This window comes from Alloyangia pacifica (genome assembly GCF_900116195.1).
Lineage (GTDB): Bacteria > Pseudomonadota > Alphaproteobacteria > Rhodobacterales > Rhodobacteraceae > Salipiger > Salipiger pacificus.
The window spans coordinates 166,627-220,989 of record NZ_FOZW01000001.1; the positions used below are offsets into that span (position 1 = coordinate 166,627).

Here is a 54,363-nt window from a genome sequence, read left to right on the forward strand (position 1 = left end):
AGGCCGCCGCAGGCGGACGGGGGCAGCGCCCCCTCCAACGCCGACGAGAGGCGCTGCTGACAATGGAGGTGCCACCAAAAGCAAAACCCGCCGGCGGCAGCGCGGCGGGTTTTCCCTCGGCGGATCCCCGGAGGGGATCCTCGGATGGCGCTTACTTGGTGATCGGACCGATCATCATGACCATCTGGCGGCCTTCCATCTTGGGCATGTTCTCGACCTTGCCCACTTCCTTGACGTCCTCGGAGACGCGCTCGAGCAGCTCGCGGCCGAGGTTCTGGTGTGCCATCTCGCGGCCCCGGAAGCGCAGGGTGATCTTCACCTTGTCGCCGCCTTCGAGGAACTTCAGCACGTTGCGCATCTTGACGTCGTAGTCGTGCGTGTCGGTGCCGGGGCGGAACTTGACTTCCTTGACCTCGATGGTCTTCTGCTTCTTCCGCGCTTCGCTCTCACGCTTCTGCTGTTCGTACTTGAACTTGCCGAAGTCCATGATCTTGCAGACGGGCGGCTTGGCGTTGGGCGAGATCTCGACCAGATCGAGCCCCGCTTCCTCTGCCATCTCCAGCGCGCGCGCAGGCGTCTGAACACCGAGGTTTTCACCTTCGGCGCCGATCAGGCGGATTTCAGGAGCCCGGATGCGATCGTTGACGCGGGGGCCGGTGTCGCGCGTCGGGGGCGCGTTGTGAGGTCTGCGAGCTATGGTTTTCGTCCTTTGTTGCCGTGTCTCGTAGGCGCGCAAAGTAGTGCTGCGGGCGAGGTGTTTCAAGCGACAATTGGCCGAAACCATGGCCCGGCGGGCCTCAACCCGCTCATCCCGCGCGCGTTTGCCCGCCGATGACCCCAGGGCCGGATGATCGTGGCACTCTGGGTGCCTATCTCACACCGACGCGACACTCACGCGAGACTGGAGGGATCCGAGATGAGAAAACCGATTCTGATCGTCGTGGCCATCGTGCTGTTGGGCTTCTTGCTGCTTGGCATGCGCGGGGGCGAGGATGGCGGCATTCCCGTCGGCGAGCCGGAGACCGGCACCGTGGAAGAGAGCATGGACGCCGCCGGCGCAGGGGCCGAGGACGCCGCCGAGAGCGCCGGGGACGCGCTCGAGCAGGCGGCGGACGAGGCCGCCGCGGCGGGCCGAGAGGCCATGGACAGTGCCGGCGAGGCAGCAGGGAATGCCATGGATGCGATTTCCGAGGCAGCCGACAAGGCCGCGGAGACCGTGCAGGGCGCGGCGGACACCGTGTCGGACGCCGCAAAGGAGGTGATGGACGCGGGCAGCGAGGCAGCCTCCGACGCGGGGGATGAACTTCGCGATGCCGCGGATAGCGCCATGGCGTCGGCAGACAGCGCGATGGACAGCGCCCAGAGTTCGACCGGGGCGGCGCTGGAGAACGCCGGCGATACGGCCGCCGACGTGGCGGAGATGTCCGAGGCGCAGCTGCGCGAGCTCTTTACCGTGGACGGCTTCGACTACGACAAGGCAGTGACCTATATCGAACAGTCCGACCTTGGCTTTGCGGCCAAGGAGGCGACGAAATCGGCACTGGCTTCGGTGCGCGACGCGCCCGAACAACTGGCCCCGGTGCTCGAAGAGGCGCGCGAACGGCTCGGCCTCTGAGCATCGCGCGCGCTGAAACGAAAATTCGTGCCCGCGCCGAGATTTTTCGGCGCGGTCTCGATCCGTTCGCGCTAATGTCCCCTACGCGTATCGAGGGAGCCATTTAGGGAGAGCCGGGCCATGGGAAATTTTAGGGCGGAACTGCTGCATCGCCGGGTGCCGATCATTCTGACGTTGGGCGCGCTGTGCTTTGTCGGCTGCGTTCTGTCCGGGTGGTTTTTCGGGCTGGAGCTTCTGGTCCGGGGCAGCGCCGATCGCGCTGCCATGGTCCCGAGCACGGCGATCAGCGTCGCGCTGCTGTTCTCGGGGGCCGCGTTCTATCTGCGGCCGGATCGGATGCGCGGGGCTGTGATCACCTGCGCGGGGCTTGCTGCCGCCGTCGCGCTCACCAACTCCATCGTCATCCCGCTGCACGGCACGGGGCTGGACGTCTTTGTCGAGACCCGTGCCCCGACGGACCGCATGTCGCCGGGCACCATCACCGGGCTGCTGATCGCGGCCTTCGGTCTGGCGAGCCTCTGCAGCGCCCGCCTGCGTGGTTTCGAGGCGCCGATGCTGACGGCCGTGACGGGGCTGACCGGAATTCTGTCGGTCATCGTGGTGCATGATTTCCATCTCGGCGCACCGCTGGCCCTTCCGTTCGTCGAGGCCATGTCGATCTACACGGCGCTGAGCCTGCTGACCTTCTACGTGGTGCTGCTGCTGATCGCGCTGGCTCCGTCGCATGCGCCGCGCGCCTCCATGCTGAGCCTCGGGGATTGAGCCGGGGATCGACCCGGGGCTGAGGATTGCCGCCACAACAAAGCCAAAAGCCCCGGCGGTGCCGGGGCTTTTTCGTTGTCGCATCGCTGCCTGGGGCAGGGCGCTCCTCAGTCGAGGAAGGCCTTCTCCACCACGTAGTGCTTGGGATCCGAGTTGGCGCCCTCTTCGAGCCCGTAGTCCTCGAACATCTGCTTGAGCTCGAGGTTGAAGGCAAGGTTGCCGCAGATCATCGCGCGGTCGGTCTCGGGGTTCAGCGGCGCCACGCCGAGATCGGCAAAGGCCTCGCCCGAGCGCATCAGGTCGGTGATGCGGCCCATCTTCGGGCTCTCTTCGCGGGTGGTCGTCGGGTAGTACTTGATCTTTTTCCAGAACCCCTCGCCGATCAGCTCGTTCAGCAGCTCGTCGGTCTTCAGGCTCTCGATCAGCGCGGCGCCATACTCCAGCTCGCCTGCCTCGCGGCAGGTATGGGTGATGATCACCTCGTCGTAATCCTCGTAGGTCTGCGGCTCGCGCAGCAGCGAGGCGAAGGGCGCGAAGCCGGTGCCGGTGGCGAAGAACCACAGGCGCTTGCCGGGCAGCAGCGCGTCATGCACCAGCGTGCCGACTGGCTTGGGCCGCAGGATCAGCTCGTCGCCGGGCTGGATGTGCTGCAGCTTCGAGGTGAGCGGGCCGTCCTGCACCTTGATCGAGTAGAACTCCAGCTCCTCGTCCCAGGAGGGCGAGGCGATGGAATAGGCGCGCAGCAGCGGCTTCTGCTTGCCGGTCTTGGGGTCCGGATCGCCCATCAGGCCGATCATCACGAACTCGCCCGAACGGAAGCGCAGGCTGGCGGGGCGGGTGACGCGGAAGGAGAACAGCCGGTCGGTCCAGTGCTTCACGTAGGTGATCGTCTGGGCGTCGGGAAGCACCATCTTCTTCGGCGCATCGGCTTTCGCTGCGGTGGCTTCGTTCACGGGTTTCATCTCTGTCATGATGTCTCTCGCCGGCGCGGGGCCGGTCCCTTGGCTATATCTTCGATGCAGGTCAGGGGAAAGGCGTCTTAGCCGCGCACCCGCGACTGGTAGTCGTGCTTCTGCCAGTTGGCGCGGAATTTCCACTCGTCCTCGGGCTGGCGGGCGGCCAGTTCGTCGGAGATCTCGATCTCGTCAAAGCCCGAGCGGCGGGCCATGGCGTATTGGTCCGAGATCACGTGGCCTGCGGCGCGCAGCGTGCCGGTGTAGCCGCGAAGGCGCAACAGGCGTGCGAGGGTGAAACCGCGCCCGTCGGCGAAGCTGGGGAAGGCGATGCGTACGTGCACGGCATTGTGCGGCACTTCCAGCGAGGCCGGGTCGGTGTCGGAGGGCAGGTCCAGCACGGGGGCGTCCTGAGCTTCCCAGGTGTCGGGGCCGAAGCCCTCGTCGGTCACGATGACGGTCATTGGCTCTGTCCTTCTCTCACGGCCTGGCCATTCACGAAATGGATGCCGCATTCAACCTTGTCTTCGCCGCGCCAGCGTCCGGCGCGGGGGTCCTCTCCGGGCGCGACCTTGCTGGTGCAGGGCGCGCAGCCGATCGACGGGTAGCCCTGCGCCACCAGCGGGTGCCGGGGCAGGCGGTTCTCGTCCATGTAGGCGCCGATGTCCTCGGGCGCCCAATGCGCCATCGGGTTCACCTTGATGCGCCCGGTTTCCTCTTCGAGCTCGAAAAACTCGAGGCTTGCCCGGGTCTTCGACTGGTAACGCTTGCGTCCAGTGATCCAGCCGTCGAAGCCCCCAAGGGCCTGCTCCAGCGGGAAGGTCTTGCGCAGCGCGCAGCAAGCGTCCTGATCGGAAAAACGCAGTGCGCCGTAGGGGTCGCGGGACTGCAGCAGCGCCTCGTCGGTGCGGATGATCCGCACGTCCGACAGGCGCAGCCGCTCGGAGACCTCGAGCTGGTACTCGAGCGTCTCGGCGAACAGCAGCCGCGTGTCGATGAAGAGCACCGGAGTCGTCCGGTCCACCACCGCCACGAGGTGCAGCAGCGCCACCGATTCCGCCCCGAAGGACGAGACCATGGCGATGCGCCCCGCCTCGGGATCCCGCAGGGCCCCCTCCAGCACCGCGGTCGCGCCGTGGTGCCGGTAGCGCGCATTGAGCGCGTCGACCCGGGCGCGCAGCTCTGCCAGCTCGTCGGGCAGCAGAGCCTTCGCGCCTGTCTCGGGCGTGTTGGGAGGGAGTTGGAGGGTCATCGCCTCAGGCTGCCTCGGCGTTCTTCTTCTCGGTCTCGTAGAGCGCTTCCTTGAAGGGCGCCATGCCGAGCCGACGATAGGCCTGCAGGAAGGTCTCGTCGGCGCTCTCGCGGTTCGCGACGTAGGCATCGACCAGCCGCTCGATGGCGGGCACGATCTCCTCGTAGGAGAAGCCCGGACCGGTGCGCTCGCCGAGCGCGGCGGTCTCGGTGGCATCGCCGCCGAGGGTGATCTGGTAGGTCTCGACGCCGCCGCGATCCAGCCCGAGGATGCCGATATGGCCCACGTGGTGGTGGCCGCAGGCGTTGATGCAGCCCGAGATCTTGATCTTCAGATCGCCGATCTCATGCTCGGTTTTGAGCTCGTCGAAGCGCGTCGCGATCTGCGTGGCGATCGGGATCGAGCGGGCCGTGGCCAGCGCGCAGTAGTCCATGCCGGGGCAGGCGATAATGTCGGAGATCTTGCCGATGTTGGCGGTGGCAAGCCCGTGCGCCTTCAGGATCTGGTGCAGTTGCGGCAGGTCCGACTTGTGGACGTGCGGCAGGATCACGTTCTGCTCGTGCGAGATGCGCAGCTCGTCATGGCCGAAACGCTCGGCGAGATCGGCCAGCACGCGCATCTGGTCGGCAGAGGCGTCGCCCGGGGTCTGGCCATGTGCCTTCAGCGAGACCTGCACGATGGCATAGCCCGGCGCCTTGTGCTCGGCGAGGTTGGTGTCGGCCCAGGAGCGGAACACCGGATCGGCCTCGTAGCTCGCGGCAAAGTCATCCTCGGGCGCATTGCGGAAGGCGGGCGCGCCGAAGCTCTCCTTGATCTCGGCGAAGAGATCGAGGTCGGCGCCGTTGAAGGCCGCCTTGGTCTCGGCGAAGCGCTCGGTGACGAGGCGCTGGATTTCCTCGATGCCATGCTCATGCACGGTGATCTTGATACGCGCCTTGTACTTGTTGTCGCGGCGGCCGAGCAGGTTCCAGACCGAGACGGTGGCCTCGACGAAGGGCAGCAGGTCTTCCTGCGCCACGAAGTCCGACAGAACCTTGCCGATCATCGGGGTGCGGCCGAGGCCGCCACCGACGAGCACGCGGTAGCCCTGCTTGCCGCCTTGCTCGACGATCTCGATGCCGATGTCATGCGCCTTGATCACCGCACGGTCGTTCGGCGCGCCGGTGACGGCGATCTTGAACTTGCGCGGCAGGAACTGGAACTCGGGGTGGTCGGTCGACCACTGGCGCAGCAGCTCGGCCACCGGACGCGGGTCGGCGATCTCGTCGGCTGCGGCACCGGCGAAATGGTCCGCGGTCACGTTGCGGATGGTGTTGCCCGAGGTCTGGATGGCGTGCAGGTTCACCTCGGCCAGCGCGTCGAGCATGTCCGGCACATCCGAAAGCTTCGGCCAGTTGTACTGGATGTTCTGGCGGGTGGTGAAATGGCCGTAGCCCTTGTCCCACTTCTCGGCCAGCAGCGCGAGCTGGCGCATCTGCGCGCTCGACAGGGTGCCATAGGGGATCGCCACGCGCAGCATGTAGGCGTGCAGCTGCAGGTAGAGCCCGTTCATCAGGCGCAGCGGCTTGAACTCGTCTTCGGTGAGGTTGCCGGCGATGCGGCGCTCGACCTGGGCCCGGAACTGGCGGTTGCGTTCCTGGATGAAGGCGGTGTCGAACTCGGTATAGCGGTACATCTGGGTCTCCTGCGTCTGGCCTGGTCGCTGCGTGGGGAAGGGCGCCGGATCAGGCGTCGGCTTCGGCCTGCTTGCCGTGGAAATAGTTCGAGGGGCCGGTGCGGCGGAAATCCTCGCGGAAGTGGGTCGGCTCGGCGCCCTTGGCACCCAGCTTGACGTCCGCGAGGTAGACACCGACCGTCTCGGCGGGGCGCGCCTGCGCGTCCAGAAGGCGGATCTGCGCGATGGCCTCGTCGGTGATCACCTCGGCCTTGGAGAGATCGCGCACCCAGCTGTCATCGGCTGCGAGATAGATCACGTCGCCTTCGATCAGCGCGTTGGCGGTGACGACCTTGGGCGTGAAGGGCTTCGGCATCGGGATACACTCCGGGAGGGGGTTCGTTGCCGCTCAATATAGAATTTTGTCCCCCCTTGCGGCTAGGGGAGCCGAAATATAAGGACATGCGTTCCGTCCTGTGGTTAAGGATGGTGCAGACGTTCCAATGCAGGCGAAAGGGCGGAACAGCCATGTCTATCGACGAGACCGACCGGAAAATCCTTCTGGAACTGCAGGAGGACGCGGGTCGTTCGCTGGACGAGATCGCTCGTGCCGTCGGGTCGTCCAAGACCCCGGTGTGGAATCGCATCCGCAAGATGCGCGAGGCCGGGATCATCGGTCCGCAGGTGGTGATCCCCGATCCCGAGAAGCTGGGCTTCGAGGCCTGTTTCTTCGTGCTGATCCGCACGTCTGAGCACGAGGCCGGCTGGCAGGCGAAATTCCTCAAAGCCCTGCGCGAGCGGCCCGAGGTGATGGAGGCGCATCGCCTCGCGGGCGAGATCGACTACATCCTCAAGGTGCGGGTGAAGAATGCCCGCGCCTATGACGTCTTCTACCAGGCGCTCATCTCCGAGGTGAAGGTCTACAACGTGACGGCGCTGCTCTCGATGGAAGAGATCAAGAACACCAACGCGCTGCCGCTCTGAGGAGGGACCGATGACCGACACGCCCGAACCGCCGAAGCCGCAGGTCTCGATCACCTATTGCACCGGCTGCAACTGGCTCCTGCGTGCCGGATGGATGGCGCAGGAGCTGCTGCAGACCTTCGGGCAGGACCTTGGCGGGGTGACCTTGGTGCCCGGCTACGGCGGGGTCTACGAGATCTCGGTGGACGGTGTTCTGCTATGGGAGCGCAAGCGCGACGGCGGTTTTCCCGAGCCCAAGGTGATCAAGCAGCGCCTGCGCGACGTCATCGCCCCGGAGCGCGACCTTGGTCATAGCGACCGTCCGACCGGCGCCGCCCCATGAAGTTTTTCCGACAGGCGTGACCTTGCGCCGTGCTGTGCTAGGTTCGCGATCAGAGCCCCGCGCGGGCAGAAAGAGGAGACCCAAGAGATGATCAACAAGAGCGGATCGGCGAACTGGCAGGGCGGGCTGAAGGATGGGACGGGCACCGTCTCGACCGAGTCCGGCGTGCTGGACAAGCAGAACTACGGCTTCAACAAGCGCTTCGGCGACGAGGCGGGCACCAACCCCGAGGAGCTGATCGCCGCGGCCCATGCCAGCTGCTTCTCGATGGCGCTGAGCAATATCCTCGGCGACTATGACCTCAAGGCCGAGGACATCTCCACGGTCGCCACGGTGACGCTGGAGCAGGTCGATGGCGGCTTCGCGGTGACCAAGAGCCACCTCAAGATGACCGCCGTGATCCCCGGCGCCAGCGAGGAGACCTTCCTCGAGGCGGCGAACAAGGCCAAGGCCGGTTGCCCGATCTCCAAGCTGCTCAATGCCGAGATCACCATGGACGCGACCCTGGCCTGAACCGGCGCAGGACTGTCAGCATGTCGAAGGGCGCTTCCGGAAAAGGGGAGCGCCCTTTGCACATGGTCCGCGCACAGGGGCCCTCGCACATGGGGCGGCGCGCGGTGGCAGCGCTGCAAGGCGAGGGGCCAGCCCCTCGCGCTCCCCGGGATATTTGCGACATATGGAAGGAGGGCGGCGTCTGATCTTCCACATGGGCCAAATATCCCCGCCGGAGGCAGGCCGTTGCGCGCGGGCAGCGGCGGCGCGGGATAAGCGAACTGCGCATGAAAAAAGCCGCCCCGAGGGGCGGCTCTTTCGTGTCCGATTGTCGTGTCGGGCTGTACCGGCCTCAGCTGGCGCGGCGCTGCTCGAAGCTGAGGGCAATGAACTCGGGCATGTGATCGCCCATGCCCACCACGGTGTTCTCGCGCTCGCCCTTGCGGCCGCGGCCGCGCGGCTTGTCGGAGTGGCGCGGCGCGCGCTCGGGCTTTTCGGCAACCTCGGGCGCGGGCGCGGCGACGGGCGTTTCGGTGACGACCTCTGCCTTGGGTGCGGCGTCGGCCTTGGGGGTGGCATCGCTGCGCTCGGAGCGGCGCGAGCGCGAGCGGCTGCGCTTGACGGGCTTTTCCTCGTCCTGTTCGATCGGCGAGTCCGAGACCGGGGTGCCGCGGAGCGGCGGGTCGATGCGCGGGATTTCCTTCTGGATCAGCGCCTCGATGGCATCGAAGTTCTTTTCATCCTTCGGCACGACGATGGTGAAGGCCTTGCCCTGGCGCCCGGCGCGGCCGGTGCGGCCGATGCGGTGCACATAGTCTTCGGCGTGGCTGGGCACATCGAAGTTGAACACGTGGCTGACCGAGGGCACGTCGAGGCCGCGCGCGGCCACATCCGAGGCGATCAGCAGGCGGAGCGAGCCGTCGCGGAAGCCGTCGAGCGTCTTCATGCGCTGCGACTGGTCGAGGTCGCCGTGGATCGGCGCGGCGTTGTAGCCGTATTTCTTCAGCGACTTGGCGACGATGTCCACGTCGACCTTGCGGTTGCAGAAGATGATCGCGTTGGTGCAGGCATCGCCTTCCTTGTCGATCAGCGCACGCAGCACGTTGCGCTTCTCGGAGCCTTCGCGGTCCTTGCGCGACGCCTTGTAGAAGACCGCGCCCTGCTCGATGGTCTCGGAGGCGGTGGCCTGGCGCGCGACCTCGATCCGCTCGGGGGCCGAGAGGAAGGTGTTGGTGATGCGCTCGATCTCCGGGGCCATGGTGGCCGAGAAGAACAGTGTCTGACGGGTGAAGGGGGTCAGCGAGAAGATCCGCTCGATGTCAGGGATGAAGCCCATGTCGAGCATGCGGTCGGCCTCGTCGACCACCATGATCTGCACGCCGGTGAGCAGCAGCTTGCCGCGCTCGAAATGGTCCAGCAGGCGGCCCGGGGTGGCGATCAGCACGTCCACGCCCTTGTCGATCAGCTGCTCCTGCTCCTTGAACGAGACGCCGCCGATCAGCAGCGCCTTGGTCAGCTTCAGGTGCTTGGTGTAGACGTCGAAATTCTCGGCGACCTGCGCTGCGAGCTCGCGCGTCGGGCAGAGCACCAGGCTGCGCGGCATCCGTGCCCGGGCGCGGCCACGCGCCAGCAGGGTGATCATCGGCAGCGTGAAGGACGCGGTCTTGCCGGTGCCGGTCTGGGCGATGCCCAGCACGTCGCGGCCCTCGAGCGCGGGGGGGATGGCGCCGGCCTGGATCGGGGTGGGCGTCTCGTAGCCCGCCTCTTCGATGGCTTTCAGCACCTTGGGGTTCAGGTTCAGGTCGGTAAACTTGGTCATGTAGGTCCGATGCAATGCGGACTCTGAAACGTGGCCCGCGCGTCTGAGGAAGGGCCCGGATGGCCCGAAAAAGCCGCCCGAGGGCAGCCATGATGCGGGCTTGTACCGGAATCAGGCGGGAAAGGTCAATCTATAGGGAGTTTTGGCCGTAAAAACGGCAGTTTCGGCCGGTTCTGAGGCTCCGGGGACACGGAATCGTGACGTTTGAAGGGGCGGAACTGCATGAATCTTCCGCAGAGTCTTCGGCAGCGGCAGGGACTCAGCGCTGCCGCCGGGCCATGAAGGCCAGACGTTCGAAGAGATGCACGTCCTGCTCGTTCTTCAGCAGCGCGCCGTGCAGTTTCGGCAGCGCGTCGGCACCATCGCGCCGCAGGTCGGCGGCGTCGAGGTCCTCCGCCAGCAACAGCTTCAGCCAGTCCAGCACTTCGGAGGTCGAGGGCTTCTTCTTCAGCCCAGGCTGCTCGCGCAGCTCGTAGAACTGGGTCAGCGCCTCGGTGAGCAGGGCGGGCTTGATGCCCGGGTGGTGCACCTCGACGATGCGGCGCAGGGTCTCTTCGTCGGGGAAGCGGATGTAGTGGAAGAAGCAGCGGCGCAGGAAGGCGTCGGGCAGTTCCTTCTCGTTGTTCGAGGTGATGATGACGATCGGGCGCTGGCGGGCGCGGACGGTCTCGCCGGTCTCGTAGACGTGGAACTCCATGCGGTCGAGTTCCTGCAGCAGGTCGTTGGGAAACTCGATGTCGGCCTTGTCGATCTCGTCGATCAGCAGCACCACCTTGCCCGGGGCATCGAAGGCCTGCCAGAGCTTGCCGCGGCGGATGTAGTTGCCGACGTCGTGCACGCGCTCCTCGCCGAGCTGGCTGTCGCGCAGCCGGCTGACGGCGTCGTACTCGTAGAGCCCCTGCTGGGCGCGGGTGGTCGACTTGATCGACCATTCGATCATCGGCAGGCCGAGCGCCTGCGACACCTGCCGCGCCAGTTCGGTCTTGCCGGTGCCGGGCTCGCCCTTGACCAGAAGCGGGCGCTCGAGGGTGATCGCGGCGTTGACCGCCATGGTCAGATCCTCGGTGGCCACATAGGCCTCGGTCCCTTGGAAGTTCAGGATCTCGGGCTTGGTCATCGGGTCCTCCTCGCTGCGCTCCCTGAAGGGATAGAGGGCCGCAAAGCCCGCTTCAAGCGGGCTTTCAGGGCACTCGCGCAGGGCTCTGTCATGCGGTGGTTACAAAAGAGGCACCTGCCGAAGATTCGTTCGCAGCCTATCCCATTGTGTAGTGACATCGGGGGGTGGGTGGGATAACAGCAGCCTCGCAAGGGGTGCCGGTTCCGGTCAGGATTTCCTCGCCGGACACCGGTTTTGAAGAGGGAGCAGAAATGAAGCCCGAGACTTTTCTGCCCGACGATTACCGTCCGGCCGAAGACGAACCTTTCATGAACGAGCGTCAGACGGAGTACTTCCGCCGCAAGCTGCTCGCATGGAAAAACGACATTCTCGCCGAGAGCCGCGATACGATCGAGGCGCTGCAGGAAGCCACCCGGAACATTCCCGACGTGACAGACCGTGCCAGCGAAGAGACCGACCGCGCACTCGAATTGCGTACCCGCGACCGTCAGCGAAAGCTGGTGGCCAAGATCGACTCGGCGCTGCGCCGGATCGAGCAGGGCGAGTACGGCTATTGCGAAGTGACCGGGGAGCCGATCAGCCTCAAGCGGCTGGACGCGCGTCCGATCGCCACCATGAGCCTCGAGGCGCAGGAGCGTCACGAGCGCCGCGAGAAGGTGCATCGCGACGACTGAGCCCGGGGCGATCCGGCCAAGGCCGGGCCGCAAAGGCTTGACAAGACAGGACGCCGGGGCCATTGGCTCCGGCGTTTTCATTTTTCGCCTTTAGCGGGAGCGGCGGGGTGCCGGGCAAGTCAGTCACGATCATCGGAGGCGGCATCGGCGGCTTTGCCGCGGCGCTCGCGCTGCGTGCGCGTGGCTTCGAGGTGCGCGTGCTGGAGCAGGCCGAGGCGATCTCGGAGGTCGGCGCAGGGCTGCAGATCAGCCCCAATGGCCTGAGGGTGCTCGCAGCGCTCGGGCTGGCGGACGGTCTGCGCGCCGGGGCCTGCCGGGCGCAAGCGGTCTCGCTGCGCGACCACCGCCGGGGGACCGAGGTGCTGCGGCTCGATCTGGGTCGTCTGCCCGAGGGCGACGAATATCATTTCGTGCATCGTGCCGACCTGATCGGGCTGCTGTCGCAGGCGGCGCGAGATGCGGGGGTGCAGGTGCGGCTGTTGCAGAAGGTGGCTGCCGTGCACCCGGGCGCACCGGTGCGGCTGGAGATGGCCAACGGCGACTCCTGTTCGGCCGAGCTGGTGATCGGCGCCGACGGGCTGCACTCGGTGCTGCGCGGCGCGCTCAACGGCGTGATCGCGCCTTTCTTCACCGGGCAGGTCGCATGGCGGGCCGTGGTGCCCAATCTCGTCGGCCAGCCGCCGGAAGCGCGGGTTCACATGGGGCCGGGGCGGCATGTGGTGAGCTACCCGCTGCGCGGCGGTCAGATGGTCAACCTCGTTGCGGTCGAGGAGCGCCGCAACTGGACCGAGGAGGGCTGGTCGCATTTCGATGATCCGGCCAACCTGCGCGCGGCTTTCGCAGGTTTCGGAGGCGATGTGCCGCAGCTTCTGGCGGCGGTGGACCGTCCGGGTCTCTGGGGTCTGTTCCGCCACCCGGTGGCGCGGCGCTGGCATGGCGAGGGCGTCGCGATCCTCGGCGACGCGGCGCATCCCACGCTGCCCTTCATGGCGCAGGGTGCAAACATGGCGCTGGAGGATGCCTGGGTGCTGGCCGCCTGCCTGTCCTCCATCGATGACCGAGATGCCGCACTGGCGCGCTACCAGGAGCTGCGCCGCGCGCGCTGTGTGAAGGTGGTAGAGGCGGCCAACGGCAACGCCTGGAAATACCATCTGAAGAACCCGCTGGTGCGCGGCGTCGCGCATTTCGGCATGGGCATGCTCGGGCGCATGGCACCGGATCGCATGCTGGGGCAGTTCGACTGGATTTACGGCTACGACGCCACGCAGGTTGCCTGAGCGCTCAGTTCTCGGACCAGGTAACCTCTGTGCCGTAGAGCGGCACGGTCGACATCGACACTTTGGCAGAGCCTTCGGTCAGTTCGGCGGCATGCGCGAGGTAGATCAAGGTCTGGTTGCTCTCGTCGTAGATGCGTTTCACGCGCAGGGACTTGAGGATGATCGAGCGCGAGGTGCGGAACACATCTTCGCCGTCCTTGTCCCGGTCGATGTCGCCGATCACGATCGGTCCGGTCTGGCGGCAGGAGATCGAGGCGTTCGACGGATCCTCGAACCAGTTGCCCTTGGACAGCCGGTCGAGAATGCCGCGGTCGAAATAAGCGATGTGGCAGGTCACTCCCTGCACCTTGGGGTCGGCAATGGCGTCGATCTCGATGTCATTGCCGACCCAGTCCACGCCCACCTCGCCGACCTGCTCCGCGAGCGTCACCGAGGGCAGCAGGCACAGCAGGGCGAGGAGGGCGGGTTTCATGGCGAGTCTCCGGATGGCGATCAGAATACCACCCGACCATGCTCGCCCACGTCGGGCGTGTCATCCGTCATTTGCGCCTTGGCGATCTCGTAGAGGAAGCTGGCGCCGCCGTTGCTGACCCAGACCTCGCCCTCCTTGGGGGTCATCTTGACCAGCTGGACCGAGTCGTCGTCGCGCCCGTCCTTGAACCAGGCACCGGCCACGACGCTCCAGATCTCGTCGAGCTTCTTGTCGTCGTTCGTCAGCTCGGCGGTACCGAAGACGTTGGCATATAGATGCGCCTTGGGGTCGGCGATGTGGAAGCTCACCTCGCCGCCGCTCTTGGCGGCGCGGGCAGCCGCCGAGCCCTTGGCGGTGATGAACCAGATCGCGTTTTCCTCCTTGTCGGCGTGGGGCGCCATCGGCACCGGGCGCTCGCCGTCCGCCGCCAGCAGGCCGGCGCGCACGTCCTTCAGCTGTTTCCAGAAATCGTGCTTGAGGTCGGTCATGTGATCCTTGGGCATGTCGTCTCTCCTTTTCTGTCTGTCAGCGGCTCAACGCTCGCGCCGCCCGGCCGTTCCTCGCGGTCACGGCAGGGTGACATGCCTTTGCTGTTGACGTCCGGCGGGCTGCGCGCTTAGATATGAACAACTGTTCAATAACTGCCAGGGGAGGGGCGGTTTGGATGTTCAATGCGGTCATGACCTTTGATCTGGGTGAAGACGTAGGTGCGCTGCGCGAGATGGTGCATCGCTGGGCGCAGGAACGGGTCAAGCCGATGGCGGCGCAGGTCGACCGGGACAATGCGTTCCCCAACGAGCTGTGGCGCGAGATGGGTGAGCTCGGTCTCTTGGGCATCACCGTGCCTGAGGAGTTCGGCGGCGCGGGCATGGGCTATCTGGCGCATGTGGTGGCGGTCGAGGAGATCGCCCGCGCCTCTGCTTCGGTTTCGCTGTCCTACGGCGCGCACTCCAACCTCTGCGTCAATCAGATCAAGCTGAACGGCTCGCCTGAGCAAAAGGCGAAATACCTGCCCGGGCTGATTTCCGGCGAGCATGTCGGCGCGCTCGCGATGTCAGAGCCGAACGCGGGCTCCGACGTGGTCAGTATGAAGCTGCGCGCCGAGAAGAAGAACGACCGCTTCATCCTCAACGGCAACAAGTACTGGATCACCAACGGGCCGGACGCTGATACGCTGGTGGTTTACGCCAAGACCGACCCCGAGGCCGGGTCGAAGGGCATCACCGCCTTCCTCATCGAGAAGAGCATGACCGGTTTCTCGACCTCGCCGCATTTCGACAAGCTCGGGATGCGCGGCTCGAACACCGCCGAACTGATTTTCGACGACGTGGAAGTGCCCTTCGAGAACATCCTCGGCGAAGAGGGCAAGGGCGTGCGCGTGCTGATGTCGGGGCTCGACTACGAGCGCGTGGTGCTCGCGGGCATCGGCACCGGCATCATGGCCGCCTGCCTTGACGAGATCATGCCCTACATGGCCGAGCGCAAGCAGTTCGGCCAGCCGATCGGGAACTTCCAGCTCATGCAGGGCAAGATCGCCGACATGTACACGGCGATGAACTCGGCCCGTGCCTATGTCTACGAGGTCGCCAAGGCCTGCGACCGCGGCGATGTCACGCGTCAGGACGCCGCGGCCTGCTGCCTCTACGCCTCGGAACAGGCGATGGTGCAGGCGCATCAGGCGGTGCAGGCGATGGGCGGGGCGGGCTTCCTCGCGGATGCGCCGGTGGCGCGGCTGTTCCGAGATGCCAAGCTGATGGAGATCGGCGCGGGAACGTCGGAGATCCGCCGCATGCTGGTGGGCCGCGAGTTGATGAACGCGATGAGCTGAAGATGCTGTCCCGGTCGCTCTGGTATGCCCCCGCGCTGGCGCTTCTCGCGCTGGTGGCGCTGGCGGCCTACCGGGCCGGGATGCAGGCGGCGGAGCTGACGGAAACCGAGGCCATCGAGGCCGCCGCCACGCTCTATGTCGAGACCGGCCCGGAGGGGGCGGAGATAAGCGATTGCACGGGGCGCCCCGCGGAGGCGCCGGTCTGGATCGAGGTGACCTGCGCGCGGGAGGATCTGGCGCATGTCTACGAGATGGACCGGCTGGGGCGTATCCTTCACGCGCGGGTCAGGAGGGGGCCGCAGACATGAGACCTATGCTGCCCGAGGGCACCTACCACGACATGCGGGCGCGCTTTGACTGGCGTTTTCCGCAGCGGCTGAACATGGCGGCGCAGGTCTGCGACGACTGGGCAGGGCTGGAGCCCGAGCGGGTCGCTATTCTCGATCATGGACGCGGGCCCGTGACCTATGGCGCGCTGGCGTTGCTGTCGCGGCGGGTGCAGGCGGCGCTGGAGGCGCGCGGCGTGGCGCGCGGTGACCGGGTGGGCGTTCTGCTCTCGCAATCGCCGCTCTGCGCGGCGGCGCATATCGCCGCCTGGCGGATGGGGGCCATTTCCGTACCGCTGTTCAAACTCTTCCGCGAGGACGCGCTGCGCTCGCGCCTCGGCGACAGCGGGGCGAAGGTGGTGGTCACCGACGGCGAGGGGGCCGGGATGCTGGCGCCTTTCCATCTGGAGGTGATTTCCGAGCTGTCAGCGGAGCCCTCGGTCAGCCCGATCGCGGACACCGGCCCCGAGGACCCGGCGATCCTCATCTACACCAGTGGCACCACCGGCAAGCCCAAGGGTGCGCTGCACGGGCATCGGGTGCTCATGGGCCACCTGCCGGGTGTCGAGATGAGCCACGACCGTCTTGGCCAGCCGGGCGACGTGCTCTGGACCCCGGCGGACTGGGCGTGGATCGGCGGGCTCTTCGACGTGGCCATGCCTGCGCTGGCACTCGGTGTCCCCGTGGTGGCCGCGCGCATGGCCAAATTCGATGTTATGGAGTGCGCGAATATATGCGCGGAACACTCTGTGCGGAATGTGTTTTTTCCGCCTACGGCCTTGCGGATGCTCAAGGCGGCAGACACGCGCATTCCGAACCTGCGCTCGATGGCCAGCGGTGGCGAGCCGCTCGGCGCGGAGATGCTGGCCTGGGGCCGCGCGGCGTTCGGCCTCACGATCAACGAGTTCTACGGCCAGACCGAATGCAACATGGTGGCGAGCTCCGCGGGCTCTCTCTTCGATCCGCGCCCGGGCTGCATCGGCAAGCCGGTGCCCGGCCATGAGATCGCGGTGATCGACGATACGGGTGCACCCACGGACGCCGAAGGCGACGTCGCGATCCGTCGGGGCTCCGGATCTATGCTCTTGGAATACTGGAGAAACCCTCAGGCCACGGCCGAGAAGTTCCGCGGCGAGTGGCTGCTCACCGGTGATCGCGGCATCTGGGAAGACGACTATCTGCGCTTCCTCGGACGCGAGGATGATGTGATCTCCTCGGCCGGATATCGCATCGGCCCGGCGGAGATCGAGGATTGCCTTATTACCCATCCGGCGGTGCTGACCGTCGGCGTGGTCGGCAAGCCCGATCCGCTCCGCACCGAGATCGTCAAGGCCTACGTGGTCCTTAAGGATGGCGTCGAGGCGGATGCGGACACGTTGAAGTCTTGGGTGAAAGAAAGGTTGGCAACCTATTCCTGTCCAAGGGAAATATCATTTCTTGAGGCGCTGCCTATGACGGTCACCGGCAAGGTGATCCGCAAGGAGCTGAAGGCCCGTGCCACGGCTGAGGCCGAACATGAGGCAGAGCGCGCAAGGGTTCAGGAGGACACATGAAACTGCAGTCACAGGCCATACCGTCCTCTGAGACGTTCAAGGCCAACCGAGCAGGCCATCTCGAGGCGCTGCGGGTCATTGATGAGGCCGCCGCGCAGGCGGCCGCCGGCGGCGGGCAGCAAGCTCGCGAGCGCCATGTCTCGCGCGGCAAGATGCTGCCCCGCGAGCGCGTCGCCAACCTGCTCGATCCGGGCACGCCCTTCCTCGAGATCGGCGCCACCGCGGCGCACGGCATGTACGACGGCGCGGCGCCCTGCGCCGGGGTCATTGCCGGCATCGGCCGGGTCATGGGCCGCGAGGTCATGGTGGTCTGCAACGACGCCACGGTGAAGGGCGGCACCTACTACCCTCTGACCGTGAAAAAGCACCTGCGCGCTCAGGAGATCGCCGAAGAGAACCATCTGCCCTGCGTCTACCTCGTCGACAGCGGCGGGGCGAACCTGCCCAACCAGGATGAGGTCTTCCCCGACCGCGACCACTTCGGGCGCATCTTCTACAATCAGGCGCGGATGAGCGCCAAGAACATTCCGCAGATCGCGGTGGTGATGGGCTCCTGCACGGCGGGCGGCGCCTATGTGCCCGCCATGTCCGACGTGACGATCATCGTGAAGGAGCAGGGCACGATCTTCCTTGCAGGCCCGCCGCTGGTGAAGGCGGCGACGGGCGAGGTGGTGACGGCCGAAGACCTCGGCGGCGGCGACGTGCATACGCGGCTTTCGGGTGTGGCGGATTACCTCGCCGAGGATGACGCCCACGCGCTGGCGCTGGCGCGGCGCGCGGTGGGCGGGCTCAACCGGGTGAAACCGGCGGGAGTCGAATGGCAGTCGCCCGAGGCCCCGGCCTATGATCCCGAGGAGATCCTCGGCGTGGTGCCGGCCGATCTGCGCACCCCCTATGACATCCGCGAGGTCATCGCCCGGCTGGTCGACGGCTCGCGCTTCGACGAATTCAAACCGCGCTATGGCGAGACGCTGGTCACCGGCTTTGCTCATGTCGAGGGCTGCCCGGTGGGAATCATCGCCAACAACGGCGTGCTTTTCTCCGAGGCCGCGCAGAAGGGCGCGCATTTCGTCGAGCTCTGCTCGCAGCGCGGCATCCCGCTGGTCTTCCTGCAGAACATCACCGGCTTCATGGTCGGTCGGAAGTACGAGAACGAGGGCATCGCCCGGCATGGCGCCAAGATGGTCACCGCCGTGGCGACCACCAACGTGCCGAAGATCACAATGCTCGTCGGCGGATCCTTCGGGGCGGGCAACTACGGCATGGCGGGGCGGGCCTACCAGCCGCGCTTCCTCTGGAGCTGGCCCAACAGCCGTATCTCGGTGATGGGCGGCGCGCAGGCGGCGGGGGTGCTGGCGACGGTCAAGCGCGACGCCATCGAACGCGCGGGCGGCAGCTGGTCGGAGGCGGAAGAGACCGCTTTCAAGCAGCCGACCATCGACATGTTCGAGGAGCAGTCGCATCCGCTCTATGCCTCGGCCCGTCTCTGGGACGACGGCTGCGTCGATCCGCGCAAGTCGCGCGCCGTGCTGGCGCTGTCGCTGAGCGCGGCGCTGAACGCCCCGGTCGAGGAGACACGCTTCGGCGTGTTCCGCATGTGATGGGCGTCGTGCTGGAGACCTGCGGCGCTGTCCCCATGGGGCACGGGCCCGCAAGCTGGGAAGAAGGGGGCTCTGCCGCCGCGGACCATGGGTCCGCACGTCGGGAAGGAGGGGGCTCTGCCCCCGTCGCCTGCGGCGACACCCCCGGGATATTTTTACCATGTGGAAGCCGGGACGGGCTTGGAGGGCGCGATGTTTGACACTCTGCTGGTGGCCAACCGGGGCGAGATCGCCTGCCGGGTGATGCGCAGCGCGCGGGCGCTGGGGCTGCGGACCGTGGCAGTCTATTCCGAAGCGGACGCCGGCGCGCGGCACGTGGCGGAGGCCGATCTGGCCGTCTGCATCGGCGGCGCGGCGCCTTCGGAGAGCTACCTCAAGGGCGAGCGGATCATCGAGGCGGCGCTGGCGACCGGCGCAGGGGCGATCCATCCGGGCTACGGCTTCCTGTCGGAGAACCCGGAGTTCGTCGAGGCGGTGGAGGCGGCTGGGCTGATCTTCGTCGGGCCCTCGGCCTCGGCGATCCGCGCCATGGGTCTCAAGGATGCGGCCAAGCGGTTGATGGACGCGGCGGGTGTGCCGGTGGTGCCGGGATATCTCGGCGAGGATCAGGATCCGGCGCGGCTGGCGCGCGAGGCCGAGGCGATCGGCTACCCGGTGCTGATCAAGGCCGTCGCGGGCGGCGGCGGCAAGGGCATGCGGCTGGTCGAGACGGCGGCGGACTTCCCGGCGGCGCTCGAGGGGGCCAAGGCCGAGGCGCGCGGTGCCTTCGGCAACGAGGCGGTGCTGATCGAGAAGTTCATCACCGCGCCGAGGCACATCGAGGTGCAGGTGTTCGGCGATGGCGAGAGGGCCGTGCACCTTTTCGAACGCGACTGCTCGTTGCAGCGGCGGCACCAGAAGGTGATCGAGGAGGCGCCCGCGCCGGGCATGGGCGAGGAGATGCGCGCCGCGATGGGCGCGGCGGCGGTCCGTGCCGCCGAGGCCATCGGCTACAAGGGCGCGGGCACGGTGGAGTTCATCGTCGACGGCTCGAACGGGCTGCGGCCCGACGGGTTCTGGTTCATGGAGATGAACACCCGCCTGCAGGTCGAGCACCCGGTCACCGAGATGATCACCGGTGTCGACCTCGTCGAATGGCAGCTGCGCGTGGCGGGCGGCGAGCCGCTGCCGCTGGCGCAGGAGGAGCTGACGATCACCGGCCATGCCTTCGAGGCGCGGCTCTATGCCGAGGATGTGCCGGCGGGCTTCCTGCCCGCGACCGGGCGGCTGGCGCATCTGGAGTTTCCCGCGGATGTGCGGGCCGACAGCGGCGTGCGCTCGGGCGACGTGATCTCGCCGCACTACGATCCGATGATTGCCAAGCTGATCGTGCACGGGCCGACCCGCGCCGTGGCGCTGCGCCGGCTGGCGCAGGGGTTGCGGCATACGCGGGTGGCGGGCACGGTGACCAACCTCGGCTTCCTCGGCGCATTGGCGGAGCATGCGGGCTTTGCCGCGGGCGAGGTCGACACCGGGCTGATCGGCCGCGACCTGGGTGCGCTGGTCTCGGTGCCGGAGCTGGCGCCGCAGGTGGTGGCCGAGGCGGCGCTGGTGCTGGCGGGGCTCGACGGCACCGCGGGCTGGGAGGTGGGCTTCAGCCTCTGGGCGCCGCTCGCGCGCTCGGTGCTGCTGCGCCGGGGTGCTGCGGAGCTGCCCTGCGTGCTGCGGGTGAAGGGGCCGGACCTTGTCGAGATCGACGTGCCGGGGGCGACGGTGCTGGCGGCGCGCGCGCAGGGGCGCTGGGGCTTCGACGGGCGGCCCGCCGCCGGGCATTTCCGCGAGGACGGCCATGTCACGGTCTTTGCCCACCACGGGCTGCGCTTCGATCTCGTCGAGCCGCTGGACCGCGCCGCCGAGGCGGGTGCGGGCGGCAATCTCGTCGAGGCGCCGATGCCGGGCAAGGTGGTGGCGGTCTTTGCCGAGCCGGGGGCGCAGGTCGCCGCGGGCGACCGGCTGGCGCTGCTCGAGGCGATGAAGATGGAGCACACGCTGCGGGCCGCGCGCGACGGCATCGTCGCCGAGGTGCTGGTCGAGGCGGGTGCGCAGGTCGAGGCCGGCGCGGCGCTGATCCGGCTGGAGGAGGAGGAGGCATGATCCGGCTCCACCACGTGCCGCAGTCGCGCTCGATGCGGGTGCTGTGGCTGTTGGAGGAGCTGGGGCTGCCCTACGAGCTGGTCACGGAGACGTTCGACAGGTCGCTGCGACGCCAGGACTATCTGGCGCGCTCACCCGCGGGCCGGGTGCCGGCGCTGGAGATCGGCGGCGAGACCATGTTCGAGTCGGGCGCCATCCTGGAATACCTCTGCGAGCTCTACCCGGAGAAGGGATTTGGTCGGGCGCGGGGGGATGCCGAGCGGCGCGATTACCTCGTCTGGCTGCATTTCGCCGAGACCATGAGCCACCACTGCGCCGCGCTCACACAGCAGCACCTGATGCTGCGCGAGGACAGCATGCGCTCGCCGGTCATCATGCAGCTGGAGGCGGCGCGGCTAGGCAAGTGCTACGAGGCGATCGAGGCGCGGCTGGCGCAGAGCGGCGAGCACCTGCTGCAGGGGTTCTCGGCGGTGGACATCGCGGTCGGGCAGGCGGTCTATATCGGGCGGCACTTCCGCGCCACCGAGGGGCTGGCGCGGCTCGAGGCGTGGTACGGGCGGATCACCGCGCGGGAAGCCTTCCTGCGGTCATTGCCGGGCATGGACGCGATGCTCTACACGCAGGAGTTTTACCCGGCCTGGCCGATGCCGGAGGCCTGAGCGGCGTTGCGTCTCCGGCAGGCGCCGGGCCGTGCGTATTTGGAAAGAGAAGAAGCGGCGAGAGAGAGGCGGAACGATGGGCGAGTTTGTCGAGATTTTCGAGGTCGGGCCGCGGGACGGGCTGCAGAACGAGGCGCGGCTGATTCCGGCGGCCGAGAAGATCGCGCTGGTCGACTGCCTCAGCCGGGCCGGCTTCCGGCGCATCGAATGCGCCAGTTTCGTCAGTCCGAAATGGGTGCCGCAGATGGCGACCTCTGGCGAAGTCATGGCCGGGATCACCCGCGCGCCGGGCGTCTCCTACGCGGCGCTGACGCCGAACATGAAGGGGTTCGAGGCGGCGCTGGCGGCCAGGGTCGACGAGGTGGCGATCTTCGGGTCGGCCTCGGAGGGGTTCAGCCGCGCCAATATCAACGCCTCCATCGCCGAGAGCCTCGAGCGGTTCCGGCCGGTGGCCGAGGCGGCCCATGCGGCGGGCGTGCCGGTGCGGGGCTATGTCTCCTGCGTTGTCGAGTGCCCCTATGACGGGGCCGTGGCTCCCGAGCAGGTGGCGCGGGTGGTCCGGGCGCTGCACCACATGGGATGCTACGAGATCTCGCTCGGCGATACCATCGGCCGGGCGGTGCCGGAGGCCATCACCGCGATGCTCGGGGCGGTGACCGAGGTCGTGCCCGCGCGGCAGCTTGCCGGGCATTTCCACGACACCGGCGGGCGCGCGCTCGACAACGTCGAGGCGGCGCTGGCCATGGGGCTGCGCGTCTTCGATGCGGCGGTGGGCGGGCTTGGTGGCTGCCCCTATGCGCCGGGCGCGGCGGGAAATGTCGCGACGGAGGCAGTGGCGGACCGGCTGGCGGCACTCGGCTACGAGACCGGGCTCGATCGGGCGGTGCTGGACGAGGCGGCCGCCATGGCGCGAAAAATGCGGATGGGCTGAGTGGCGGTTCTGGTGATCCTCTCGGGCTTGCCGGCGGTCGGCAAGAGCGCCGTGGCACGGGCGCTGGCGGCGCGGAGCGGGGCGCTGTGGCTGCGTATCGATGCCATCGAGCAGGCGATGCGCGGCTCGCATATGGTGGCCGCCGATCTCGCCGATGGCGGTTACGCCGCAGCGCGGGCGGTGGCGCGGGGCGCGCTGGCGCAGGGCTTGGACGTGATTGCCGACTGCGTGAACCCCTGGCCGCTGACCCGCGCAGGCTGGGAAAAGGCGGGCGTGGGTCACCGGGTGCTGCGTGTGGAGCTCTGCTGCTCGGATCCGGTGGAGCACCGCCGGCGGGTCGAGACGCGCGAAGCGGACATCGAGGGGCTTGCCCTGCCGGATTGGGCGGCGGTGCAGGCGCGGGACTACCGGCCCTGGCCGGAGGCGGAGCTGCGCATCGACATGGCGATGCAGGGGATCGAGGAGGCCGCGGCGCGGATCGCGGCGGCGATGGAGGGATGAGATGGCATTGATCGAGACGCGCGTCGATGCGCGCGGCGTGGCGGAGCTGGTGCTCAACCGCCCCGAGAAGCACAACGCGCTGTCGGCGCAGATGATGACCGAGCTGGTCACTGCGGCCGATGCGCTGGCCGCGGACGAGAGCGTCCGCGTGGTGGTCCTCGCGGCCGAGGGGACGAGCTTCTGCGCCGGGGGCGACCTGGCGTGGATGCGAGAGCAGTTCGAGATGGATGGCGAGACACGCCGCCGCGAGTCGCGGCGCATCGCCGAGGCGCTCAGCGCGCTGGCGGCGCTGCCGCAGCCGCTGATTGGCAGGGTGCAGGGCAACGCCTTTGGCGGTGGCATGGGGCTGATCTCGGTCTGCGACGTGGTCGTGGGCGTCGAGGGCGCGAAATTCGGCTTCACCGAGACCCGGCTCGGCCTGCTGCCCGCCAATATCGGCCCCTATGTGATCGCCCGCATGGGCGGAACGAAGGCGCGGGCGGTCTTCATGAGCGCGCGTCTCTTTGGCGCGGAGGAGGCGCAATCGCTCGAGCTGCTGAACAGGGTCGTCGCGCCGGAGGCGCTGGATGCGGCAGTGGCCGCGGAAGTGGCTCCCTATCTCACATGTGCGCCGGGTGCGGTGCGCGAGAGCAAGGCGCTGCTGAACGCGCTGGCGGGGCAGGTGACGCCGGCGCAGGTGGACATGGCGATCGACGCGCTGGCCGCGCGCTGGGAGACCTCAGAGGCGCAGGAGGGCATCGCCGCCTTCTTCGACAAGCGTCCGGCGCCCTGGGCCGATCCGAAACCTGAGTAGGCGCGGGTGATGGCGGTGCAGCTGGCCCATCTCTACGTCACGCTGTGCCTTGCGCGCCTCTTTTTTCACGTGGCGCTTATACTCGGCGCGCCGCTGGCGCGGTGGGCGCCGGGCGGCGGGCCGGACGGCGGGGTGGAGGGCAAGGCGGGTGCCGGTCCCAAGGCGCTGTCGGCGCTCGCCATTCTCGTCCTGCTGATACAGGCATCGGCGATGCTGGTGGTGGCCGGGTTCCCGGGAACCGAGGGGCTCGCCTACAGCGGGATGGCGATCTGGATCGCCGTCGGGTTGCCGGTGGCTGAGCTGGGGCTCGGCCTGCCTTCCCGCGCGGAAGCCGACAAGTGGCTCTGGCGGCCTCTCGATCTCGTGATGGCGGCGCTTTCTTTGGCAGTCTTAAGTGCCTGAGTCTGCGGGTCCGCGCAGAATGTATGCAACGGTCGACAGAAAAAATGTCGAAACATCAGGGAATACCCTGCGGAATGTGGGGTATCTCATTGATGTGAAGGTGTTTTCATCATTTGTGAATATCTTGGGCGGTTGTTGACCCGGCACGCACTCGGCGATAAGTCACTCACAGCAAGGCAACAAAGCCATGGTCTCCGCGCCGCTTAGCGGTGCGCCTCGCAAAGGAGCCACATCGTGGACGAGATGCTGCGGGAATATCTTCCCATCCTCGTTTTTCTCGCCGTCGCCGTCGGCCTCGGTCTCGTGCTCATCCTGGCGGCTGTCGTGCTGGCCGTGCGCAGCCCTGACCCGGAAAAAGTGTCGGCTTATGAATGCGGGTTCAACGCCTTCGACGACGCGCGGATGAAGTTCGACGTCCGGTTCTACCTGGTCTCGATCCTCTTCATCATCTTCGACCTCGAGATCGCCTTCCTCTTCCCCTGGGCCACTGCCTTCAAGGACGTGAGCATGGTCGGCTTCTGGTCGATGATGGCCTTCCTCGCGGTGCTGACAGCGGGCTTTGCCTACGAATGGAAGAAAGGGGCGCTCGAATGGGAGTGATGACCGGGCTCAACACCGCCGGTGGCGACCGCGAGGTCGCGACGCAGGCGCTGAACCGCGAGCTGCAGGACAAGGGCTTCCTGCTGACCTCCGTCGATGACGTGATCAACTGGGCGCGTACCGGCTCTTTGCACTGGATGACCTTCGGTCTGGCCTGCTGCGCCGTCGAGATGATGCAGACCTCGATGCCGCGCTACGACCTCGAGCGCTTCGGCACCGCACCGCGCGCGTCGCCGCGGCAGTCGGATTTGATGATCGTCGCCGGCACGTTGACCAACAAGATGGCCCCGGCGCTGCGCAAGGTCTACGACCAGATGCCCGAGCCGCGCTACGTCATTTCGATGGGCTCCTGCGCCAACGGGGGCGGCTACTATCACTACAGCTATTCCGTGGTGCGCGGCTGCGACCGCGTGGTTCCGGTGGACGTCTATGTCCCGGGCTGCCCGCCGACAGCCGAGGCGCTGCTCTACGGGCTGATGGCCCTGCAGAAGAAAATCCGCCGCACCGGCACGATCGTGCGCTGAGCGCGGGAGGAGGAGCAATGACGCAAGCACTGAACGAGCTGGGTGGACACATCGAGGTCAAGCGCCCCGATTGCGTGATCGCCTGGGACGTCACCCATGGCGAGCTGAACGTGGACGTGGCCCCGGCGAACATCGCCGGGCTGGTGGAGTTTCTCCGCAGCGACCCAACCTGCCGCTTCTCGTCGCTGGTGGACATCACCGCGGTCGACTATCCGAACCGGCCCAAGCGTTTCGACGTGGTCTACCACTTCCTGTCGATGTACCAGAACCACCGCATCCGCCTGCGCGTCTCGGTGCGCGAGGACGAGATCGTGCCCTCGATCACCGCGCTGCATCCTTCGGCCAACTGGCTGGAGCGCGAGGTCTTCGACATGTTCGGCATCCTGTTCTCGGGCCACCCGGACCTGCGCCGCATCCTCACCGACTACGGTTTCCGCGGCCACCCGCTGCGCAAGGACTTCCCGACCACGGGCTATGTCGAGGTGCGCTACGACGAAGAGCTGAAACGCGTCGTCTACGAGCCGGTGAAGCTGGTGCAGGAATACCGCCAGTTCGATTTCATGTCGCCCTGGGAAGGGGCGCAATACGTGCTGCCCGGCGATGAAAAGGCCGAGGAGGGGGCGAAGTGATGGACGGCTCCAAAGGTTTCGAAGACGCCCTGTCGGGCGAGCAGAAGATCCGCAACTTCAACATCAACTTCGGCCCGCAGCACCCGGCGGCGCACGGCGTGCTGCGCCTCGTGCTCGAGCTTGACGGCGAGATCGTCGAGCGCTGCGATCCGCACATCGGCCTGCTGCACCGCGGCACCGAGAAGCTGATGGAGAGCCGCACCTACCTGCAGAACCTGCCGTATTTCGACCGGCTCGACTACGTCGGCACGATGAACCAGGAACACGCCTGGGTGCTGGCCATCGAAAAGCTCTGCAACGTCGAGGTGCCGCGCCGCGCCCAGCTGATCCGCGTGCTCTACTGCGAGATCGGGCGCATCCTGAACCACCTGCTGAACGTCACCACGCAGGCCATGGACGTGGGTGCGCTGACGCCGCCGCTCTGGGGCTTCGAGGAACGCGAGAAGCTGATGGTCTTCTACGAGCGGGCATGTGGCGCACGCCTGCATGCGGCCTACTTCCGGCCCGGCGGCGTCCACCAGGACCTGCCGCCCGAGCTGATCGACGACATCGCCGAATGGTGCGCGCAGTTCCCGGCCCGCCTGCAGGACATCGACGACCTGCTGACCGAGAACCGCATTTTCAAGCAGCGCAATGCCGACATCGGTGTGGTCACCGAGCAGGACATCCAGGAGCACGGCTTCTCGGGCGTCATGGTGCGCGGGTCGGGCCTTGCCTGGGACCTGCGCCGCGCGCAGCCCTACGAGTGCTACGACGAGTTCGAGTTCCAGATCCCGGTCGGCAAGAACGGCGACTGCTACGACCGCTACCTCGTCCGCATGGCCGAGATGCGCGAGAGCGTGAAGATCATGGTTCAGGCCTGCGAGAAGCTGAAGCTGCCCGAGAACCAGGGCGACGTGCTGGCGCGCGGCAAGATCACCCCGCCGAAACGCTCTGAGATGAAGACCTCGATGGAGGCGCTCATCCACCACTTCAAGCTCTACACCGAGGGCTTTCACGTCCCCGCGGGCGAGGTTTACGCCTGCGTCGAGGCGCCCAAGGGCGAGTTCGGCGTGTATTTGGTCGCCGACGGCAGCAACAAGCCCTACCGCGCCAAGCTGCGCGCGCCGGGCTTCCTGCACCTGCAGGCGATGGACTATTTGTGCAAGGGCCACCAGCTGGCCGACGTCGCGGCGATCCTCGGTTCGCTCGACATCGTGTTCGGGGAGGTTGACCGATGATGATCCGTGTTTCCACCGCGCTGGCCGCGCTTGGCCTGCTGACCGCCTGCGCCATGCCGCCGAAGGGCACCGACGAGCAGGACCTGCTGGCCTGGGACGACGCGGTGACTTCGATCGGCTGCGAGCTGATCTCTGAAAGCGACTACCAGCCGGTCGAGCTGCAGAGCGGACTGAGCCGTGACCAGGTGCAGAAGATCGCCTCCTACAAGGTCAAGACCGAGCAGGCCGTGCGGACCGAGACCGGTGGCGTGCGCCTGGTGACCGGCAGCTGTGCCCCCGCCTCGGAAGCGCCCCTCTCGGAGCCCGTGGCTGACGCAGAGACCGCCGAGACAGCGGCGGGCTGACAGATTACAGAGCGGCGGGGCACCGGCCCCGTCCCAACGCCGCGGCGGCACCTCCGCCCCCGGCCAATGACATGAACCGAAGGTCCGTTTGCCCATGCTGCGCCGTCTTCATCACGAACAGCCCGAGAGCTTCGCTTTCACGCCCGCCAACATGGACTGGGCGGAAGCGCAGATCAGCAAGTATCCCGAGGGCCGTCAGGCCAGCGCCGTCATCCCGCTGCTGTGGCGGGCGCAGGAGCAGGAGGGCTGGCTGAGCCGCCCCGCCATCGAATACGTCGCCGACATGCTGGGCATGGCCCACATCCGCGCGCTCGAGGTGGCAACCTTCTACTTCATGTTCCAGCTGCAGCCGGTGGGCTCTGTTGCGCACGTACAGATCTGCGGCACCACCTCGTGCATGATTTGCGGCGCCGGTGAGTTGATGGAGGTCTGCAAGGCCAAGATCGCCGCCAAGCCGCATGAGGTCTCGGCGGACGGCAAGTTCTCCTGGGAAGAGGTCGAGTGCCTCGGGGCCTGCTCGAACGCGCCCATGGCGCAGATTGGCAAGGATTACTACGAGGACCTGACCGGCGAGAAGCTGGCCGAGATCCTCGACGCCATGGCGGCGGGCAGCGTGCCGACGCCGGGCCCGCAGAACGGCCGCTTCGGCTCCGAGCCGCTGGGCGGCCCGGTTGTGCTGACCGAGGGCGCGGGCGAGGGCGAGAAGCTCAACGCCTCCGTCGCGCTGGCAACCGAGATCGGCGACACCATCAAGCGCATCGACGGCACCGAGGTGCCGCTGCGCGCACCCTGGCGCGATCGTTCGGACGAGCAGGGCGATGCCACGCCTGACACCCATGCGCCGAAGCTGTCCGAAGGCGCCCCGGCGGATGAGACCGGCATCGACAAGCGCGAGGCTCCGGTGAAACCGGCCGCGGAGGTCGCCTCGGACGTCAGCGAGGGCCGCAAGCCCGAGACCCTGAGCGCGCCGCGCGAGGGCGGGGCGGACGACCTCAAGAAGATCAAGGGCGTCGGCCCCAAGCTCGAGGCGCTGCTGCACAGCCTCGGCTTCTTCCACTTCGGGCAGATCGCCTCCTGGACCGAGGAAGAGCTGGCCTGGGTGGATGCCAATCTCGAAGGTTTCAAGGGCCGCGCCTCGCGTGACGCGTGGGTTGCCCAGGCCAAGACCCTGGCCGAAGGTGGCGAGACGGAGTTCTCGGCCCGCGTGGAAAAGGGCGAGGTCTACGACGACGATTGACCCAATGACATAACGAGGGAGTGAGAGATGACAGACATGACGATGCAGGACGGGTGCGCACGCAAGTGCTGGATAGCAGCGGCCGTGATCGGCCTCGTCGTCATTCTGTTTGCCCTGGGGGGACATAAGGGATTTCTGGCGGCGCTGCTGCTCGGGCTTCTCGCAACCGGTCTTCTGGGCTCGCTCTTCACCTGGCTCTCCTGCGCGCCGGTGCCGAAGCTGGCGGAGCGCTCGCCGATCTCGCAGCTGACACCCTCGGTCGAGGGGGAGGTGCCGTCGGTCCCGGATCACGCGCCGGCAGCCCCGGCACCGCTGATGTCCGAGCCCGCGCCGGTGGTGGAAGATACACCCGCTCCGGCGGCTGAGGAGACGCCCGCGGCGGCACCCGCAGAGGCACCCAAGGCGGCGCCGGTCGCGCCTGCGGAGGAAAAGACCACCCCGGCTGCGGCAGGGGCGGAGGACGAGGGGGGCTCGCAGCCCGAGGCGCTGGCACAACCGCGCTCCGGCGAGGCGGACAACCTGAAGGAAATCAAAGGCGTGGGTCCCAAGCTCGAACAGCTGCTGCACGAGTTGGGCATCTACCATTTCGACCAGATCGCGGGCTGGAGCCCTGCGGAGGTCGCATGGATGGATCAGAACCTGAAAGGGTTCCGCGGCCGGGTCTCGCGCGATGACTGGATCGGGCAGGCCAAGGTACTGGCGGCGGGCGGGGAGACCGAGTTCTCCAAGCGCGTCGAGGATGGCGAGGTCTACTGACCCGCCGAGGGAATGAAGGCGCCGCCGGTCGTGACCGGCGGCGCGCGAACGAGGAACCGGACCGAGGATGAACGGACAGGATCAGCAGGGACGGCAGGGGCGGATCATCGCGCTCGTCATCGCCGGCACCGGCCTGGCCTGGATCGTGGTCACGGTGGCCGGAGAGATGCTGGGCTGGACCCAGCGCACGAGGGCCCTTTTCGACCTTGCGGCACTGGCCGGGTTCGGATGGGCGATCTGGATGATTTACGGGCTCTGGCGGTCACGCCGGACAGACAAGGACTGAGCGATGCTGAAGGACGAAGATCGGATCTTTACCAATCTCTACGGCATGCATGACCGCTCCCTCGCCGGGGCGAAGAAGCGTGGCCACTGGGACGGCACGGCCGGCATCATCGCCAAGGGCCGCGACTGGATCATCGACGAGATGAAGGCTTCGGGCCTGCGCGGCCGGGGCGGGGCGGGTTTCCCGACCGGTCTCAAGTGGTCCTTCATGCCCAAGGAAAGCGACGGTCGCCCGGCCTACCTGGTGATCAATGCTGACGAATCCGAGCCCGCGACCTGCAAGGACCGCGAGATCATGCGCCACGATCCGCACACGCTGATCGAGGGCGCGCTGATCGCCTCCTTCGCGATGAACGCGCATGCGAGCTACATCTACATCCGCGGCGAATACATCCGCGAGCGCGAGGCGCTGCAGGCGGCGATCGACGAGTGCTACGACGCGGGCCTGCTGGGAAAGAACGCCGCCGGCTCGGGCTGGGATTTCGATCTCTACCTGCACCACGGCGCGGGCGCCTACATCTGCGGCGAGGAAACCGCGCTGCTCGAAAGCCTCGAGGGCAAGAAGGGCATGCCGCGGATGAAGCCGCCGTTCCCGGCGGGCTCCGGCCTTTACGGCTGCCCGACCACGGTGAACAACGTGGAATCCATCGCCGTCGCCCCGACCATCCTGCGCCGCGGCGCGACCTGGTTCTCCTCCTTCGGGCGGCAGAACAACGCGGGCACCAAGCTTTTCGCCCTGACCGGCCACGTGAACACGCCCTGCGTCTTCGAGGAGCAGATGTCGCTGCCCGTGCGCGAGCTGATCGAGAAGCACGGCGGCGGCATCCGTGGCGGCTGGGACAATCTCAAGGCGATCATCCCCGGCGGGGCCTCCTGCCCGATCCTGCCCAAGGACAAGCTCGAGGATGCCATCATGGACTTCGACTGGATGCGCCAGAACCAGTCGTCCTTCGGCACCGGCTGCATGATCGTCATGGATCAGAACACCGACGTGATCAAAGCCGTCTGGCGCCTGTCGAAATTCTTCAAGCACGAAAGCTGCGGCCAGTGCACGCCGTGCCGCGAGGGCACCGGCTGGATGATGCGGGTGATGGATCGCCTGGTGAGCGGCGACGCGGAGGTCGAGGAGATCGACATGCTGCTCAACGTCACCAAGCAGGTCGAGGGCCACACCATCTGCGCGCTCGGCGACGCGGCGGCCTGGCCGATCCAGGGCCTGATCCGTCACTTCCGCGAGGAGATCGAGGACCGGATCAAGGCCAAGCGGACCGGGCGCATGGGCGCCATGGCGGCCGAGTGATCCGATGCGCGTGACAATGGTACTTGGTGGTTTCGGTCTGATGGCGGCGCTCGCAATGGCGGGCTGCGCGGCGACGCCCTCGGCGGGCGTGGGCGGCGGATTTTCGGGTGGCTCGGTCGCGGGCCGCTGGGAGCAGCGCGTTGTGACCATCTCGATGGCCGAGCGCATTGCCGACGCCTGCCACGACGAGGGCATCTACCTTGCCCCGTCGCGTTGGGGCGGGGCGGTGCACCGCGCGACCGAGGAAATGGCGGCAGAGGGCACTGACCGGAGCGCGCTCGAGGCCGCCTTCCAGGCGCAGGATTTCGGCGCGCTGTCGATGCAGATCGACCGGCAGCTCGCCAGCAAGGGCGTCGTGCCGGGACAGCCTCAGAGCCTGTGCCGTGTCGGCGCAGAAGAAATCGCGGCGGGGTCCGATCTGGGCCAGACGCTGAAGAAGGGATGACCATGGAACTGAACACGCCAAAGCTTTGCCGCACCGGCGCGATGCTCGCGCTTGCGGCGCTGCTTGCAGCCTGCGGGGCGAGCAAGGACGATCCCGAGTTCGGCGGCCTGAAGTTCCGCGGCTCGGCCAAGGCGGTCGGTGACGACCGAGCGAATTTCGCGGCCACCATCAGCAACGCGGTGCGCGCGCCCTCTGCGGCCGTCGATGCCGGGTTCTACGAAGGCACCAAGTACTGCATCAACTACCTCGGCACCTCGGACATCGCCTGGGCGGTGGACCCCGAGGCGATGCGCGCGCAGCCGCGCATGTCGGGCAAGGATCTGGTGATGCGGGGGCGCTGCGTGGAATGAGTGGGGGCGCGCTCATATTGGCGGGATTTCCGGGCGGATATTGCATAGCCGCCGGTCGGACCCCCACATCCCTTGGCGAGGGAGTCCGCCTGTCGGCGGGGTCCGTATTGCGCCAGTGGAGTAAAGATATGAGCAAGCTCAGAACCACCGTCCTCGCCGCAACGCTGGGTCTGGCCGCGCTGCCCGGAGCCGTGATGGCCAAGCCGCCGCTCGGTGAGGTGCGCGAGATCCACGACGGTCTGATGGCCGTCGGCATCGCCGATGAAATCCGCAACCGCTGCGACAATATCGGCGCGCGGATGCTGACCGCCATGGGCTACCTGAACACGCTGAAGAACCGGGCCCGCGCGCTTGGCTACAGCGATGAGGAAATCGAGGACTACGTCACCTCGAAGGCCGAGAAGAAGAAGATGCGCGCCGATGGCGAGGCCTATCTGGCCGCGCGCGGCGTCTCCGCGAAAGACACGGCGGCCCTGTGCCGCGTCGGCCGCGAGGAAATTGCACGGGGCAGCGCCATCGGCGCGCTCCTGAGGGAGAAATGATGCGACACGCGACGTGCATATCCCCCAGCGCCCTGCCGCAGGCGGCGGGAGCGTCGCGTGTGTCACCAGTCATGGGAAGATGCCAATGACCAACCTTCGTAAGATCATCATCGACGGCACCGAGATCGAGGTGGACGGGGCGATGACCCTGATCCAGGCCTGTGAGGAAGCCGGCATCGAGGTGCCGCGCTTCTGCTATCACGAGCGCCTGTCCATCGCCGGCAACTGCCGCATGTGCCTTGTCGAGGTGGTCGGCGGCCCGCCCAAGCCCGCCGCCTCCTGCGCCATGCAGGTGCGCGACCTGCGGCCCGGCCCCGAGGGCCAGCCGCCGGTCGTGAAGACCAACTCGCCGATGGTCAAGAAGGCCCGCGAGGGGGTGATGGAGTTCCTGCTCATCAACCACCCGCTTGACTGCCCGATCTGCGACCAGGGCGGCGAATGCGACCTGCAGGACCAGGCGATGGCCTATGGCGTCGACTTCTCGCGCTTCCGCGAGGCGAAGCGCGCGGTCGAGGATCTCGACCTCGGTCCGCTGGTCGAGACCCACATGACCCGCTGCATCTCCTGCACCCGTTGCGTGCGTTTCACCACCGAAGTGGCCGGGCTGACGCAGATGGGCCAGACCGGGCGCGGCGAGGATGCCGAGATCACCTCGTATCTGAACCAGACGCTCGACTCGAACCTGCAGGGCAATATCATCGACCTCTGCCCCGTGGGCGCGCTAGTGTCGAAACCCTATGCCTTCACCGCCCGTCCCTGGGAGCTGACCAAGACCGAGTCCATCGACGTGATGGACGCGCTTGGCTCGAACATCCGCGTCGACACCAAGGGCCGTGAAGTCATGCGCTTCCTTCCCCGGAACAACGACGGCGTGAACGAGGAGTGGCTGTCGGACAAGAGCCGCTTCGTCTGGGACGGTCTGCGCCGCCAGCGTCTCGACCGGCCCTATGTCCGCAAGGACGGCAAGCTGAAGCCCGCCACCTGGCCCGAGGCGCTCGCCGCGGTGGGGTCGGCGCTGAAGGGCGCCAAGAAAGTGGCCGGCCTTGTCGGTGATCTGGTTCCGGTCGAAGCCGCCTTCTCGCTCAAGCAGCTGGTCGAAGCGCTCGGCGGCTCGGTCGAATGCCGCACCGATGGTGCGCGCCTGCCGGTGGGCAACCGCTCGGCCTATGTGGGCAACGTTGCGATCGAGGACATCGACACCGCCAAGGAGATCGTGCTGATCGGCACCAACCCGCGCGACGAGGCGCCGGTGCTGAACGCGCGCATCCGCAAGGCCTGGATCGCCGGCGCCGAGGTCAAGCTGATCGGCGAGGTCGCCGACCTGACCTATGACGTGACGCATCTCGGCACCGATCGCGCGGCCCTGGCCGATGCGAAGGTTTCCGAAGATGCCATCGTGATCGTGGGGCAGGGCGCCCTGCGCGAGGCGGACGGTCTGGCGGTTCTGGCCGCGGCCCAGGCGCTCACCGGCAAGCTGCTGGTGCTGCACACCGCCGCTGCCCGTGTCGGCGCGCTCGACGTGGGCGCGGTGACCGAGGGCGGTCTGGAAGCTGCCACCAAGGACGCCGACGTGATCTTCAACCTCGGCGCCGACGAGATCGAGATCGAGGCCGGCGCCTTCGTGATCTACCAGGGTTCGCACGGCGATCGGGGCGCACACCGCGCCGACGTGATCCTGCCGGGCGCCGCCTACACCGAGGAGAACGGCCTTTTCGTCAACACCGAGGGCCGGCCGCAGCTGGCCTTCCGCGCCGGGTTTGCGCCGGGCGAGGCGAAGGAGAACTGGGCGATCCTGCGGGCGCTCTCGGCCGAGGTTGGCAAGACCCTGCCGTGGGACAGCCTCGCGCAGCTTCGCCAGGCGCTGGTCGCCGCGGTGCCGCACCTGGCGCAGATCGACATGGTGCCGGAGAACGAGTGGGTGGCGCTGGAGACCGACAAGCTGGGCGATGCGTCGTTCCGCAACGCGGTCAAGGACTTCTGGCTGACCAACCCGATCGCCCGCGCCTCGGTGCTGATGGCCGAGCTTTCGGCCAACGCAAAGGCGCGCCGCGAGGCGCCCATGGCAGCCGAGTGATCCATGCCCGCGCGGATATCCCTTTCACTGGCGGCACTGGCCGCGCTCTGTGCCTGCGAGCAGCCTTCGGAGGACAAAGCGCCGTTCGTGCCTGCCTACGAGGGGATCGAAACGCGGCTGCTGGACGGCGATCTGGTGAACTTCCTCGTGGCCATGCGCGGAGCGCGCGGCTCGGAAGATGTAGAGAACTACGCAGATTGCGCCGCGGCGCAATATGCGCTGATCCGGGGCTACGGATTTGCGCGACATCTGCGGACGAATGTATCGGAAGAGGGTGGCCTCTGGCGCGGAGATGCTGTTTACACCATCTCGGCGGCGCTGCCCCGCGGGCTCAAGACGATCGACGCGGAAGTCGTCGCGTCAGCCTGCGCCGAGAACGGAATACCGATGGTGTGAGGGACACTTGATGGCAGACTTCTTCGCGACCCCCTTCGGCATCTTCATCCTTGTGCTCGCGCAAACCCTTGCGGTCGTGGCCTTCGTGATGATCTCGCTGTTGTTCCTGGTCTACGGCGACCGCAAGATCTGGGCCGCCGTCCAGATGCGGCGCGGCCCCAACGTCGTGGGGGTGTTCGGCATTCTCCAGTCGGTGGCGGACGCTCTGAAATACATCCTCAAGGAAGTGGTGATCCCGGCGGGCTCTGACAAGGCCGTCTTCCTGCTGGCACCGATTATTTCCTTCGTCTGCGCGATGATCGCCTGGGCGGCGATCCCGTTCAACGACGGCTGGGTGCTGGCGGACATCAACGTGGCGATCCTCTACGTGATGGCGATCAGCTCGCTCGAGGTCTACGGCGTGATCATGGGGGGCTGGGCGTCGAACTCGAAGTACCCGTTCCTCGGCTCGCTCCGCTCGGCGGCGCAGATGATCTCCTACGAGGTGTCGATCGGCCTGATCATCATCGGCGTGATCATCTCCACCGGCTCGATGAACTTCGGCGACATCGTGCGCGCCCAGGACGGCAGCTTCGGCTTCTTCAACTGGTACTGGCTGCCGCACTTCCCGATGGTCTTCCTGTTCTTCATCTCGGCGCTGGCCGAGACCAACCGTCCGCCGTTCGACCTTCCCGAAGCGGAATCCGAACTGGTGGCCGGCTACCAGGTGGAATATTCCTCGACGCCCTTCCTGCTGTTCATGGCAGGTGAATACATCGCGATCTTCCTGATGTGCGCGCTGACCTCGCTGCTGTTCTTCGGCGGCTGGCTGTCGCCGATCCCCGGCCTGCCCGACGGCGTGCTGTGGATGGTCGCGAAGATGGCGTTCTTCTTCTTCATCTTCGCGATGGTGAAGGCGATCACCCCGCGCTACCGCTACGACCAGCTGATGCGCCTTGGCTGGAAGGTGTTCCTGCCGTTCAGCCTGTTCTGGGTGGTCTTCGTGTCCTTCGCGGCGAAATTCGGATGGTTCTGGGGCGTCTTCGCCCGTTGGACCACGGGAGGTTAAGCAACCATGGCATCGATCGACTACGGCCGGGCAGCCAAGTATTTCCTGCTGGCGGACTTCATCAAGGGCTTCCAGCTGGGCCTGCGCTACTTCTTTGCGCCCAAGCCCACGCTGAACTACCCGCACGAGAAGGGCTACCTGTCTCCGCGCTTCCGCGGCGAGCACGCGCTGCGCCGCTATCCCAACGGCGAAGAGCGCTGCATCGCCTGCAAGCTCTGCGAGGCGATCTGCCCGGCGCAGGCCATCACCATCGACGCCGAGCCGCGGGACGACGGCAGCCGCCGCACCACGCGCTACGACATCGACATGACGAAGTGCATCTACTGCGGCTTCTGCCAGGAAGCCTGCCCGGTGGATGCCATCGTCGAGGGGCCGAACTTCGAGTTCTCGACCGAGACCCGCGAGGAGCTTTTCTACGACAAGGAGAAGCTGCTGGCGAACGGCGAGCGCTGGGAGGCCGAGATCGCCCGCAACCTCGAACTCGACGCCCCCTACCGCTGACACCCGACGCATCAAAGGACACCATGACCGCCACCGCCGCCATCACCCTCCGCCAAGCCCTCCGCGCCGACGCGCGGGGCCGGGAAGGGTGCGCGCTGAAAGGAGTGCGGTCATGACCGATCCGAAGATGCCCTTCGACAAGACGCCCTTCGAGCTGATGATGACCCAGGCGCAGGAGATGGCGAAAGCCTTCAACCCCGCGCTGGAGAGCTTCGCGCCGAAGGAGTTCGAGAAGCTCTGGCCGACCATGCCCAAGGACATCATGGAGTTCTGGTTCGGCAAGGGCATGTCGAAGGACGGGCTCGACGCCAAGACCCGGCTGCTGCTGACGCTGGCCGGGCTGACCATGCAGGGCGCACAGGCCGACACGCCGGTGCGCATGACTGTGCGCCACCTCATGGAGGCCGGCGCCACGAAAGACGAGATCGCCGAGACCATCGCGCATATGTCGATGTTCGCCGGCATACCCGCCATGACCCGCGCCATGGAGCTTGCGCGCGAGGTGATGGAAGACAACAAGGATGACGCAAAATGACCGTGTTCGCCTTCTACCTCTTTTCGCTCTGCGCCATCGTGGGCGGGCTGTTCACGGTGATCGCCCGCAACCCGGTGCACTCGGTGCTCTGGCTGATCCTCGCCTTCCTCAGCTCGGCGGGGCTCTTCGTCCTGCTGGGCGCGGAATTCGTCGCGATGCTGCTGGTCATCGTCTACGTCGGTGCCGTGGCGGTGCTCTTCCTCTTCGTGGTGATGATGCTCGACGTCGATTTCGCCGAGCTGCGTGCGGGAATGGCGAAATACATGCCGCTGGCGCTGCTCATCGGCGTGGTCATCCTGATGCAACTCGGCATGGCCTTCGGCGGCTGGCAGGCCTCGGAACTGGCCTCGAGCCAGCTTTCGGCCCCGGCGCCCGCGCCCGAGGAGATGCAGAACACCGTGGCGCTCGGCGTGCTGCTTTATGACCGCTACTTCCTGCTGTTCCAGCTGGCTGGCCTGATCCTCTTGGTCGCGATGATCGGGGCGATCGTGCTGACGCTGCGCCACCGCACCAACGTCAAGCGCCAGAACGTGCTGCACCAGATGTGGCGCGACCCGGCCAAGGCGCTGGAGATGAAGGACGTGAAGCCCGGGCAGGGGCTCTGAAATCAGACCGCCGTGCCGCCCGGGAGGGGCAGGCGCGGCGGGCAACGGGATATGACGCGGACCCACCCGGAAAAGGGCCGCGAGGGACTAGAAGGATCGGGGCAGAGACCCGGAGGGATGCATGATCGGACTTGAACATTACCTGACGGTGGCGGCCGTGCTGTTCGTCATCGGGATTTTCGGGATCTTCCTCAATCGGAAGAACGTGATCATCCTGCTGATGTCGATCGAGCTCATCCTGCTCTCGGTCAACATCAACTTCGTCGCCTTCTCGTCCTTCCTGGGCGATCTCGCGGGGCAGGTCTTCACGCTCTTCGTGCTGACCGTGGCAGCCGCCGAGGCGGCGATCGGCCTCGCGATCCTCGTCTGCTTCTTCCGCAACCGCGGCTCCATCGCCGTGGAAGACGTCAACGTGATGAAAGGCTGACCGCCCATGGAGACGATCATTCTCTTTGCCCCGCTGCTCGGGGCCGTGCTGGCGGGTTTCGGCTGGCGCTTCATCGGCGAGAAGGGGGCCATGTGGGTGACCACGGGCCTGCTGTTCCTGGCCTGCCTGCTGTCTTGGATCGTGTTCCTCTTCCTCGGCGAGGCAGAGACCATACCGTTGTTCCGCTTCATCGAGTCCGGCTCGCTGAGCACCGAATGGGCGATCCGCTCGGACCGCCTGACGGCGATCATGCTGATCGTGGTCACCACGGTTTCGGCGCTCGTGCACCTCTACAGCTTCGGCTACATGGCGCATGACCCGCAGTTCAAGGAAGGCGAGAGCTACAAGCCGCGCTTCTTTGCCTACCTGTCCTTCTTCACCTTCGCGATGCTCGCGCTGGTAACCTCGGACAACCTCGTGCAGATGTTCTTCGGCTGGGAAGGCGTGGGCGTCGCGTCCTACCTGCTGATCGGTTTCTACTACAAGAAACCCTCGGCGGGCGCGGCGGCAATGAAGGCCTTCATCGTGAACCGCGTGGGCGACTTCGGCTTCCTGCTCGGCATCCTGGGCCTCTTCTTCCTCACCGACTCGATCCGCTTCGACGACATTTTCGCCGCGGCGCCGCAGCTGGCGGAGACGCAGCTCACCTTCCTCTGGACCGACTGGAATGCGGCGAACCTGCTGGCCTTCCTGCTGTTCGTCGGCGCGATGGGCAAATCGGCGCAGCTCTTGCTGCACACCTGGCTGCCCGACGCGATGGAAGGCCCGACCCCGGTGTCGGCGCTGATCCACGCCGCGACCATGGTGACCGCCGGCGTGTTCCTCGTCTGCCGCATGTCGCCGCTGATGGAATACGCGCCCGAGGCGATGGCCTTCGTCACCTTCCTCGGCGCCACCACCGCCTTCTTCGCTGCGACGGTCGGCCTCGTGCAGAACGACATCAAGCGCGTGATCGCCTATTCGACCTGTTCGCAGCTCGGCTACATGTTCGTGGCGGCGGGCGTCGGCGTCTACTCGGCGGCGATGTTCCACCTGCTGACCCACGCCTTCTTCAAGGCGATGCTGTTCCTCGGCGCCGGCTCGGTGATCCACGCGATGCACCACGAGCAGGACATGCGGAACTACGGCGGCCTGCGCGGCAAGATCCCCTACACCTTCTGGGCGATGATGATCGGCACGCTGGCGATCACCGGCGTCGGCATCCCGCTGACCCACATCGGCTTTGCAGGCTTCCTGTCGAAGGACGCGATCATCGAGAGTGCATGGGCGGGCACCGGCGGCGGCTACGCCTTCTGGATGCTGGTCATCGCGGCGCTGTTCACCTCGTTCTACTCCTGGCGCCTGATTTTCCTGACCTTCTACGGCCGTCCGCGCGGCGACAAGCACACGCATGAGCATGCGCATGAAAGCCCCAAGGTCATGACCATTCCGCTGGCGGTCCTCGCCGTGGGCGCGGTCCTTGCCGGGATGGTCTTCTACGGTCCGTTCTTCGGCGACCACAACAAGGTCAACAGCTTCTTCGGCATCCCCGCGCATCACGCGGAGGCTTCGGAAGAGGGTCACAGTGAGGCGGCGGGCGAAGAGCACGCGGCTGCCACCGAGGAGCACGGCGAAGAGACCGCCGTCGCGACCGAGGAGCATGGTGCCGAAGCGACCGAAGCCGCGGCTGAGGAAGGCCACGCCGAGGCAGCGACGCATGTCGCGACCGGCATGGCCCCCGAGGGCGCGATCTTCATGGGCCCCGACAACCACGTGATGGACGAGGCGCACCACGCGCCGGTCTGGGTCAAGGTCTCGCCGTTCTTCGCCATGCTGATCGGCTTCGGCGTCGCGTATCTGTTCTACATCGTGAACCCGGCGCTGCCGAAGCGTCTGGCCGAGAACCAGCGTCCGCTGTACCTCTTCCTGCTGAACAAGTGGTATTTCGACGAGATTTACGACTTCATCTTCGTGCAGCCGGCCAAGGCGATCGGACGCTTCTTCTGGAAGCGGGGTGACGGCAATGTCATCGACGGTTCGATCAACGGCGTGGCGATGGGGATCATCCCATTCTTCACCAAGCTCGCGGGCCGCGCCCAGTCCGGCTACATCTTCACCTACGCCTTCGCCATGGTGATCGGCATCGCCGTTCTTGTCACCTGGATGTCGATCCTCGGAGGGGCTCACTAATGGCCAACCTTCTCTCCATCGTCACCTTCCTGCCCGCGCTGGCGGCGCTGATCCTCGCGCTGTTCCTGCGCGGCGGCGACGCCGCGGCGGACCGGAACGCCAAATGGCTCGCGATGATCGCGACCTCGGCGACCTTCGTGATCTCGCTGTTCATCCTGTTCCAGTTCGATCCGGCCAACACCGGCTTCCAGATGGTCGAAGAGGGCAGCTGGATCATGGGGCTCAAGTACAAGATGGGCGTCGACGGCATCTCGGTGCTCTTCGTGATGCTCACCACCTTCATGATGCCGCTGACCATCCTCGCCTCCTGGGGCGTGAAGACCCGGGTCAAGGAGTACATGATCGCCTTCCTGCTGCTGGAAACGCTGATGCTCGGCGTGTTCATGGCGCTGGACCTGGTGCTCTTCTACCTGTTCTTCGAGGCGGGCCTCATTCCGATGTTCCTGATCATCGGCATCTGGGGCGGCAAGGAGCGCATCTACGCGTCCTTCAAGTTCTTCCTCTACACCTTCCTCGGCTCGGTGCTGATGCTGGTGGCGATCGTCGCGATGTATGCCGATGCCGGCACGCTCGACATCCCGACGCTGCTGACGCATGAGTTCTCGACGGCGGGCTTCTCGGTGCTCGGCATCCACATCGTCGGCGGGCTGCAGACAATGCTCTGGCTGGCCTTCTTCGCCTCCTTCGCGGTGAAGATGCCGATGTGGCCGGTGCACACCTGGCTGCCGGACGCGCACGTGCAGGCGCCCACGGCAGGCTCGGTGGTGCTGGCGGCGATCCTGCTGAAGATGGGTGGCTACGGCTTCCTGCGCTTCAGCCTGCCGATGTTCCCCGTGGGCTCGGAGGTGCTGGCACCGCTGGTGTTCTGGATGTCGGCCATCGCCATCGTCTACACCTCGCTCGTCGCGCTGGTGCAGGAGGACATGAAGAAGCTCATCGCCTATTCGTCGGTCGCCCACATGGGCTACGTGACGCTGGGCATCTTCTCGGCCAACCAGCAGGGCGTAGACGGCGCGATCTTCCAGATGATCAGCCACGGCTTCGTCTCGGGCGCCCTCTTCCTCTGCGTCGGCGTCATCTACGACCGCATGCACACCCGCGAGATCGACGCCTACGGCGGCCTCGTGAACCGCATGCCGGCCTATGCGCTGATCTTCATGTTCTTCACCATGGCCAACGTCGGCCTGCCGGGGACCTCGGGCTTCATCGGTGAATTCCTGACGATGATGGGCATCTTCCAGGTCAACACCTGGGTTGCCGCCGTGGCCGCGACCGGGGTGATCCTCTCGGCGGCCTATGCGCTCTGGCTCTACCGCCGCGTGGTGTTCGGGGATCTCATCAAGGAGAGCCTGAAGACCATCCAGGACATGAACACCCGCGAGCGCTGGACCTTCGCGCCGCTGGTCGTGATGACCCTCTGGCTCGGGGTCTACCCCGCCGCCGCACTGGACATCATCGGCCCGTCGGTCGAGGCGCTGGTCAACCACTATGATACGGCCGTGGCGGCCGCCGATCTCGGCGGCAGCACCGTGGCCGAAGCGAACCACTGAGGGGGCGAGGCATGATCTCGGCTGATCTGAACACCATCCTTCCGGAGCTGCTGCTGTCGGTCTACGCCATGCTGGCGCTGCTCGGCGCGGTCTATACCGGCAAGGACAAGCTCGCCCCGGCGCTGGTCTGGCTCACCGCCGCGGTGATGGCGATCCTCGCGCTGTGGATCGGCACCGCCGGTTCCGGAACCACCGCGGCCTTCCATGGCATGTTCATCGACGACGCCTTCTCGCGCTTCGCCAAGGTGGTGATCCTCGTCGCCGCGGCCTGCGTGCTGGTGATGGGCCTCGGCTTCATGCAGAAGACCAAGATGCTGAAGTTCGAGTACCCGGTGCTCGTGGCGCTCTCGACCGTCGGCATGATGGTCATGGTCTCGTCGGGCGATCTGATGACGCTCTACATGGGGCTGGAGCTGATGTCGCTGGCGCTCTACGTGGTCGCCTCGCTGCGCCGCGACAGCGAGATGTCCACCGAGGCGGGCCTGAAGTACTTCGTGCTGGGCGCGCTCTCGTCGGGCATGCTGCTCTACGGCGCCTCGCTGACCTACGGTTTTGCCGGCACGACGCTCTTTTCGGGCATCATCAACGCTGCGTCCGAGGGTCACCTCTCGCTCGGCCTGCTGATCGGCCTCGTGCTGATGATCTCGGGCTTCTCGTTCAAGGTCTCCGCGGTGCCGTTCCACATGTGGACACCGGACGTCTACCAGGGCGCGCCGACCCCGGTCACCGCCTTCTTCGCCACCGCGCCGAAGGTTGCCGCCATGGCGCTCTTCGCCCGCGTGATGCATGACGCCTTCGGCGGGGCCGTGGCGGACTGGAGCCAGGTGGTCGCGCTGATCGCGGTGCTGTCGATGTTCCTCGGCTCGATCGCCGCCATCGGTCAGACCAACATCAAGCGCCTGATGGCCTATTCCTCGATCGCTCACATGGGCTACGCGCTGATCGGTCTTGCCGCCGGCACCGAGGCAGGCGTGCAGGCGATGCTGATCTACATGGTCATCTACGTGACGATGAACGTCGGCACCTTCGCCTTCATCATGTCGATGAGCAAGGACGGCCAGCCGGTCACCGACATCCGCGCGCTCGGCATGTATTCCAAGCGCGAGCCGGGCCGGGCGCTGGCCATGCTGGTGCTGCTGTTCAGCCTCGCCGGCGTGCCGCCGCTGCTGGGTTTCTTCGCCAAGCTGGGTGTCTGGCAGGCGGCCATCGCGCAGGACATGGTCTGGCTCGTCGTGGCCTCGGCGATCGCCTCGGCCATCGGTGCCTTCTACTACCTGCGGATCGTCTTCTACATGTACTTCGGCGAGGACCGCGAGGACGCGCTCGACGCCGGAGGCTCGCCGATCCTCTGGGGCTTCCTGGCGGTCTCGGCCTTCGTCATGGTCGCGGGGGTGGTGAACCTCTTCGGCATCGAAGGGGCTGCGGCCGCGGCAGCGGCGACCCTTGTCAACTGAGCCCCGCCTCGGGTAGGAGCCATCCAGTGACGCGCCCCCGGCGCGTCACTTTTTTTCGCCTTTGGCGAGTCCGCCTCCGGCGGGAGTATTTTCGGAAAGATGAAAGGGCAGGGCATGTGGCCTGAGGGCTATGGCCGGCGCGTGCTGGCCGAGGTGGACAGCACCAACGCAGAGGCGGCGCGGATCGTGCCGGGCCTGACCGGCCCCGAGTGGATACTCGGCCTGACCCAGGTGGCCGGGCGCGGCCGTCGCGGACGGCCCTGGACCATGCCCGCGGGGAACTTTGCCGGGACGCTGGTGCTGCCGGTGTCGGAGCCGCCGCAGGTGGTGGCCTTGCGCAGCTTCGTCGCCTCGCTTGCGCTCTACGAGGCGTTTGTCGCCGTCACTGGCCGGTCCGACATGCTGGCGCTGAAATGGCCCAACGACGTGCTGGTCAATGGCGGCAAGGTGGCGGGCATCCTGCTGGAGAGCCTCGGCCGTCACGGCGGGCGCGACTGGCTGGCGATCGGCATGGGGGTGAACCTTGCCGGGGCGCCGGACGTGGGCGAGGTCGAACCGGGCGCGCTGCGCCCGGTCTCGCTCATGTCCGAGGCCGGGGTGCGGGTGACGCCGGAGGAGTTCCTCGCGGTGCTCGCGTCCGCCTACGCGTGGGAGGAAGCGCGTTTCGTCGCGCTGGGGTTTGCCGGGCTGCGCGATGCCTGGCTGTCGCGCGCGGCGCGGCTCGGCGCGGTGATCACCGCGCGGACCGGGCGCCATGAATTTACCGGCACCTTCGAAACGGTGGACGATGCCGGCAATCTTGTCCTAAGGACAGCCAGCGGCCGGCAGGCGATTGCCGCGGCAGACGTGTTTTTCTGAGGGGGCGGCCCATGCTTCTGGCCATCGACTGCGGCAACACCAATACCGTGTTCTCGATCTGGGACGGGGAGCGCTTCCTCGCGACCTGGCGCACCTCGACCGAGCACCAGCGCACCGCCGACCAATATTACGTCTGGCTCTCGACGCTGATGGAGTTCCAGAAGATCGAAGCCGAGATCACCGATGTGATCGTTTCCTCGACCGTGCCGCGCGTGGTGTTCAACCTGCGTGTGCTGGCGGATCGCTATTTCAACACCCGAGCCATGGTGGTAGGCAAGCCCGAATGCGCGCTTCCCGTGGACGTTCGGGTGGATATCGGCACCAACGTGGGGCCGGACCGGCTGGTGAACACGGTGGCGGGCTATGATCTTTACGGCGGCGATCTCATCGTCGTCGATTTCGGCACCGCGACAACCTTCGACGTGGTGGCACAGGACGGCGCCTACGAGGGCGGGGTGATCGCACCGGGCGTCAACCTCAGCCTTGAGGCGCTGCACCAGGCTGCCGCCGCGCTGCCGCATGTGGACATCACCAAGCCACAGCGCGTGGTCGGAACAAACACCGTCGCCTGCATGCAGTCAGGCGTTTTCTGGGGCTATGTCGGCCTCGTCCGTGAAATCTGCGCGCGCATCAAGGCCGAACGTGACCGGCCGATGCGCGTCATCTCAACCGGTGGGCTGGCACCGCTCTTCCAGCAATCCGAAGACCTCTTCGACGACTGGCGGGAGGATTTGACCATGCATGGTCTCACCGTCATCCACGCATACAATCTTGGCAGGAGCCAAAGCACATGAGCAGTGAACGCATCATCTATCTTCCCCTCGGGGGTGCCGGCGAGATCGGCATGAACGCCTATGTCTACGGCTACGGCAAGCCGGGCGAGGAGCGCCTGATCCTCGTCGACATCGGCGTCGCCTTCCCCGACATGGACACGACGCCCGGCGTCGACATCATCTTTGCCGACATCAGCTGGCTGAAGGAAAACCGCGAGCGGCTCGAGGCGGTGTTCATCACCCACGCCCACGAGGACCACGTGGGCGCCATCGGCCATTGCTTCGAGGACCTCGGCGTGCCGGTCTACGCGCGCGCCTTCACCGCCAATATCGCCCGCGGCAAGCTGGCGGAATACGGCCATTCGCCCGAGACCGTCACCACGGTCTCGCCCTGGCCCGAGACCATCAAGGCCGGACCCTTCACCGTCGGCTTCCTGCCGATCTCGCACTCGATCCCGGAAAGCTCGGGGCTGGTCATCGACACCCCCGGCGGGCGGCTGGTGCACACCGGCGATTTCAAGCTCGACCCGAACCCGGTGGTGGGCGAGGCCTTCGATCCCGAGCTCTGGGCCGAGGTCTCGAAGGATGGCGTCAAGGCGCTGATCTGCGACTCGACCAACGTCTTCTCGCAGCACCCCGGCCGCAGCGAGATCACCGTCGGCCCCGAGATCGAGACGCTGATCGCCAGCGCTCCGCAGATGGTCGTCGCCACCACCTTCGCCTCGAACGTGGCGCGGGTGAAGACGCTGGCCGAGGCCGGCGAGCGGGCCGGGCGCTCGATCTGCCTGCTCGGCCGCGCCATGCGCCGGATGATCGAGGCGGCGATCGAGACCGGCGTGGTGACCTCCTTCCCGAAGGTCATCTCGCCCGAGGACGCCACGCAAATCCCGCGCGAGAACGTCATGCTGATCGTCACCGGCTCGCAGGGCGAGCGCCGGGCGGCCTCGGCGCAGCTGGCGCGCGGCAAGTACAACGGCATCGAGCTGAAGGAGGGCGATCTGTTCCTCTTCTCGTCGAAGACCATCCCGGGCAATGAGAAGGGCGTGATCCACATCATGAACTCGCTGTCGGAGAAGGGCGTCGATATCGTCGATGACGACGGCGGCAAGTACCATGTCTCGGGTCACGCCAACCGCCCTGACCTCGAGCGCATGCAGGACATCGTCAACCCGCAGATCGTCGTGCCGATGCACGGCGAGCACCGCCACCTGCGCGAACACATGAAGCTCGCCGAGGGCCGGGGCCGCGCCGGGGTGCTGGCGATCAACGGCACCATGGTGGACCTCTCGGGCAACCAGCCCACCGTGGCGGGCTATGTCGAGAGCGGCCGCACCTACCTCGATGGCTCGGTGCAGATCGGCGCCCTCGACGGCATCGTGCGCGATCGTATCCGCATGGCGCTGAACGGCCACGTCGTGGTGACGGTGATCCTCGATGAGGAAGACGAGCCGCTCGGCGAGCCCTGGTGCGAGCTCAAGGGCCTGCCGGAGCTGGGCCGCTCCAATGCGCCGCTGGTGGACATCCTCGAAGAGGACCTCAGCCAGTTCCTTGGCCGCGCCGGTGAGAAGACCCTGACCGACGACGACAAGCTCGAGGAAGGCATGCGCCGCATCGTGCGCAACTCGGCGGTCAACGAGATCGGCAAGAAGCCCGAGGTGACGGTGGTGATCAGCCGCCTGTCGTGATCGGACCTTCGGCGGTCCCTCGGGATCGACGGAAAAAAGGCGCGCCGTGAAAGCGGCGCGCCTTTTCATTTGTGCGACGAGAGCCGGACGAGGGCTTTCCCATGGGGTTGCGGTCGCCCGGCGGCTTCGCCTTAATTCCGGGCCTGATCAGCGCGTGATCTTCAGCGCCTCGAGGCCGTGGAAGTGATAGAGGTCGGCGTATTTCGGCGTTCCGGCCAGCTGCATCCCCTTGAGCCGTGCGAAGAGGATCGGCAGGGCCGTCACGAGCTCCAGCCGCGCCAGCGGCGCGCCGACGCAGAAATGCAGCCCGCCGCCGAAGCTGGTGTTGGTCACCGCGGGGCGCGTCGGGTCGAACCGCGCGGGATCTGCCCAGACGACCGGGTCACGGTTCGCCGCACCGAGCAGAAGCGCCACCTGATCGCCGCGCTGGAAGCTGTGGCCATAGGCCTCGACCTCCTCATAGGCGTAGCGGGTGAACATGTGCAGCGGCGGGTCGTAGCGCAGCACCTCCTCGACCACGGGCGCTGCGTTCTCCTCGGTGATGGTCACGCCTTGTTCCAGCAGCGTCTTGATACCGTTGCCCATGGTGTGCACCGTCGCCTCGTGCCCGGCGTTGAGCAGCAGGATGCAGGTGGTGATCAACTCATCGGTCGAGAGCTTCTCGCCGCCTTCCTCGGCCGCGATGAGATGCGACAGCAGATCGTCCCCGGGGCTCTTGCGGCGCTTGTTCACGTAGCCGCGCAGGAAGTCCGAGAACTCGGTGGCCGCCGTGGCCGCCGCCACCTCCATCTCCATGTCGCGCCGCGCCTGGTACATGCCGACCATGTCCGCCGACCAGCGCAGCAGCTGCGGCGCCATCTCCTCGGGCACGCCGAGCAGGCGCGCGATGACGATCACCGGGATCGGCTGGCAGAAGGCGGGGAGCAGATCGATCTCGCCGCTCTCGGGCATCTCGTCGATCAGCCGCTGCGCCAGCGCGGCGATCTCCGGCCCCAGCGCGGCGATGCGGCGCGAGGTGAAGGCGCGCAGCACCAGCCCGCGCAGCCGGGTGTGACGGGGCGGCTCCAGCTCCAGCATGGAATGCGCCTCGACGGCGTAGAAGGGCGCCTGATGCGCGGGGATCTCGGGGGCCATCTCCGGCGGCACCTCGCGGCCGAAGCGGCGGTCCTTCAGCAGCGCCGAGACGGCGCGCTGCGACACCGCACAGGGCAGGGCATAGTCGTCCCAGTAGGCAAGGTCGCCGGTGGCGCGCATCTCGTCGTAGAACGGGTAGGGGTCCTGCACGAAGGCCGGGTCGGTCGGGGATCGGGAAAAGTGGTGCATGGGTCTCATCGTGGTCATGCCGCAAGCCTAGGCCACGCGCGCGCTTTCTTGGCAAGGGCGCTCTTGCTATGACAGGCCATGAGCTGGGACCTGCTGACCCGGAGCCGCGCCCTCTGGCTGGCGCTGACGCTCGCCTTCCTGGCCGCGCTGTCGGGCAGCGTGTGGCACTACGGCTACCTGCAGGCGCTGGGGCCGCTGGCGGCGCGCGGGCAGAGCGATCTCGACCTCGCCTCGGACCGGCTGGTCAGCCAGCTGCAGCGGTTCCGCGAATTTGCGGTGCTCACCGCCCGCCACCCGGCGCTGGAGGCTTTGCTCGAGGGCGGGCCGCGCGCGCCGGCGGACGAGATGCTGCTGGGCGCCGCAGACCGGACCGGCGCGGTGAGCGCCTTCTACGTCGCCGGATCGGGGGAGGTGCTGGCCAGCTCCGGCCCGCTGGTGCCGGAGGACGTGGCCCGCAGTGCCTATTTCCGCCGCGCCCTGACCGGCGCGCTCGGCGTTGCCCATGGCGAGGGGCCCGGGGATGCGGACCGCGCCTTCTTCTTCGCCGCGCCGAGCTTCGCCCCCTCGGGCGAGGTGCGCGGCGCGCTCGTGGTGGTGGTCGATGCGGCGGTGCTGGAGCGCGACTGGCGCGGCTCGCTGCCCGCTGTCTTCTTCCTCGACGAGAGCGGCACGGTCTTCGTCACCAACCGCACGGAGCTGCTCGGCTGGCGGCGCGAGGGCGACGGCGCCATGGTCTCGCCCACCGGGAAGCGGCGCGATACGGAAACGACCGAGCTTGAGACCTACACGATCCTGTCGCAGAACTGGTCGCCCTACATTCCCGCCCGCGCCCTGCGCCGCAGCGTCGACCTGCCGGTCATCGGCATGACCGGCGTGCTGCTGATCGACGTGCGCCCGGCCCGGCGCTACGCGCTGCTGCAAGCGGCGGCGGTGGGGGCGGGGGCGCTGTTCTTCCTCGCGCTTCTGTGGTTCGCGGTCGAGCGGCGGCAGGCGCTGGCGGCAATCAACCTCGATCTGGAAGAGCGGGTCTCGGCCCGCACCCGAGATCTGGAGGAGGCCAACCTCGCGCTGCGCCGCGAGGTGGTCGAGCGGCAGGAGGCCGAGGCCGCGCTGAAGCGCGCGCAGGCCGAGCTGGTGCAGGCCTCCAAGCTCACGGCGCTCGGCAAGATGAGCGCCGGGATCAGCCACGAGCTGAACCAGCCGCTGATGGCGATCCGTTCGTTTGCCGAGAACGGTGCGGCCTTCCTCGAACGCGGCAAGCCAGAGCGCGCGGCCGAGAACCTCGGGCGGATCAGTGACATGGCGGGCCGCATGGGGCGGATCATCAAGAACCTGCGGGCCTTCGCCAAGGCCGAGCCGGGGCCGGCGCATCGCATCGGGCTGGCGGCGGTGGTGGAACAGGCGCTGGAACTGATGCAGCGCAAGATCGAGAAGACCGGGGCGACGGTCGACTGGCAGCGCCCCGACCGACCCGCCATCGTCATGGGCGGCGAGGTGCGGCTGAGTCAGGTGGTGGTCAACCTGATCTCCAACGCGCTGGAGGCGATGGAGGGGCAGGAGGTGCGCCGCCTGACCTTGCGGATGGTGCATGACGATGCGGCGGGAATGGTGCGGCTGACCATCCGTGACAGCGGCACCGGCATCCGCGAACCCGATCGCATCTTTGATCCCTTCTACTCGACCAAGGAGGTCGGGCCGGAAGAAGGGATGGGCCTCGGCCTGTCGATCTCCTATGGGATTGTCGAGGGCTTCGGCGGCAAGCTGCGGGGCGAGAACATGCCCGGCGGCGGCGCGCAATTCACGCTCGACCTGCGACAGGCTGGGCAGGAGATCACACAGGTGGAGAAGAGCGCATGACACGTCGGGTGCTGCTGGTGGACGATGACGCGGCGGTGCGCGAGGCGCTCGGCCAGACGCTGGAGTTGGCCGATCTCGACGCGGTGACGGCGGGGAGCTTCGTCGAGTGCAAGGAGCTGATCGAGCCGGCTTTCGACGGTGTTGTCGTCTCTGACATCCGCATGCCGGGCCGCGACGGCTTCCACCTGCTCGACTATGCCCACCGGCAGGATCCCGAGTTGCCGGTGATCCTGCTGACCGGCGAGGGCGACATTCCCATGGCCGTGCGGGCGATGGCGGCGGGGGCCTTCGACTTCCTCGAGAAGCCCTGCGCTCCGGGCGATCTGACCGCGGTGGTCGAGCGCGCGCTGCGCACCCGCACGCTGGTGCTGGAGAACCGTCGGCTGAAGGCGGAGCTGGAGACCGGCGATGCCGCGGCGCGCATGCTCTTTGGCATCTCGCGCAAGGCCGATGGGCTGCGCGCGCGCTGCCGGGTGGCGGCCCGTGCGGGGACCGACGTGCTGATTTCCGGCGCGCCGGGCTCGGGTATCTCCAAGGTCGCCGAAGTGGTGCACCTTTGCTCGAACCGCTCCAAGGGGCCGTTCGAGAAGCGCTCGGCCGCGGGGCTGGACCGGGCGGCGCTGGGTGAGTTCTGGCGCGGCTGCGCGGCGGGCACGGTGTTTCTCGACGAGATTTGCCAATTGCCGAAGGACAGCCAGCTCTCGCTGATCGATCTGTTGGAGGAGGGCGGCGCGCGGCTCATCGCCGGCACGGTGCGCGATCTCGCGAAAGAGGTCGAAAGCGGGGCCTTCTCGGCCGAGCTGTTTTACCGGCTCGAGGTCATGCAGATCCACATTCCGGCGCTGGCCGAACGGCCCGAGGACATCCCGGTGCTGTTCCGCCACTACGTGGCGCAGGCTGCCGAGCAGGCCGGGCTGGAGCCGCCGGAGATCACCGAGGAGGTGGTCTCGGCGCTCATCGCGCGCGACTGGCCGGGCAACACACGCGCGCTGATGTCGGCGGCGATGCGCTTTGCGCTGGGGCTTGGCGAGAGCGAGGACAGCGGCGAGGGGCTGGGGCTGACCGAGCGCATGGCGCAGGTGGAACGCTCGCTGCTGGTCGAGGCGCTCAAGCGTACTGGCGGGCAGGCAAGCGCCGCCGCGCAGGCACTGAAGCTGCCGCGCAAGACCTTCTACGACAAGCTGGCGAAATACGGCATTCGCGCCGAGGACTATCGCTAAGCGGCGATTCCGGCCGCGTGCCCCGTTTTCGGGCGGTGCGAAAACTGTGCGGATTTCCGCACAGGCCCCACCGTCACCCGTGCGGAAAATCGCACAACGCACCTTGCGCGTTTCGTGGTCAGTGAGGTGTCATGATTTTATATAATTGAAATTAAAGTAAAAATTAAATCGCTACGCCGCCCTCGCAAAAATCTTGCGCGAAATTCCGCCGGGATATTTCTTCATCTCCAGAGCGGCCGCGATGGGGAGCACCGGGGCCGCCGAGGACGGAAAACGGAAGTTCCGGGAGGATACCATGAAGAAGTTTCTGATGACCGCCGCCGCGGTGACCGCACTCGTGTCCGGCACCCAGGCCGCAACCGCTGCCTGCGACGATGGCGAAATCGTCGTCAAGTTCAGCCACGTAACCAACACCGACAAGCACCCCAAGGGGATCGCGGCGCAGCTGTTCGCCGATCGCGTGAACGAGGAGATGGACGGCAAGGCCTGTGTCGAGGTCTTCCCGAACTCGACTCTCTACAACGATGACCAGGTGCTCGAGGCGATGCTGAACGGCGACGTGCAGATGGCCGCGCCGTCGCTGTCGAAGTTCGAGCAGTTCACCAAGGTGTTCCGCATCTTCGACCTGCCGTTCATGTTCAAGAACATGGAAGCCGTCGACGCGTTCCAGAACTCGGACATCGGTCAGGACATGAAGGAATCGATGGTGCGCCGTGGCCTGCTCGGGCTTGGCTTCTGGCACAACGGCCTGACCCAGTTCTCGGCCAACAAGCCGCTGATCTCGCCCGAGGACGCCAAGGGCCTGAAGTTCCGCGTGCAGCCCTCCGAGGTGCTGAAGGCGAACATGGAACAGCTCGGGGCCTCGCCGCAGCCGATGGCCTTCTCCGAGGTCTACGGTGCGCTGCAGACCGGCGTGGTCGACGGCCAGGAAAACACCTGGTCCAACATCTACGGCCAGAAGTTCTTCGAGGTGCAGGACGGCACCACCGAGACCAACCACGGCGTGCTCGACTACATGGTCGTCACCTCGGTCGACTGGTGGGAAAGCCTGCCTGAGGACGTGCGCATGCAGATGGGCCAGATCCTCGACGAGGTGACCGCCACCCGCAATGCCGCGATCGCCGAGGTCGACGCCGACAACCGTCAGGCAATCCTCGACGCCGGCGGCGTGATCCGCGAACTGACGCCCGAGCAGCGCCAGGCCTGGGTCGATGCGATGAAGCCGGTCTGGGAACGCTTCGAAGGCGAGGTCGGCGCCGACAACATCGCCGCCGCGCAGGAGTTCAACGCGCAGTTCTGATCTGGCGCCGTTGATTTCGGCCCGGTCCTGCGGAGCGCGGGGCCGGGCCTTTTCACACCCGAACACTCATCTTGGGGCAACCCATCCGGCATAGCGGGGGACAAGATGTCCAATACCATGCACGGCGGCTCGGCACTGGGCCGCTTCGTCAACGAACTGGAGGAAACGGCGATCGCCGTGATCCTCGGGCTGATGACGCTTCTCACCTTCGTCAACGTCGTCCTGCGCTACGGGTTCAACACCGGGGTGATCTGGGGGCTCGAGGCGGTGACCTTCCTCTTTGCCTGGCTGGTGCTCTTCGGGGTGAGCTACGCGGTGAAGGTTACGGCGCACCTCGGCGTCGACGCAGTGACCAGCCTGCTGCCACCGACCCTGCGCCGCACCCTGGCGCTGGTCGCGGCTGCGCTCTGCATCTTCTACGCCTTCCTGCTGCTGAAGGGCGCCTGGGACTACTGGGCCAATTTCGCCAACCTGCCGCAGACTACCGGCCGCTGGTTCCCCACCGGCTTCGAGGAGATGAAGCGCACCTCTTACCGCTCCTGGTACGAGGTCGTCGATATCCCGATGCCCGACTGGCTGCGTTTCATCGAGCCCTGGATCAACGAGGGCGAGCACTACGAAAAACTGCCGCGCTTCATCCCCTACGCGATGCTGCCCTTCGGCATGGCGCTGCTGCTGTTCCGCTTCGTCCAGGCTGGCGTGCACATCTGGACCGGCAAGCAGGACAGCCTGATCGTCAGCCACGAAGCCGAAGACGCCGTCGATGACGTCGCCCACATGAACCGCGAGGACTGAGTCCTATGGAAGTCTTTCTCCTTTTCGTCTGCATCATCGGTCTGATGCTGATCGGCCTGCCCATCGCGGTTTCGCTGGGCCTGTCGTCGATCATCTTCCTGCTGGCGCTGTCGGACACCTCGTTGGCCTCCGTGGCACAGTCGATGTTCCAGGCCATGGCCGGGCACTACACGCTGCTCGCCATCCCCTTCTTCATCCTCGCCTCCTCCTTCATGTCGACGGGCGGCGTGGCCCGGCGGATCATCCGCTTCTCGATCTCGCTTGTGGGCCATTTCCACGGCGGCCTCGCCATCGCCGGCGTCTTCGCCTGCATGCTCTTCGCGGCGCTCTCGGGGTCGTCGCCGGCGACCGTGGTGGCCATCGGCTCGATCGTCATCGCCGGCATGCGGCAGGTGGGTTATTCCAAGGACTTCGCCGCAGGCGTGATCGCCAACGCCGGCACCCTGGGCATTCTTATCCCGCCGTCGATCGTGATGGTTGTCTACGCTTCGGCGACCGATGTCTCGGTGGGCCGGATGTTCCTGGCGGGCGTGATCCCGGGCCTCATGGCGGGCACCATGCTGATGATCACCATCTACGCCATCGCCCGCATCCGCGGCCTGCCGAAGGGCGAGTGGATGGGCTGGGGCGAGGCGATCCGCTCGGGTCGCGAGGCGGCCTGGGGTCTCTTCCTCATCGTCATCATCCTCGGCGGCATCTACGGCGGCATCTTCACCCCGACCGAGGCGGCGGCGGTGGCGGCGGTCTACGCCTTCTTCATCGCCAACTTCGTCTATCGGGACATGGGCCCGCTGGCGGGCAAGGACGGGGCACCGAACCTGCCGCTGATCAAGAAGCCGATCGCGCTGGTCACCGCCTTCTTCCACCGCGACACCCGCGACACGCTGTTCGAGGCGGGCAAGCTGACGATCACGCTGATGTTCATCATCGCCAACGCACTGATCCTCAAACACGTGCTGACCGACGAGCAGATCCCGCAGCAGATCGCCGCGGCCATGCTCGACGCGGGCTTCGGCCCGGTGATCTTCCTGGTGATCGTCAACGTGATCTTGTTGATCGGCGGCCAGTTCATGGAGCCCTCGGGCCTTCTGGTGATCGTCGCGCCGCTGGTCTTCCCGATCGCCATCGAGCTCGGCATCGATCCGATTCACCTCGGCATCATCATGGTGGTGAACATGGAGATCGGCATGATCACCCCGCCGGTCGGCCTGAACCTCTTCGTTACCTCGGGCGTCGCAGGCATGCCGATGATGCGCGTGGTGAAGGCGGCGCTGCCCTTCCTCGCGGTGCTCTTCGTCTTCCTGATCATGGTGACCTACATCCCCTGGCTGTCGACCTGGCTGCCGACCACCTTCATGGGGCCGGAAATCATCACCAGGTGATCCGCAGGATCATGGACAAACAAAAGCGCGGCGCTCTTGCATGGGGTGCCGCGTTTGCT

The 54,363-nt window shown here is 66.8% G+C and carries 58 protein-coding genes; 47 read left to right on the forward strand and 11 right to left on the reverse strand.

Annotated features, from left to right (window positions below):
* Positions 1-151 precede the first annotated feature (151 nt).
* Positions 152-784 (reverse strand): translation initiation factor IF-3, encoded by a 633-nt coding sequence (infC, locus tag BM397_RS00800; protein ID WP_425425948.1) that lies wholly within the window; start codon positions 782-784, stop codon positions 152-154.
* A 132-nt stretch (positions 785-916) separates the two neighbouring features.
* Here infC and BM397_RS00805 point away from each other — a divergent pair, with 132 nt between their 5' ends.
* On the forward strand, positions 917-1,615 hold the full coding sequence (locus BM397_RS00805; RefSeq protein ID WP_092426519.1) for a hypothetical protein: 699 nt from the start codon (positions 917-919) through the stop codon (positions 1,613-1,615).
* 120 nt (positions 1,616-1,735) lie between these two features.
* The gene (locus BM397_RS00810; protein WP_092426517.1) at positions 1,736-2,377 is read left to right on the forward strand and encodes a hypothetical protein; all 642 of its coding nucleotides are present in this window, start codon (positions 1,736-1,738) and stop codon (positions 2,375-2,377) included.
* Positions 2,378-2,484: 107 nt separating this feature from the next.
* Here BM397_RS00810 and BM397_RS00815 read toward each other — a convergent pair whose 3' ends face one another.
* From BM397_RS00815 to BM397_RS00835, 5 genes are all read right to left on the reverse strand, one after another.
* Positions 2,485-3,339 carry a ferredoxin--NADP reductase gene (locus tag BM397_RS00815; RefSeq protein ID WP_281241961.1) on the reverse strand — a complete coding sequence of 285 codons (855 nt, stop codon included), beginning with the start codon at positions 3,337-3,339 and terminating at the stop codon, positions 2,485-2,487.
* Between the two features lie 77 nt (positions 3,340-3,416).
* Positions 3,417-3,794: a DUF934 domain-containing protein gene (locus BM397_RS00820; RefSeq protein ID WP_092426513.1), complete on the reverse strand. Its 378-nt coding sequence runs from the start codon at positions 3,792-3,794 to the stop codon at positions 3,417-3,419.
* Positions 3,791-4,582 (reverse strand): phosphoadenylyl-sulfate reductase, encoded by a 792-nt coding sequence (locus tag BM397_RS00825; RefSeq protein ID WP_092426511.1) that lies wholly within the window; start codon positions 4,580-4,582, stop codon positions 3,791-3,793. Before BM397_RS00825 ends, BM397_RS00820 begins: the two co-directional genes overlap by 4 nt.
* A gap of 4 nt (positions 4,583-4,586) precedes the next feature.
* Entirely contained in the window at positions 4,587-6,257 is a 1,671-nt protein-coding gene (locus BM397_RS00830) for a nitrite/sulfite reductase (RefSeq protein ID WP_092426509.1), read from the reverse strand.
* A gap of 49 nt (positions 6,258-6,306) precedes the next feature.
* Entirely contained in the window at positions 6,307-6,612 is a 306-nt protein-coding gene (locus BM397_RS00835; RefSeq protein ID WP_092426507.1) for a DUF2849 domain-containing protein, read from the reverse strand.
* Positions 6,613-6,764: 152 nt separating this feature from the next.
* Here BM397_RS00835 and BM397_RS00840 point away from each other — a divergent pair, with 152 nt between their 5' ends.
* The 3 genes from BM397_RS00840 to BM397_RS00850 all read left to right on the forward strand — a co-directional run bounded on the left by BM397_RS00840 (position 6,765) and on the right by BM397_RS00850 (position 8,055).
* The gene (locus BM397_RS00840; RefSeq protein ID WP_092426505.1) at positions 6,765-7,220 is read left to right on the forward strand and encodes an Lrp/AsnC family transcriptional regulator; all 456 of its coding nucleotides are present in this window, start codon (positions 6,765-6,767) and stop codon (positions 7,218-7,220) included.
* Positions 7,221-7,230: 10 nt separating this feature from the next.
* Positions 7,231-7,542 carry an Rdx family protein gene (locus tag BM397_RS00845; protein WP_092426503.1) on the forward strand — a complete coding sequence of 104 codons (312 nt, stop codon included), beginning with the start codon at positions 7,231-7,233 and terminating at the stop codon, positions 7,540-7,542.
* Positions 7,543-7,629: 87 nt separating this feature from the next.
* Positions 7,630-8,055: an OsmC family protein gene (locus tag BM397_RS00850; protein ID WP_092426500.1), complete on the forward strand. Its 426-nt coding sequence runs from the start codon at positions 7,630-7,632 to the stop codon at positions 8,053-8,055.
* Between the two features lie 331 nt (positions 8,056-8,386).
* Here the strand turns inward: BM397_RS00850 and BM397_RS00855 are convergent, their stop codons facing one another.
* Positions 8,387-9,853 (reverse strand): DEAD/DEAH box helicase, encoded by a 1,467-nt coding sequence (locus tag BM397_RS00855; protein ID WP_092426817.1) that lies wholly within the window; start codon positions 9,851-9,853, stop codon positions 8,387-8,389.
* A gap of 259 nt (positions 9,854-10,112) precedes the next feature.
* Positions 10,113-10,952: an AAA family ATPase gene (locus tag BM397_RS00860; RefSeq protein ID WP_092426815.1), complete on the reverse strand. Its 840-nt coding sequence runs from the start codon at positions 10,950-10,952 to the stop codon at positions 10,113-10,115.
* A gap of 269 nt (positions 10,953-11,221) precedes the next feature.
* On the opposite strand from BM397_RS00860, the gene dksA reads away from it, so the two are divergent.
* Positions 11,222-11,644, forward strand: coding sequence for an RNA polymerase-binding protein DksA (dksA, locus tag BM397_RS00865; RefSeq protein WP_092426498.1), 423 nt, complete (start codon positions 11,222-11,224; stop codon positions 11,642-11,644).
* 107 nt (positions 11,645-11,751) lie between these two features.
* Entirely contained in the window at positions 11,752-12,921 is a 1,170-nt protein-coding gene (locus BM397_RS00870; protein WP_092426496.1) for an FAD-dependent monooxygenase, read from the forward strand.
* A 4-nt stretch (positions 12,922-12,925) separates the two neighbouring features.
* On the opposite strand, the gene BM397_RS00875 is transcribed toward BM397_RS00870, so the two are convergent.
* Positions 12,926-13,393, reverse strand: coding sequence for a CreA family protein (locus BM397_RS00875; RefSeq protein ID WP_092426494.1), 468 nt, complete (start codon positions 13,391-13,393; stop codon positions 12,926-12,928).
* 20 nt (positions 13,394-13,413) lie between these two features.
* The gene (locus BM397_RS00880) at positions 13,414-13,896 is read right to left on the reverse strand and encodes a pyridoxamine 5'-phosphate oxidase family protein (RefSeq protein ID WP_245696117.1); all 483 of its coding nucleotides are present in this window, start codon (positions 13,894-13,896) and stop codon (positions 13,414-13,416) included.
* A gap of 161 nt (positions 13,897-14,057) precedes the next feature.
* On the opposite strand from BM397_RS00880, the gene BM397_RS00885 reads away from it, so the two are divergent.
* The 35 genes from BM397_RS00885 (at position 14,058) to BM397_RS01055 (ending at position 46,427) form a co-directional block, all read left to right on the forward strand.
* Positions 14,058-15,221 carry an isovaleryl-CoA dehydrogenase gene (locus BM397_RS00885; RefSeq protein WP_092426491.1) on the forward strand — a complete coding sequence of 388 codons (1,164 nt, stop codon included), beginning with the start codon at positions 14,058-14,060 and terminating at the stop codon, positions 15,219-15,221.
* 2 nt (positions 15,222-15,223) lie between these two features.
* Positions 15,224-15,529 (forward strand): hypothetical protein, encoded by a 306-nt coding sequence (locus BM397_RS00890; protein WP_092426489.1) that lies wholly within the window; start codon positions 15,224-15,226, stop codon positions 15,527-15,529.
* The gene (locus BM397_RS00895) at positions 15,526-17,100 is read left to right on the forward strand and encodes an AMP-binding protein (protein WP_425425947.1); all 1,575 of its coding nucleotides are present in this window, start codon (positions 15,526-15,528) and stop codon (positions 17,098-17,100) included. Before BM397_RS00890 ends, BM397_RS00895 begins: the two co-directional genes overlap by 4 nt.
* On the forward strand, positions 17,097-18,701 hold the full coding sequence (locus tag BM397_RS00900; protein WP_092426483.1) for a carboxyl transferase domain-containing protein: 1,605 nt from the start codon (positions 17,097-17,099) through the stop codon (positions 18,699-18,701). Before BM397_RS00895 ends, BM397_RS00900 begins: the two co-directional genes overlap by 4 nt.
* A gap of 192 nt (positions 18,702-18,893) precedes the next feature.
* A complete protein-coding gene (locus tag BM397_RS00905; protein ID WP_092426480.1) occupies positions 18,894-20,834 on the forward strand; it encodes an acetyl/propionyl/methylcrotonyl-CoA carboxylase subunit alpha in 1,941 nt (646 codons plus the stop codon).
* Entirely contained in the window at positions 20,831-21,493 is a 663-nt protein-coding gene (locus BM397_RS00910; protein ID WP_092426477.1) for a glutathione S-transferase family protein, read from the forward strand. The genes BM397_RS00905 and BM397_RS00910 overlap by 4 nt, the downstream gene beginning before the upstream one ends.
* A gap of 76 nt (positions 21,494-21,569) precedes the next feature.
* Positions 21,570-22,424: a hydroxymethylglutaryl-CoA lyase gene (locus BM397_RS00915; protein WP_092426474.1), complete on the forward strand. Its 855-nt coding sequence runs from the start codon at positions 21,570-21,572 to the stop codon at positions 22,422-22,424.
* Positions 22,425-22,925 (forward strand): P-loop nucleotide/nucleoside kinase family protein, encoded by a 501-nt coding sequence (locus tag BM397_RS00920; protein WP_092426471.1) that lies wholly within the window; start codon positions 22,425-22,427, stop codon positions 22,923-22,925.
* Between the two features lies 1 nt (position 22,926).
* Positions 22,927-23,718 (forward strand): crotonase/enoyl-CoA hydratase family protein, encoded by a 792-nt coding sequence (locus BM397_RS00925; protein ID WP_092426468.1) that lies wholly within the window; start codon positions 22,927-22,929, stop codon positions 23,716-23,718.
* Between the two features lie 9 nt (positions 23,719-23,727).
* Positions 23,728-24,120, forward strand: a complete 393-nt coding sequence (locus BM397_RS00930; RefSeq protein ID WP_092426466.1) for a hypothetical protein — start codon at positions 23,728-23,730, stop codon at positions 24,118-24,120.
* Positions 24,121-24,354: 234 nt separating this feature from the next.
* Positions 24,355-24,720, forward strand: a complete 366-nt coding sequence (locus tag BM397_RS00935; protein WP_092426464.1) for an NADH-quinone oxidoreductase subunit A — start codon at positions 24,355-24,357, stop codon at positions 24,718-24,720.
* Positions 24,711-25,244, forward strand: coding sequence for a NuoB/complex I 20 kDa subunit family protein (locus BM397_RS00940; protein WP_176476694.1), 534 nt, complete (start codon positions 24,711-24,713; stop codon positions 25,242-25,244). Before BM397_RS00935 ends, BM397_RS00940 begins: the two co-directional genes overlap by 10 nt.
* Positions 25,245-25,261: 17 nt before the next feature.
* A complete protein-coding gene (locus tag BM397_RS00945; protein WP_092426460.1) occupies positions 25,262-25,873 on the forward strand; it encodes an NADH-quinone oxidoreductase subunit C in 612 nt (203 codons plus the stop codon).
* Positions 25,873-27,093, forward strand: a complete 1,221-nt coding sequence (locus tag BM397_RS00950) for an NADH-quinone oxidoreductase subunit D (RefSeq protein WP_092426458.1) — start codon at positions 25,873-25,875, stop codon at positions 27,091-27,093. Before BM397_RS00945 ends, BM397_RS00950 begins: the two co-directional genes overlap by 1 nt.
* Complete coding sequence (locus tag BM397_RS00955) at positions 27,090-27,437, forward strand: hypothetical protein (protein ID WP_245696116.1); 348 nt, start codon at positions 27,090-27,092, stop codon at positions 27,435-27,437. The genes BM397_RS00950 and BM397_RS00955 overlap by 4 nt, the downstream gene beginning before the upstream one ends.
* A gap of 94 nt (positions 27,438-27,531) precedes the next feature.
* Positions 27,532-28,674, forward strand: coding sequence for an NADH-quinone oxidoreductase subunit NuoE (gene nuoE / locus BM397_RS00960; protein WP_092426456.1), 1,143 nt, complete (start codon positions 27,532-27,534; stop codon positions 28,672-28,674).
* A 27-nt stretch (positions 28,675-28,701) separates the two neighbouring features.
* Positions 28,702-29,430 carry a helix-hairpin-helix domain-containing protein gene (locus tag BM397_RS00965; RefSeq protein WP_092426454.1) on the forward strand — a complete coding sequence of 243 codons (729 nt, stop codon included), beginning with the start codon at positions 28,702-28,704 and terminating at the stop codon, positions 29,428-29,430.
* 67 nt (positions 29,431-29,497) lie between these two features.
* A complete protein-coding gene (locus tag BM397_RS00970; protein WP_092426452.1) occupies positions 29,498-29,716 on the forward strand; it encodes a DUF5337 domain-containing protein in 219 nt (72 codons plus the stop codon).
* A gap of 3 nt (positions 29,717-29,719) precedes the next feature.
* Positions 29,720-31,015 (forward strand): NADH-quinone oxidoreductase subunit NuoF, encoded by a 1,296-nt coding sequence (gene nuoF / locus BM397_RS00975; protein WP_092426449.1) that lies wholly within the window; start codon positions 29,720-29,722, stop codon positions 31,013-31,015.
* Between the two features lie 4 nt (positions 31,016-31,019).
* Positions 31,020-31,460: a DUF5333 family protein gene (locus tag BM397_RS00980; RefSeq protein ID WP_245696115.1), complete on the forward strand. Its 441-nt coding sequence runs from the start codon at positions 31,020-31,022 to the stop codon at positions 31,458-31,460.
* A gap of 2 nt (positions 31,461-31,462) precedes the next feature.
* Positions 31,463-31,810: a hypothetical protein gene (locus tag BM397_RS00985; RefSeq protein WP_092426447.1), complete on the forward strand. Its 348-nt coding sequence runs from the start codon at positions 31,463-31,465 to the stop codon at positions 31,808-31,810.
* 128 nt (positions 31,811-31,938) lie between these two features.
* Positions 31,939-32,352: a DUF5333 domain-containing protein gene (locus BM397_RS00990; RefSeq protein WP_092426445.1), complete on the forward strand. Its 414-nt coding sequence runs from the start codon at positions 31,939-31,941 to the stop codon at positions 32,350-32,352.
* Positions 32,353-32,437: 85 nt separating this feature from the next.
* Positions 32,438-34,426: an NADH-quinone oxidoreductase subunit NuoG gene (nuoG, locus tag BM397_RS00995; RefSeq protein ID WP_092426442.1), complete on the forward strand. Its 1,989-nt coding sequence runs from the start codon at positions 32,438-32,440 to the stop codon at positions 34,424-34,426.
* A gap of 3 nt (positions 34,427-34,429) precedes the next feature.
* Positions 34,430-34,822 carry a YNQ4 family lipoprotein gene (locus tag BM397_RS01000; RefSeq protein ID WP_092426439.1) on the forward strand — a complete coding sequence of 131 codons (393 nt, stop codon included), beginning with the start codon at positions 34,430-34,432 and terminating at the stop codon, positions 34,820-34,822.
* Between the two features lie 10 nt (positions 34,823-34,832).
* Complete coding sequence (nuoH, locus tag BM397_RS01005; protein ID WP_092426437.1) at positions 34,833-35,870, forward strand: NADH-quinone oxidoreductase subunit NuoH; 1,038 nt, start codon at positions 34,833-34,835, stop codon at positions 35,868-35,870.
* A gap of 6 nt (positions 35,871-35,876) precedes the next feature.
* Positions 35,877-36,371 (forward strand): NADH-quinone oxidoreductase subunit NuoI, encoded by a 495-nt coding sequence (nuoI, locus tag BM397_RS01010; RefSeq protein WP_092426435.1) that lies wholly within the window; start codon positions 35,877-35,879, stop codon positions 36,369-36,371.
* Positions 36,372-36,483: 112 nt separating this feature from the next.
* Positions 36,484-36,906 (forward strand): carboxymuconolactone decarboxylase family protein, encoded by a 423-nt coding sequence (locus tag BM397_RS01015; RefSeq protein ID WP_240989017.1) that lies wholly within the window; start codon positions 36,484-36,486, stop codon positions 36,904-36,906.
* The gene (locus BM397_RS01020) at positions 36,903-37,511 is read left to right on the forward strand and encodes an NADH-quinone oxidoreductase subunit J (protein ID WP_092426433.1); all 609 of its coding nucleotides are present in this window, start codon (positions 36,903-36,905) and stop codon (positions 37,509-37,511) included. The genes BM397_RS01015 and BM397_RS01020 overlap by 4 nt, the downstream gene beginning before the upstream one ends.
* Before the next feature lie 121 nt (positions 37,512-37,632).
* Complete coding sequence (gene nuoK / locus BM397_RS01025) at positions 37,633-37,938, forward strand: NADH-quinone oxidoreductase subunit NuoK (protein ID WP_066100814.1); 306 nt, start codon at positions 37,633-37,635, stop codon at positions 37,936-37,938.
* 6 nt (positions 37,939-37,944) lie between these two features.
* Positions 37,945-40,107, forward strand: a complete 2,163-nt coding sequence (nuoL, locus tag BM397_RS01030) for an NADH-quinone oxidoreductase subunit L (RefSeq protein ID WP_092426430.1) — start codon at positions 37,945-37,947, stop codon at positions 40,105-40,107.
* Positions 40,107-41,657: an NADH-quinone oxidoreductase subunit M gene (locus BM397_RS01035; protein ID WP_092426428.1), complete on the forward strand. Its 1,551-nt coding sequence runs from the start codon at positions 40,107-40,109 to the stop codon at positions 41,655-41,657. Before nuoL ends, BM397_RS01035 begins: the two co-directional genes overlap by 1 nt.
* Positions 41,658-41,668: 11 nt before the next feature.
* Positions 41,669-43,111, forward strand: coding sequence for an NADH-quinone oxidoreductase subunit NuoN (nuoN, locus tag BM397_RS01040; protein WP_092426425.1), 1,443 nt, complete (start codon positions 41,669-41,671; stop codon positions 43,109-43,111).
* Between the two features lie 99 nt (positions 43,112-43,210).
* Positions 43,211-43,969, forward strand: a complete 759-nt coding sequence (locus tag BM397_RS01045; protein WP_092426423.1) for a biotin--[acetyl-CoA-carboxylase] ligase — start codon at positions 43,211-43,213, stop codon at positions 43,967-43,969.
* An 11-nt stretch (positions 43,970-43,980) separates the two neighbouring features.
* On the forward strand, positions 43,981-44,763 hold the full coding sequence (locus tag BM397_RS01050; RefSeq protein WP_092426421.1) for a type III pantothenate kinase: 783 nt from the start codon (positions 43,981-43,983) through the stop codon (positions 44,761-44,763).
* On the forward strand, positions 44,760-46,427 hold the full coding sequence (locus BM397_RS01055) for a ribonuclease J (protein ID WP_092426419.1): 1,668 nt from the start codon (positions 44,760-44,762) through the stop codon (positions 46,425-46,427). The genes BM397_RS01050 and BM397_RS01055 overlap by 4 nt, the downstream gene beginning before the upstream one ends.
* 147 nt (positions 46,428-46,574) lie before the next feature.
* On the opposite strand, the gene BM397_RS01060 is transcribed toward BM397_RS01055, so the two are convergent.
* Complete coding sequence (locus BM397_RS01060) at positions 46,575-47,750, reverse strand: cytochrome P450 (RefSeq protein ID WP_092426417.1); 1,176 nt, start codon at positions 47,748-47,750, stop codon at positions 46,575-46,577.
* A gap of 78 nt (positions 47,751-47,828) precedes the next feature.
* On the opposite strand from BM397_RS01060, the gene BM397_RS01065 reads away from it, so the two are divergent.
* The 5 genes from BM397_RS01065 to BM397_RS01085 all read left to right on the forward strand — a co-directional run bounded on the left by BM397_RS01065 (position 47,829) and on the right by BM397_RS01085 (position 54,304).
* Positions 47,829-49,607: a sensor histidine kinase gene (locus BM397_RS01065; RefSeq protein WP_092426414.1), complete on the forward strand. Its 1,779-nt coding sequence runs from the start codon at positions 47,829-47,831 to the stop codon at positions 49,605-49,607.
* Positions 49,604-50,827, forward strand: a complete 1,224-nt coding sequence (locus BM397_RS01070) for a sigma-54-dependent transcriptional regulator (RefSeq protein WP_092426412.1) — start codon at positions 49,604-49,606, stop codon at positions 50,825-50,827. The genes BM397_RS01065 and BM397_RS01070 overlap by 4 nt, the downstream gene beginning before the upstream one ends.
* 295 nt (positions 50,828-51,122) lie before the next feature.
* The gene (locus BM397_RS01075; RefSeq protein ID WP_092426807.1) at positions 51,123-52,127 is read left to right on the forward strand and encodes a TRAP transporter substrate-binding protein; all 1,005 of its coding nucleotides are present in this window, start codon (positions 51,123-51,125) and stop codon (positions 52,125-52,127) included.
* 105 nt (positions 52,128-52,232) lie between these two features.
* On the forward strand, positions 52,233-52,922 hold the full coding sequence (locus BM397_RS01080) for a TRAP transporter small permease (protein WP_092426411.1): 690 nt from the start codon (positions 52,233-52,235) through the stop codon (positions 52,920-52,922).
* Between the two features lie 5 nt (positions 52,923-52,927).
* Complete coding sequence (locus BM397_RS01085; protein WP_092426409.1) at positions 52,928-54,304, forward strand: TRAP transporter large permease; 1,377 nt, start codon at positions 52,928-52,930, stop codon at positions 54,302-54,304.
* The last annotated feature ends 59 nt before the right edge of the window (positions 54,305-54,363 follow it).

What these genes read in the sequence shown, in the direction of transcription:
- infC (WP_425425948.1), bottom strand. Translation starts at nt 784, where the DNA reads ATGGTTTCGGCCAATTGTCGCTTGAAACACCTCGCCCGCAGCACTACT.
- BM397_RS00805 (WP_092426519.1), top strand. Translation starts at nt 917, where the DNA reads ATGAGAAAACCGATTCTGATCGTCGTGGCCATCGTGCTGTTGGGCTTC.
- BM397_RS00810 (WP_092426517.1), top strand. Translation starts at nt 1,736, where the DNA reads ATGGGAAATTTTAGGGCGGAACTGCTGCATCGCCGGGTGCCGATCATT.
- BM397_RS00815 (WP_281241961.1), bottom strand. Translation starts at nt 3,339, where the DNA reads ATGAAACCCGTGAACGAAGCCACCGCAGCGAAAGCCGATGCGCCGAAG.
- BM397_RS00820 (WP_092426513.1), bottom strand. Translation starts at nt 3,794, where the DNA reads ATGACCGTCATCGTGACCGACGAGGGCTTCGGCCCCGACACCTGGGAA.
- BM397_RS00825 (WP_092426511.1), bottom strand. Translation starts at nt 4,582, where the DNA reads ATGACCCTCCAACTCCCTCCCAACACGCCCGAGACAGGCGCGAAGGCT.
- BM397_RS00830 (WP_092426509.1), bottom strand. Translation starts at nt 6,257, where the DNA reads ATGTACCGCTATACCGAGTTCGACACCGCCTTCATCCAGGAACGCAAC.
- BM397_RS00835 (WP_092426507.1), bottom strand. Translation starts at nt 6,612, where the DNA reads ATGCCGAAGCCCTTCACGCCCAAGGTCGTCACCGCCAACGCGCTGATC.
- BM397_RS00840 (WP_092426505.1), top strand. Translation starts at nt 6,765, where the DNA reads ATGTCTATCGACGAGACCGACCGGAAAATCCTTCTGGAACTGCAGGAG.
- BM397_RS00845 (WP_092426503.1), top strand. Translation starts at nt 7,231, where the DNA reads ATGACCGACACGCCCGAACCGCCGAAGCCGCAGGTCTCGATCACCTAT.
- BM397_RS00850 (WP_092426500.1), top strand. Translation starts at nt 7,630, where the DNA reads ATGATCAACAAGAGCGGATCGGCGAACTGGCAGGGCGGGCTGAAGGAT.
- BM397_RS00855 (WP_092426817.1), bottom strand. Translation starts at nt 9,853, where the DNA reads ATGACCAAGTTTACCGACCTGAACCTGAACCCCAAGGTGCTGAAAGCC.
- dksA (WP_092426498.1), top strand. Translation starts at nt 11,222, where the DNA reads ATGAAGCCCGAGACTTTTCTGCCCGACGATTACCGTCCGGCCGAAGAC.
- BM397_RS00875 (WP_092426494.1), bottom strand. Translation starts at nt 13,393, where the DNA reads ATGAAACCCGCCCTCCTCGCCCTGCTGTGCCTGCTGCCCTCGGTGACG.
- BM397_RS00880 (WP_245696117.1), bottom strand. Translation starts at nt 13,896, where the DNA reads ATGCCCAAGGATCACATGACCGACCTCAAGCACGATTTCTGGAAACAG.
- BM397_RS00885 (WP_092426491.1), top strand. Translation starts at nt 14,058, where the DNA reads ATGTTCAATGCGGTCATGACCTTTGATCTGGGTGAAGACGTAGGTGCG.
- BM397_RS00890 (WP_092426489.1), top strand. Translation starts at nt 15,224, where the DNA reads ATGCTGTCCCGGTCGCTCTGGTATGCCCCCGCGCTGGCGCTTCTCGCG.
- BM397_RS00895 (WP_425425947.1), top strand. Translation starts at nt 15,526, where the DNA reads ATGAGACCTATGCTGCCCGAGGGCACCTACCACGACATGCGGGCGCGC.
- BM397_RS00900 (WP_092426483.1), top strand. Translation starts at nt 17,097, where the DNA reads ATGAAACTGCAGTCACAGGCCATACCGTCCTCTGAGACGTTCAAGGCC.
- BM397_RS00905 (WP_092426480.1), top strand. Translation starts at nt 18,894, where the DNA reads ATGTTTGACACTCTGCTGGTGGCCAACCGGGGCGAGATCGCCTGCCGG.
- BM397_RS00910 (WP_092426477.1), top strand. Translation starts at nt 20,831, where the DNA reads ATGATCCGGCTCCACCACGTGCCGCAGTCGCGCTCGATGCGGGTGCTG.
- BM397_RS00915 (WP_092426474.1), top strand. Translation starts at nt 21,570, where the DNA reads ATGGGCGAGTTTGTCGAGATTTTCGAGGTCGGGCCGCGGGACGGGCTG.
- BM397_RS00925 (WP_092426468.1), top strand. Translation starts at nt 22,927, where the DNA reads ATGGCATTGATCGAGACGCGCGTCGATGCGCGCGGCGTGGCGGAGCTG.
- BM397_RS00930 (WP_092426466.1), top strand. Translation starts at nt 23,728, where the DNA reads ATGGCGGTGCAGCTGGCCCATCTCTACGTCACGCTGTGCCTTGCGCGC.
- BM397_RS00940 (WP_176476694.1), top strand. Translation starts at nt 24,711, where the DNA reads ATGGGAGTGATGACCGGGCTCAACACCGCCGGTGGCGACCGCGAGGTC.
- BM397_RS00945 (WP_092426460.1), top strand. Translation starts at nt 25,262, where the DNA reads ATGACGCAAGCACTGAACGAGCTGGGTGGACACATCGAGGTCAAGCGC.
- BM397_RS00950 (WP_092426458.1), top strand. Translation starts at nt 25,873, where the DNA reads ATGGACGGCTCCAAAGGTTTCGAAGACGCCCTGTCGGGCGAGCAGAAG.
- BM397_RS00955 (WP_245696116.1), top strand. Translation starts at nt 27,090, where the DNA reads ATGATGATCCGTGTTTCCACCGCGCTGGCCGCGCTTGGCCTGCTGACC.
- nuoE (WP_092426456.1), top strand. Translation starts at nt 27,532, where the DNA reads ATGCTGCGCCGTCTTCATCACGAACAGCCCGAGAGCTTCGCTTTCACG.
- BM397_RS00965 (WP_092426454.1), top strand. Translation starts at nt 28,702, where the DNA reads ATGACAGACATGACGATGCAGGACGGGTGCGCACGCAAGTGCTGGATA.
- BM397_RS00970 (WP_092426452.1), top strand. Translation starts at nt 29,498, where the DNA reads ATGAACGGACAGGATCAGCAGGGACGGCAGGGGCGGATCATCGCGCTC.
- nuoF (WP_092426449.1), top strand. Translation starts at nt 29,720, where the DNA reads ATGCTGAAGGACGAAGATCGGATCTTTACCAATCTCTACGGCATGCAT.
- BM397_RS00980 (WP_245696115.1), top strand. Translation starts at nt 31,020, where the DNA reads ATGCGCGTGACAATGGTACTTGGTGGTTTCGGTCTGATGGCGGCGCTC.
- BM397_RS00985 (WP_092426447.1), top strand. Translation starts at nt 31,463, where the DNA reads ATGGAACTGAACACGCCAAAGCTTTGCCGCACCGGCGCGATGCTCGCG.
- BM397_RS00990 (WP_092426445.1), top strand. Translation starts at nt 31,939, where the DNA reads ATGAGCAAGCTCAGAACCACCGTCCTCGCCGCAACGCTGGGTCTGGCC.
- nuoG (WP_092426442.1), top strand. Translation starts at nt 32,438, where the DNA reads ATGACCAACCTTCGTAAGATCATCATCGACGGCACCGAGATCGAGGTG.
- BM397_RS01000 (WP_092426439.1), top strand. Translation starts at nt 34,430, where the DNA reads ATGCCCGCGCGGATATCCCTTTCACTGGCGGCACTGGCCGCGCTCTGT.
- nuoH (WP_092426437.1), top strand. Translation starts at nt 34,833, where the DNA reads ATGGCAGACTTCTTCGCGACCCCCTTCGGCATCTTCATCCTTGTGCTC.
- nuoI (WP_092426435.1), top strand. Translation starts at nt 35,877, where the DNA reads ATGGCATCGATCGACTACGGCCGGGCAGCCAAGTATTTCCTGCTGGCG.
- BM397_RS01015 (WP_240989017.1), top strand. Translation starts at nt 36,484, where the DNA reads ATGACCGATCCGAAGATGCCCTTCGACAAGACGCCCTTCGAGCTGATG.
- BM397_RS01020 (WP_092426433.1), top strand. Translation starts at nt 36,903, where the DNA reads ATGACCGTGTTCGCCTTCTACCTCTTTTCGCTCTGCGCCATCGTGGGC.
- nuoK (WP_066100814.1), top strand. Translation starts at nt 37,633, where the DNA reads ATGATCGGACTTGAACATTACCTGACGGTGGCGGCCGTGCTGTTCGTC.
- nuoL (WP_092426430.1), top strand. Translation starts at nt 37,945, where the DNA reads ATGGAGACGATCATTCTCTTTGCCCCGCTGCTCGGGGCCGTGCTGGCG.
- BM397_RS01035 (WP_092426428.1), top strand. Translation starts at nt 40,107, where the DNA reads ATGGCCAACCTTCTCTCCATCGTCACCTTCCTGCCCGCGCTGGCGGCG.
- nuoN (WP_092426425.1), top strand. Translation starts at nt 41,669, where the DNA reads ATGATCTCGGCTGATCTGAACACCATCCTTCCGGAGCTGCTGCTGTCG.
- BM397_RS01045 (WP_092426423.1), top strand. Translation starts at nt 43,211, where the DNA reads ATGAAAGGGCAGGGCATGTGGCCTGAGGGCTATGGCCGGCGCGTGCTG.
- BM397_RS01050 (WP_092426421.1), top strand. Translation starts at nt 43,981, where the DNA reads ATGCTTCTGGCCATCGACTGCGGCAACACCAATACCGTGTTCTCGATC.
- BM397_RS01055 (WP_092426419.1), top strand. Translation starts at nt 44,760, where the DNA reads ATGAGCAGTGAACGCATCATCTATCTTCCCCTCGGGGGTGCCGGCGAG.
- BM397_RS01060 (WP_092426417.1), bottom strand. Translation starts at nt 47,750, where the DNA reads ATGCACCACTTTTCCCGATCCCCGACCGACCCGGCCTTCGTGCAGGAC.
- BM397_RS01065 (WP_092426414.1), top strand. Translation starts at nt 47,829, where the DNA reads ATGAGCTGGGACCTGCTGACCCGGAGCCGCGCCCTCTGGCTGGCGCTG.
- BM397_RS01070 (WP_092426412.1), top strand. Translation starts at nt 49,604, where the DNA reads ATGACACGTCGGGTGCTGCTGGTGGACGATGACGCGGCGGTGCGCGAG.
- BM397_RS01075 (WP_092426807.1), top strand. Translation starts at nt 51,123, where the DNA reads ATGAAGAAGTTTCTGATGACCGCCGCCGCGGTGACCGCACTCGTGTCC.
- BM397_RS01080 (WP_092426411.1), top strand. Translation starts at nt 52,233, where the DNA reads ATGTCCAATACCATGCACGGCGGCTCGGCACTGGGCCGCTTCGTCAAC.
- BM397_RS01085 (WP_092426409.1), top strand. Translation starts at nt 52,928, where the DNA reads ATGGAAGTCTTTCTCCTTTTCGTCTGCATCATCGGTCTGATGCTGATC.